This window comes from Streptomyces sp. NPDC000983 (assembly GCF_040299205.1).
In the GTDB taxonomy this organism is placed as follows: domain Bacteria; phylum Actinomycetota; class Actinomycetes; order Streptomycetales; family Streptomycetaceae; genus Streptomyces.
The window spans coordinates 57,672-115,342 of sequence record NZ_JBEPBM010000022.1 but is presented as its reverse complement, the minus strand read 5'-3'; the positions used below and the strand labels follow the sequence as shown (position 1 = coordinate 115,342).

Below are 57,671 nucleotides of genomic sequence, written 5' to 3'. Positions count from 1 at the left end.
GGGACTCCAGGTCGCCCATCAGCTCGGTGAGCCCGGGGACGTCGAACACGTCCTGGAGGCACTCGCGGACCGCTTCCAGCACGATCGGGAACGAGCCGAACTCGCTCGCCACCTGGAGCAGCTGCGCCGCGCGCTGACGCTGCTGCCACAGCGGGGTCCGCTTGCCGGGGTTGCGGCGCGGCAGGAGCAGGGCACGCGCCGCGCACTCCCGGAAGCGCGAGGCGAACAGGGCCGAGCCGCCGACCTGGTCGGTGACGATCTGATCGACGTCGCCCTTGTCGAAGACGACGTCCGCGGCGCCCACCGGCGCCCGGTCGGCGTCGAACTCGGTGCCCGCCCGGCGGGGCTCCTGGTCCAGCAGGTCCAGGCCCATCAGATCGGCGTCCGGCAGGCGCAGCACGATGCCGTCGTCGGCGTGCATCACCTGCGCGTCCATGCCGTACCGCTCGGAGAGCTTCGCGCCGAGCGCGAGCGCCCAGGGGGCGTGCACCTGGGCGCCGAAGGGGGAGTGGATGACGACCCGCCAGTCGCCCAGCTCGTCGCGGAAACGCTCGACCACGATGGTGCGGTCGTCGGGGATGTGCCCGCACGCCTCACGCTGTTCGTCGAGATACGACAGGACGTTGTCCGCCGCCCAGGCGTCCAGGCCCGCGGCCAGCAGCCGCAGCCGGGCGTCCTCCTTGCTCAGCGAGCCGACCTCGCGCAGGAACGCGCCCACCGCGCGGCCCAGTTCGAGCGGGCGGCCGAGCTGGTCGCCCTTCCAGAAGGGGAGCCGGCCGGGCACCCCGGGCGCGGGGGAGACCAGGACCCGGTCCCGGGTGATGTCCTCGATGCGCCAGGAGCTGGTGCCGAGGGTGAACACATCGCCCACCCGCGACTCGTAGACCATTTCCTCGTCGAGCTCGCCGACCCGGCCGCCGCCCTTCTTGGGGTCCGACCCGGCGAGGAACACCCCGAACAGCCCCCGGTCGGGGATCGTGCCGCCGGAGGTGACGGCGAGGCGCTGCGCGCCGGGGCGCCCGGTGACCGTGCCGGCGACGCGGTCCCACACCACGCGCGGGCGCAGCTCGGCGAAGGCGTCCGAGGGGTAGCGCCCCGCGAGCATGTCGAGGACGGCCGTGAACGCGGACTCGGGCAGTGAGGCGAAGGGCGCGGCCCGCCGGACCGAGGCGAGCAGGTCGTCGAACTGCCAGGTGTCCATGGACGTCATGGCGACGACCTGCTGGGCCAGCACGTCCAGCGGATTGGCGGGCACCCGCAGCGACTCGATCGAGCCGGTGCGCATCCGCTCCGTGACCACGGCCGCCTGGACCAGGTCACCGCGGTACTTCGGGAAGACCACGCCCGTGGAGACGGCGCCCACCTGGTGCCCCGCGCGGCCCACGCGCTGGAGGCCGGAGGCCACCGACGGCGGGGACTCCACCTGCACGACCAGGTCGACGGCGCCCATGTCGATGCCCAGTTCGAGACTGGAGGTCGCGACCACGGCCGGCAGCCGGCCCGCCTTGAGGTCCTCCTCCACCAGCGCGCGCTGCTCCTTGGAGACCGAGCCGTGGTGCGCGCGGGCGATGACCGGCGGGGCGCCCTGGGCGGCCCCGGAGCCGCCCATCAGCTCGGCGGGGCTGTGGTGCTCGTCGAGCGGCACACCGGTGGCCCGCTCGTGGGCGATCTCGTTCAGACGGTTGCACAGACGCTCCGCCAGTCGGCGGGAGTTGGCGAAGACGATGGTGGAGCGGTGCGACTGGACGAGGTCGGTGATCCGTTCCTCGACATGCGGCCAGATCGACGGCCGCTCCGCGCCCTCGTTGCCGTCGGCCACCGGCGAGCCGCCCAGCTCGCCCAGGTCCTCGACGGGGACCACCACCGAGAGGTCGAACTCCTTGCCCGACTCGGGCTGGACGATCTCCACCTTGCGGCGCGGGGAGAGATAGCGGGCGATCTCGTCGACCGGGCGGACCGTGGCCGACAGACCGATGCGTCGGGCGGGACGGGGCAGCAGCTCGTCCAGCCGCTCCAGGGAGAGCGCGAGGTGGGCGCCGCGCTTGGTGCCCGCGACCGCGTGCACCTCGTCCAGGATCACCGTGTCGATGCCGGTCAGCGCCTCACGGGTGGCCGAGGTCAGCATCAGGAACAGGGACTCGGGCGTGGTGATCAGGATGTCCGGCGGCCGGGTGGACAGTGCCCGGCGCTCGGCGGCGGGGGTGTCGCCGGAGCGGATGCCGACCTTGACCTCCGGCTCGGGCAGCCCCAGCCGGACGGACTCCTGACGGATCCCGGTCAGCGGGGAGCGCAGATTGCGCTCGACGTCCACCGCGAGGGCCTTCAGCGGTGAGACGTACAGCACACGGCAGCGCTTCTTCGGGTCGGCGGGCGGCGGTGTCGAGGCCAGCTGGTCCAGGGCGGCCAGGAACGCGGCCAGCGTCTTGCCGGAACCGGTCGGGGCCACCACCAGGACGTCCGAGCCCTCCGCGATGGCCTGCCACGCGCCCGCCTGGGCCGCGGTGGGCGCGGAGAAGGCCCCCGTGAACCAGCCGCGGGTCGCGGGGGAGAAGCCGTCCAGGGCCTTGTGGGCGGAGCTGACCATGCGTCCATCCTGCACCCGGCCACTGACAATCACCCCGGCCTGCGAGAACGCGGCGGCTGCGAGCGCGGCCCGGGTGCGGGGAGAATGGCGGCATGGCGGGTTCCGGGGAGCGGGCACGGCACTGGCGGTACGCGGAACTGCCCGGTGTCGACCTGCTGCGTGCCCGGTACATACACAAGACGTTCGTCCGGCACACCCACGAGAACTTCGTGATCGCCGCCATCGCCGACGGCGTCGAGGTCTTCCACCACCGCGGTTCCGACCAGTACGCGGGGGCCGGGGCGCTCGCCCTGGTCAACCCGGACACCCCGCACACCGGCCGCGCCGGCGTGCCGGAGGGGTGGCGGTACGGCGCCGTGTACCCCTCGCCCGAGGTCGTCGCCGAGATCGCGGCCGAGACCACCTCGATCCGCGGCGCGCCCGGCTTCGTCTCCCCGGTGCTGGACGACCCGTACACGGTGTCCCTGGTCCACCAGGTGCTGCGCGCCGCCGACGAGGGCAACGCCCTGGCTGCCGACACGCTCCTGCGGGTCGCCGTGACCCGGCTGCTGCGGCTCAACGGCGGGCCGCTGCCGCAACGGGAGATCCGCACCGCGGGGGCCCGGCTCGCAGCACGCGCGCGTGCGGTGCTCCAGGAGCGGATGGCCGGGCCGCCGACCCTGGAGCGGCTCGCCGCGGAACTGGGGACCAGCCCCTTCGCCCTGCTGCGGGCCTTCCGGGACGCCTACGGGATGCCGCCGCACACCTGGCTGACGGACGCCCGGGTCCGGCGGGCGCGCGACCTGCTGGACACGGGCGTGACACCCGCCGAGGCCGCCCTCGCCGTGGGCTTCGCCGACCAGCCCCACCTCAACCGCCACTTCACCCGGATCGTGGGCGTGCCCCCGGGCGCCTACCGGCGTGAGCGCAAGAACGTACAAGACCCGAAGGGGCCGCTGCTCGTACCGTCCGAGGCGTGGCAGACACAACACTCACCAAGACACGGGACGGCGAGGGCAAACCGGACTCCGCCGTCGTCCGGGACGGGCTCGGGGTCGGCGTCGCGGTAGGACTGTCCGGATTCGCCTTCGGGGTGACCTCGGCCGGCAGCGGGCTCACGCTGTGGCAGACCTGCGCGCTCAGCCTCCTGGTGTTCACCGGCGCGTCCCAGTTCGCGCTCGTCGGGGCGCTGGCCGCCGGGGGCGGGGTGTTCGCGGCGGCCGCCGGAGCCTTCTTCCTCGGGGTGCGCAACGCGTTCTACGGGCTGCGACTGTCACAGGTGCTCGCCCTCCCGCGCGCGGTGCGGCCGTTCGCCGCCCAGTGGGTCATCGACGAGACCGCCGCCGTCGCGCTCGCGCAGCCCACCCGGCGCGCCGCGCGGATCGGGTTCCTGGTCACCGGGCTCAGCCTGTACGCGCTGTGGAACCTCACCACGCTGGCCGGCGCGCTGGGCGCCGAGGCCATCGGGGACACCGACGCCTGGGGCCTCGACGCGGCCGGGCCCGCCGTGTTCCTGGCCCTGCTCGCGCCGATGCTGAAGAGCACGACCGAACGCGCCGTCGCCGGGGCCGCGGTCCTCCTCGGTCTCGGACTGCTGCCGGTCCTGCCCGCCGGTGTGCCGGTACTGGTCGCCGCGCTCGCCGCTCCCGCGGTGCTGTGGGCCGAGGGCCGGCGGCGCCAGGGGCAGGGCCGGGGAGAGGAGAACCGGTGAACATCTGGATCGCCGTCGGCCTGACCGTCCTCGGCTGCTACGCCGTCAAGCTCGCCGGGCTCCTGGTGCCCGCCGGGGTGCTGGAGCGGCCCCTGGTCCGACGGCTCGCCGCACTGCTGCCCGTCGCGCTCCTGGCCGCCCTCACCGCTCAGCAGACCTTCGCCGACGGGCGGATGCTGACGCTGGACGCGAGGGCGGCCGGACTCGCCGCGGCCGCGCTGGCCCTGGTGCTGCGGGCCCCGTTCCTGCTGGTCGTCGCGGCGGCCGTGGCGGTGACGGCGGGAGTCCGGGCGCTGGGCGGCTGACCGCTCGGCCGATGACGCGGCCCTACGCCGTCAGGTGGGCGACCGCGCGGCCGTACCCCCTCTCGTGTGCGACCGCTCAGCCGATGGCGCGGCCGTACGCCCTCAGGGTGTGCAGGGCGTCGATCGTCACCAGCGGGCGTGCCTCCAGGGCGGGGCCCGGGGACCACTGGCGCCAGCGGATCGGCCAGCCGCCGTCCTCCTGCTGCCCGGCGGCGAGGAAGTCCAGGGAGCGGGCCATCTCGTCGTCGGTGAACCACGCGCGCGCCAGCGAGTGCGGCGCCCTGGCGTAGTCGTGCGGGAAGTGGTGCTCGGCCGGGGCGTAGCCGGGCGCGACCGGGTACGCGGCCAGGTCGCCGGGGTCCAGCGCGGCGAGCCTGCGGGCGCGCACCAGGCGGCCGAGCCGGTCCGCCGCCGCCTGCGCGCGCGGGCGGTCCGGAGCGTGGTCCAGGAACGCCACGGCGGCCTCGATCTCGTACGGGTGGGACTCCTCCAGCGCCTCCACGGCCTGCCAGCAGAAGTCCGTGGCCCGGAACAGCCAGGCGTGCCACACCTCGTTGCGGTGCAGCACCCCGACCACCGGCCCGGTCGCCAGCAGCTCGCTCGGCGGGTCGTCCACGACCGGGACGAACGGCGCCGCGGGATAACCGCGCTGGCTGGGATGGATCGCCGGCAGGGCGCCGTCCGCGGTGGAGACCGAGGTCAGATAGCGGCACACGCGCTCCACGCGCTGCCCGCCGCACCGGCCGACGGCGTCCAGCACCCGCAGCGCGTGCGCGGTGGGCAGCGGCTGGCTGACCGGGCCGCGCAGATCGGGTTCCAGCCCGTGCCCGTACCCGCCGTCGTCGTTGCGGTAGGCGTCCAGCGCGGTCTCCACCGGATCGGCGTCGCCGTGCAGGAAGTGGTACGCGAAGAGGCGCTGCTCCAGCACGCGCGCGGTGAGCCACACGAACTGCTCGGCGCGGAAGAGCGGGGAGTGCGCCGGGGGCATCTGGGGGAGTGGGGAAGCTCCTGTTTCGGCCATGCGTCAGACCGTAGGCCGCCGAACCCCTCGGCGCGGGGTCCCGGCTCGGGCCCACCCCCGGGGGCGGGATACTTACGTCATGAGGTTGACGGTCTTCTGGGAGCGCATGGCGGGGCACTTCGGTACGGGGTACGCCGAGACGTTCGCGCACGATCACGTGATGACGGAGCTCGGCGGGCGTACCGTCCACGAGGCCCTGGACGCCGGCTGGGAGGCCAAGGACGTGTGGCGAGTGGTCTGCCACGTCATGAACGTGCCACAGGAACAGCGCTGACAGGTCACGAAGACCCAGGACGGCATCCGGCTGTCGGTGGAGTGGGCGAGACTTGCCCCGTGGCACCCACTGACGACACCCGACAGCTCGATCCGCAGCCCTCGTCCCCCGGTACGACGCCGCCGGCCGGCCCTCCGGACGGCGGAGCCGCCGCGCGGCCCCCGGCCCGTATGCCGCGCTGGCTGCCGCGCGCCATGGTGCTCGCGCTCGCGCTCTACGGTGCCTTCCAGCTCGGCAGCTGGGCCTTCCACGAGCTCACCGGACTGCTGGTCAACATCCTGATCGCGTTCTTCCTGGCGCTCGCGATCGAACCCGCGGTGAGCTGGATGGCCGCCCGCGGCATGCGCAGAGGGCTCGCCACCGGCCTGGTGTTCCTCGGGGTGATGGTCGTCTCCGCCGGGTTCGTCACGCTGCTCGGCTCGATGCTGGCGGGCCAGATCGTCACCATGGTCGAGGGGTTCCCGGACTATCTGGACTCCGTGATCAACTGGATCAACACCCACTTCCAGACCGATCTGAAACGGGTGGACATCCAGGAGGGCCTGCTGCGCTCCGACTGGCTGCGCAACTACGTGCAGAACAGCGCCACCGGCGTCCTCGACGTGTCCGCGCAGGTCATCGGCGGTCTCTTCCAGCTACTGACGATCACGCTGTTCTCGTTCTACTTCGCCGCGGACGGCCCCCGGCTGCGCCGCGCCCTGTGCTCCGTCCTGCCGCCCGCCAAGCAGGCCGAGGTGCTGCGCGCGTGGGAGATCGCGGTGCGCAAGACCGGCGGCTATCTCTACTCGCGCGGCCTGATGGCGCTGATCTCCGGGGTCTGCCACTACATCCTGCTGGAGTCCCTGGGGGTGCCGTACGCGCCCGTGCTCGCCGTCTGGGTGGGCCTGGTCTCGCAGTTCATCCCCACCATCGGCACGTATCTCGCGGGCGCCCTGCCGATGCTGATCGCGTTCACGGTCAACCCCTGGTACGCGCTGTGGGTGCTGATCTTCGTCGTGATCTACCAGCAGTTCGAGAACTACGTGCTCCAGCCCAAGCTGACCGCGAAGACGGTCGACGTGCACCCCGCGGTCGCCTTCGGCTCCGTCATCGCCGGTACCGCGCTCCTGGGCGCGGTGGGCGCGCTGGTCGCCATCCCGGTGGTGGCCACGCTGCAGGGGTTCCTCGGGGCGTACGTGAAGCGGTACGACGTCACCGACGACCCCCGGGTGCACGGGCACCGGGCGCGGGGCACCGGTCCCGGCCTCCTCACCCGGTTGTGGCGGTCGCGGGGCGGGCGGGAGGGCTCCGCGGTGGAGCCCGGCTCCGGCGCGGACTCCGGCTCGGGCTCGGAATCCGGCTCCGGCTCGGAAGGCGGCTCCTCGCCCGAGGGTGGCTCCCCGCCCGGGGGCGGCAGGGGCTGAGCCCTCAGCGCAGGTCGCGCCGCATCAGGATCCTGGGATGGCCGGCCAGTACCGAGGTGGTGTCGGCGGCCTTCACGAACCCGGCGCGCTCGAAGTTCCCGCGCAGCCCGGCGTACGCCATGGTCAGGTCGACCCTGGCGTCGCCGTTGTCGAGGGGGTAGGCCTCCACGACCGGGGCGCCGTGCTCGCGGGCGAACTCCACCGCGCCCGCGATGAGGGAGTGGGAGATCCCCTGCTTGCGGTGGCCGGGGCGGACCCGGACGCACCACAGGGACCACACCGGCAGGTCGTCGACGTGCGGGATCTTGCGGTTGCGGGCGAAGGACGTGTCCGCGCGCGGGGCCACGGCCGCCCAGCCGACCGGCTCGTCGCCGTCGTAGGCGATCACCCCGGGAGGGGGCTCCAAGCGGCACAGGCCGGCGACGTACTCACCGCGCTCCGGTCCGCGCAGCTCGTTGTTGAGCCGGGACGGGATCCGGTAGCTCAGACACCAGCAGACGTTCGCGGTGGGTGACTTCGGACCGATCACGGCCCTGACGTCCTCGAAGACCGACGCCGGGCGAACCTCGATGGTCATGACTGCACCCTAGACGCCGGGGAACGTGGGTACAGGGCTTCCGGGAGGGGCTCCGGGTACCGCGTGGTGCGCTTGACACCAAAATCGAACATCCATTCTTATGGAAGCTCCGGCAAGGCTTTCGGCGGGTGTTTCGGGATGGTCTGTCCAGGTTGGTACCTCGGTTATCCACAGGCCGGGCGGGCGTCGGGGCGCATTGTCAGTGGCAGGCGTTAGCGTCTTTGACGTGAAGCGATCGACTCAAGCAAATCGGGTGGAACCCATGGCAGGAACCGACCGCGAGAAGGCCCTGGATGCCGCACTCGCACAGATTGAACGGCAATTCGGCAAGGGCGCGGTCATGCGCATGGGCGAGCGGTCGATGGAGCCCATCGAGGTCATCCCGACCGGATCGACCGCGCTCGACGTGGCCCTCGGCGTCGGCGGCCTGCCGCGCGGCCGCGTGGTGGAGGTGTACGGACCGGAGTCCTCCGGTAAGACGACGCTGACGCTGCACGCGGTGGCGAACGCGCAGAAGGCCGGCGGCCAGGTCGCCTTCGTGGACGCGGAGCACGCCCTCGACCCCGAGTACGCCAAGAAGCTCGGCGTCGACATCGACAACCTGATCCTCTCCCAGCCGGACAACGGCGAGCAGGCCCTGGAGATCGTGGACATGCTGGTCCGCTCCGGTGCCCTCGACCTGATCGTCATCGACTCCGTCGCCGCGCTCGTCCCGCGTGCGGAGATCGAGGGCGAGATGGGCGACAGCCACGTCGGTCTCCAGGCCCGTCTGATGAGCCAGGCGCTGCGGAAGATCACCAGCGCGCTCAACCAGTCCAAGACCACCGCGATCTTCATCAACCAGCTCCGCGAGAAGATCGGCGTGATGTTCGGCTCTCCGGAGACCACGACCGGTGGCCGTGCCCTGAAGTTCTACGCGTCGGTGCGCCTCGACATCCGCCGCATCGAGACGCTGAAGGACGGCACCGACGCGGTCGGCAACCGCACCCGCGTCAAGGTCGTCAAGAACAAGGTCGCGCCGCCCTTCAAGCAGGCCGAGTTCGACATCCTCTACGGGCAGGGCATCAGCCGCGAGGGCGGCCTGATCGACATGGGCGTGGAGCACGGCTTCGTCCGCAAGGCCGGCGCCTGGTACACGTACGAGGGCGACCAGCTCGGCCAGGGCAAGGAGAACGCGCGCAACTTCCTCAAGGACAACCCCGACCTGGCCAACGAGATCGAGAAGAAGATCAAGGAGAAGCTGGGCGTCGGCGTGCGTCCCCAGGATCCGGCCGCCGAGCCGGGTGCGGACGCCGCGGGCTCCGCCGCCACCGACGAGGCAGCCAAGTCGGTGCCCGCTCCGGCCGCGGCGAAGGTCGCCAAGAAGGCCACCGCCGCCAAGAGCTGACCCATGACACGACGAACCGACTGGGCCGAGTACGCCAGCCCGGACCCGCCGAGGGCGCGGGCCGGGAGAGGCGTCGGCGGTCCCGCCGGGGTGGGCGGCGAGTACGGCGACGACGGGCCGTACGGCTTCGGCGACGATCACGGCGGGCTGTACGGCGACGACGGGCCGTACGCCGACGGCGTCGGTCGGGGCAGGGACGGGACGTACGGCGACGGGCTCCGGGGGGACGGCGGCCCGGGACCGGACACCGATGGGCTTGCCGGCGGTGCGCGCCGCGGAGCCGGCGGGGCTCGTGGCGCGGGCGGCGCCCGGGGCCGCCGTCGACGCGGCCGCGAAGAACCGACCGGTGAGGACGGAGGCACCTCCTCCTCGTCGAGGGCCGAGAAGGGGGAGCCCCCCGGGGACCCGGTGGAGCGGGCACGGGCGATCTGCCTGCGCCTGCTCACCGGGACCCCGCGCACCCGCAAGCAGCTCGCCGACGCGCTGCGCAAGCGGGAGATCCCGGACGAGGCCGCGGAGGAGGTGCTGTCCCGGTTCGAGGAGGCCGGACTGATCAACGACAGCGCGTTCGCGGACGCCTGGGTGGAGTCCCGGCACCACGGGCGGGGGCTGGCCCGGCGTGCGCTCGCGCGGGAACTGCGGACCAAGGGCGTCGACTCCTCGCTGATCGACGCGGCCGTCGGACAGCTCGACTCCGAGCGGGAGGAGGCGACGGCCCGCGAACTCGTCGACCGCAAACTCCGGTCCACCCGGGGCCTCGACCGCGACAAGCGGCTGCGCCGGCTCGCCGGGATGCTCGCCCGCAAGGGGTACCCGGAGGGAATGGCGCTGCGGGTGGTCCGGCAGGCGCTGGAGGCGGAGGGCGAGGACACCGAGTTCCTGCCCGGCGAGGAGTACTGACGCGGTAACGCCGGGGTCCCGTGGGATGCGTGAGCCGCAGGCTTACGTTGCGTTCCCGGGAGGGTCGAGCGGGCCGCGGGTGGCTGTACCGTCTGCCGACGTCGCGCGGACGTCCGAGCCCGGCTGGGCTTCAAGTCTGTGTCCCCACCGACGACTTGACCCTCACGCTCCCCTGTCGGGGGCCCCTCCGTGCGCTCCGAAAGGCAGCCCGCCATGCCTTGTTCCGTCCGCCGCGGCAGACCGCTGGCCATGTCCCTGCTCTGCTCCAGCCTGATCCTCGGCGGCTGCGGACTGCTGCAGCCCGAGACCGAGAAGAAGAGCGACGGCCCGCTCACGCTCGGGTTCGTCAACGGCGGCACCTCGCCGTTCCACAAGTGTCTGGAGGCGGCCGTCGACGACACGGCCCGCAACAACCTCGCCGATCTCCACATCGCCAACTCCGGTCAGGACGCGGCGACCGAACTGGCCAACATCGAGGACATGATCGCTCGGGGAGTGGACGCGATCATCGTGCAGACGGTGGACGTGGACGCGCTGCGCGACGACATCGCCAAGGCCAGGAGCGCCGAGGTCCCCGTCTTCCTCACCTCCGTCGTTCCCGACGACACGGGCGACATCCTCGGGGCCGTCGTCGTCGACCTCGAACAGGTCGGCCGCCTGGACGCCGACTGGATCGAGAAGGACGCCGCCGGCCAGGAGGTCCAGGTCGCCGTCGTCGCGGGGGCGCCGGGAGCCGCCTCGGACCTGCTGGTGGGCGGCTTCGAGTCCGGGCTGCCCACGAACGCGGAGGTCGTCGCGGCGGAACCCGGGATGTTCGACCCCGGCAAGGCCCGCGAGGTCGCCGCGGAGATGATCCGGGACCACCCCGACCTCGACTACGCCTTCGTCGCCAACGAGGCGATGGCCTTCGCGGTCCGCGAGGCGCTCGACGAGGGGGGCGGAGAGGCGGTCGAGATCGTCACCGTCAACGGAACGGACGAGGGGCTGGCCGCCCTCAAGGACGGCCGATTCGCCGCGACCGTCGCCAACTCGGCCGCGGACACCGGCGAACTGGCGGTGACCAACACCATCGCCCTGCTGCGCGACTGGGGCGCCGACCGGATCGCCCAGACCCCGGTGCGCCTGGTGACCGCGGACAACGCGGACACCGCTCCGCTCTACTGCCCGGCGAACGCCGAGTAGACGGAGCGGGTCGCGCACCGCGGTCCGGGGACAGCCCGGCCGAGGGTCACCCCGCGGATCCGGAACGGGAGCCGGGCTTCGAGTGGGAGCCGGACTCTAGTGAGGGCCGGAGTCGGACGCGCCGTCCACGACCCGTAGTCCCGCTGCCCGCCAGGCCTGGAAGCCGCCGATCAGGTCCGTCGCCCGGTGCAGGCCCAGCCGGTGCAGGGACTCGGCCGCCAGGCTGGAGGCGTAGCCCTCGTTGCAGACGACGACCACCCGCAGGTCATGGCCGGTGGCCTCCGGCACCCGGTGGCTGCCCAGCGGATCGAGCCGCCACTCCAGCTCGTTGCGCTCCACCACCAGGGCGCCGGGGATCAGCCCGTCCCGTTCGCGCAGTGCCGCGTACCGGATGTCCACCAGCAGTGCCTCGCCGGACCGGGCGGCCTCGTGGGCCTCCCGCGCGGTGACGCGCGGGTAGGCCGCGCGCACCCGCTCCAGCAACTCGTCGATACCGAACGGCTGTTCGGACCAGCCGCTCACTGCCAGTCCTCCGGGCGCTCCACCTGCTCCAGACGCAGGACGGGACCGGTGCGGCTGTAGCGGCGGATGCGGGGCAGCGGCGGGTAGTAGGCGTGCACGGAGATCGCGTGGTGGCCGGGGGACTCGTTGAGGACCTCGTGGACGTGGTGGTGGCCGAAGGAGCGGCCCTTGCCGGCCGGCAGTCGGCGCTCGCGGTCCACGTCCTCGCTGAGTTCCAGCGTCTTCCAGCCGTCCGTGGGCAGCCGGGCGGCGAGCGAGTTCTCCTTCAGCTCCCCGGCCGCGGTCACGAAGGCGCCGACCGAGTCCGCGTGGTCGTGCCAGCCGGTGCCCGAGCCGGGCGGCCAGCCGATCAGCCATGCCTCGCTCCCGGCGGGCCCCTCCAGCCGCACCCAGGTGCGGCCCTCGGGGTCGAGCGGGAGGGAGGCGATCAGCTCGGCGTCGGCGGCCGTACGCCGTGCGAAGTCGAGGAGGTCCGCCTGTGTGGGAGCGGCGGCAAGGGAAACGGAAGCGGAGGGGGTGACAGACACTTCGACCGTCCTGATGAGTGTTCGCGGAGAGCGCGCGGCGGCACGACGGCGGGCGCGCGCAGATGTGCAGAGATGCGAATTCAGCAGGACCGGGTACACATGCAGCCCGCGTAGCGGACCAGGTCCACATGGACCTTCCGCCACAGGTGCACACAGGTGTACGTCACGAAGCGGAGTACACCACGGTGGTGGGGAGTGGTCAACTGACCGTCAGCATGTGGACGGTGCAGTGCGCGGGAGCGCACTCCGCGGAGGCGCTGGGCGCGCCCCGACGCGCCGAACCCCGGTTCGGGGCGCTCCCCGCCCGGAGCGCCCCCCGCTCACCGCGAACCCGCCGCCGCCCCCGCCTCGGCCTCCGTCTCCGACTCCACCGGACCCCCGAGCGTCGCCTCCGCCGCGGCGTACAGATCCGCCGGGCGCACCCCGTTCAGCGCCGTGACGAGATGGCCGTCGGGCCGCACCAGCAGGACCGTGTGCGGGGCAGCGCCCGGGTAGCTCTCGGCGACCAGCAGCTCGGCCGGATGCGGCAGCGCCGTCACGGCCGCCGCGAGCCGGGGCATGATCCCGGCGGTCACCCAGTGCTTGCGGTCCCACACCCCCGTACCGGGCGCGATCAGCAGGACCAGCAGGGCGCCCCGCCCGAGCCGCTCCCGCAACTGCACGAACGATCCGTCCTCCGCGGTCACCCGCACATCGCGCACCGGAGCGCCCACGGGGGTGTCGACGGACACCTCGCCCTCCAGATGGCGGGGCGCCAGCGGCGAATCGGCGTGCGCCCCCGGCGCACCGAGCGCCCCGCGCCCCAGGTGGCCCTCGGCGAGCAGAGCGTCATGGCCGCGGGCCGAGCCGGGCACGTACGCGCGCAGCCCGCCGCCACCGCGCAGCAGCGGCAGGGCCTGGTCGGCGGCGCGCAGCCGGGCGGCGACGATCGCGCGCCGCTCGGTCTGGTAGCTGTCCAGCAGCGCCTCGTGCGGCCCGTGGTGCCAGGCCAGGGCCAGCTTCCAGGCGAGGTTGTCGGCGTCCCTGAGCCCCTCGTCGAGGCCGTGGGTGCCGAGCGCGCCGAGCAGGTGCGCGGCGTCTCCGGCCAGGAAGACCCGCCCGGCCCGCCAGCGCCGCGCCAGCCGGTGGTGCACGGTGTGGACGCCGGTGTCGAGCAGTTCGTAGGACGGGGTCGCGCCGCCCGTCCAGCCGGCCAGGGTCTCCCGGACGCGGGACACCAGCAGTTCCGGTGTCACGAGGTCCTTGCCCGGCGGGAGGAGCCAGTCCAGCCGCCAGGCGCCCTCCGGCAGCGGGCGTGCGGTGACCTCGCCGGCCGAGGGGCCGGAGGTCCGCCACGGCGGCATCCGGTGCAGCATCGCCTCGTCGGGCCAGGGGAGTTCGGTGCGCAGCGCGGCGACCGCGTGCCGTTCGACGGCCGTACGGCCGGGGAAGCGGATGTCCTGGAGCTTGCGGACCGTGGAGCGGGGGCCGTCGCAGCCGACCAGGTAACTGCCGCGCCACCAGGTGCCCTTGGGGCCGCGGGTGCGCGCGGTGACGCCGGAGGTCTCCTGCTCGACGCCGTCGAGCCGGCTGTCCGTCGCGATCCTCACCAGCCGCTCGCCGGCGAGGGCCGCACGCAGGGCGTCGGTGAGGACGTGCTGGGCGATGTGCACGGGCGCCGCGTGGTCGAAGGACACCTCGCGCATCACCTGCTTGCGCCGCATCGACCGCCAGCCGGCCAGTCGGCAGCCGGCCCGCGCGAGGGAGAGTCCGGTCAGACGCTCCATCAGGGCGGCGGTGTCCTCGCGCAGTACGACGGAGCGCGCCAGTCGGGGTTCGTCCTTGCCGGGGCCTTCGTCGAGGACGACCGACGGCACCTCCTGACGCGCCAGCGCCAGGGCGAGCGTGAGCCCGACGGGCCCCGCTCCGACGATGATCACCGGGTCCACGGTGTGGTGCCCCCTGCCCGCGACGGTGCCCCGAGGGACGCGTGTGAACAGGAGGTTTGAGCAGGGTGCACGATCACAGAACGTATGCAACCCATTGCCGGTGCTTGCGTCAAGTGACGGAGGGCAGTGGCGATCAAGCCACTGCCCTCCGTCCGCTCAAAACATCTGACCGTGGGTCAGATCGACCCTCCGGCACCGGTGCCGTAAGTGCCACCGGTGGCCGCCGGGTTGAGCTCCTCCATGTCCTCCGCCCCGAGCACCGCCCCCGTGCTGCGCTTGCTGCGCCGCAGCCTGCCCTCCAGCCAGCCGGCGAAGCTGGTCAGGATGAAGTTGAGGACGATGTAGATGATCGCCACCACGATGAAGCTCGGAATGACGTTGGCGTAGTTGGCCGCGAGCGTGCCGCGCGCGTTCAGCAGCTCGGTGAAGCCGAGCATGATGCCGCCCAGCGCGGTGTCCTTCACGATGACCACCAGCTGGCTGACGATCGCCGGGAGCATGGCCGTGACCGCCTGCGGGAGCAGGATGGTGGCCATCGTCTGGCTCTTGCGCAGGCCGATCGCCTGGGCGGCCTCCGTCTGGCCTCGGGGCAGGGCCAGGATGCCGGCCCGGACGATCTCGGCGAGGACCGAGGCGTTGTAGAGCACCAGGCCGGTGACGACGGCGTAGAGCGGGCGGTCGGCGCTGCTGACGTCGGTGGAACGGGCGTAGAACTCGTTCGCGAACAGCATCAGCAGCAGGACCGGGATGGCCCGGAAGAACTCGACGACCGTGCCGGCCGCGCCGCGCACCCAGCGGTGGTCGGACATCCGGGCGATGCCGAAGACGGCGCCCAGCGGCAGCGCGATGACCATGGCCAGCGCCGCGGCCTTGAGGGTGTCGGCCAGGCCGGGCAGCAGGTAGGTCGTCCACGCCGCGGACTCGGTGAACGGCTTCCACAGGGCCCACTCCAGCTGGCCCTTGTCGTCCATCACCTGCCAGACCCACCACGCGAGCAGGGCGAGCAGGACGACGAAGACGATCGAGAAGATCACATTGCGCCGCTTGGCCTTCGGGCCGGGCGCGTCGTACAGAACCGAGGTCACCGCTTCACCGCCAGTCGCTTGCTCAGCCAGCCGAGGAACAGGCCGGTGGGCAGGGTCAGAACCACGAAACCGAAGGCGAAGATCGCGCCGATGAGCAGCGTCTGGGCCTCGTTCTCGATCATTTCCTTCATCAGCAGGGCCGCCTCGGCCACGCCGATGGTCGCCGCCACCGTGGTGTTCTTGGTGAGCGCGATCAGCACGTTGGCGAGCGGGCCGATGACCGCGCGGAACGCCTGTGGCAGGACGATCAGCCGGAGCACCTGACTGAAGCTCAGGCCGAGGGCGCGGGCCGCCTCGGCCTGCCCCACCGGCACGGTGTTGATGCCGGAGCGCAGCGCCTCGCAGACGAAGGCGGCCGTGTAGGCGACCAGACCGAGGATCGCCAGGCGGAAGCCCTGGGCCTCGAAGTCGTCGGGCGCGCCCATCGTCATTCCGAAGATGTCGGCGAGGCCGAGCGAGGTGAAGACGATGATGACGGTCAGGGGGATGTTCCGAACGATGTTCACATAAGCGGTGCCGAAACCGCGCATCAAGGGGACAGGGCTGACCCGCATGGCCGCCAGCAGGGTGCCCCAGACCAGGGAACCGATGCCCGAGAAAATGGTGAGCTGCACCGTCACCCAGAAGGCGCCGAGCAGGCTCGGGTCGTCATAGTCAGAAAGAAAGTCGAACACTGTCTCCCGCGCTTCCGGGTGTGTGGCCTACGTGGTGCACGGGCGGCGGCCGGTCGGGACGCCGCCCGTGCTGACGTGCCGCGCCGCCGCCGTGAGGGTCAGGCCGACGGCGGCGGCGCGGGCGCGGATTCCGCGTTACTGAACGATGTTGCCGATCTTCGGCGCGGGCTCGTTCTTGTACTCGGCGGGGCCGAAGTTGTCCTCGACGGCCTTCTCCCAGGCGCCGTCGCTGACCATCTTCTCCAGTGCGGTGTTGATCTTGTTCACGGTCTCGGTGTCGCCCTTCTTGACGCCGATGCCGTAGTTCTCGTTGCTCAGCTTCAGGCCGGCGAGCTTGAACTGGCCCTTGTACTGGTCCTGCGCGGCGAAGCCGGCCAGGATCGAGTCGTCGGTGGTGACCGCGTCGACCGCGCCGCTCTGCAGACCGGCGATGCACTCGGAGTACGTGCCGTTCTGCTTCAGCTGCGCGTCCGGGGCGATCTCGTCCTTGACGTTCTGCGCCGAGGTCGAACCGGTGACCGAGCAGAGCTTCTTGCCGTTGAGGTCGGTTCCCTCGACGATGTCGGAGTCCGCCTTGACCAGCAGGTCCTGGTGGGCCAGGAGGTACGGGCCGGCGAAGTCGACCTTCTCCTTGCGCTCGTCGGTGATCGAGTAGGTGGCGGCGATGAAGTCCACGTCGCCACGGGCGAGCGCGTTCTCGCGGTCGGCGCTCTTGGTCTCGACGAACTCGATCTGGTTCTCGTCGTAGCCGAGTTCCTTCGCCACGTAGGTGGCGACGTCCACGTCGAAGCCGGAGAAGGAACCGTCGGGCGTCTTCAGGCCCAGACCGGGCTGGTCGTACTTGATGCCGACCTTGATCTTGTCGCCGCCGCCGCTGGAACCGGTGTCCCCGCTGCTGCTGCTGTCGTCGTCGCCGCCACAGGCGGTCGCGGTGAGGGAGAGGACGAGCGCAGCGGCCGCCGCGGCGGTGACCTTGCGGAGCTTCATGGTGAACATCCTTTGTCTGGTGAGGAGGTGCGAACCGTCGGTGCGGGTGACGCGGGTCCGTCGACGTCGGTGGCGTCGCCGGTGGTGCGTGATCGCGTCGCCGGTGCGGCGGAACGCGTCGTCAGGGAGGCGGGACCGCTTCGTCAGGGGTGCGGGACCGCGTCGTCAGTGGTGCAGGATCTTGGACAGGAAGTCCTTGGCACGGTCGCTGCGCGGGTTGCTGAAGAACTGGTCCGGCACAGCCTCTTCGACGATCCGTCCGTCGGCCATGAACACCACTCGATTGGCGGCCGAACGGGCGAACCCCATCTCATGGGTCACGACGATCATGGTCATGCCGTCCCGGGCGAGCTGCTGCATGACCTCCAGCACCTCGTTGATCATCTCCGGGTCGAGGGCCGAGGTCGGCTCGTCGAAGAGCATGACCTTGGGGTCCATCGCCAGGGCGCGCGCGATGGCCACACGTTGCTGCTGGCCGCCGGAGAGCTGGGCGGGGTACTTGTCCGCCTGGTTGGCCACACCCACCCGGTCGAGCAGGCTGCGGGCCTTCTCCTCGGCCTTCTTCTTGTCGGTCTTGCGGACCTTGGTCTGGCCCAGCATGACGTTGTCGAGCACGGTCTTGTGCGCGAACAGGTTGAACGACTGGAACACCATGCCGACGTCGGCGCGGAGTCGGGCCAGCTCCTTGCCCTCGGCGGGCAGCGGCTTGCCGTCGACGGTGATCGTCCCCGAGTCGATCGTCTCGAGACGGTTGATGGTGCGGCACAGGGTGGACTTCCCGGACCCGGAGGGCCCGATGACCACGACGACCTCGCCGCGGGCGATCGTCAGATCGATGTCCTGGAGCACGTGCAACGCGCCGAAATGCTTGTTGACGCCCTTCAGGACGACCAGGTCGCCGCTCGCGGCCATGTCTTCCTTGGCCACCGATACTTCGGTCATCGCTCTCAGGCTCCGTCCTCCTCGGTTTCGGAGGACAGTAATAACCGTATCCGACCTGCGTCATCAGTTCTGAGGGGAATCTGAGCATCACGATCCGATAGCAATCGGACACGTGTTGTAGCACTTGCGAGCTGGGCGCGTACCGGGTGGATAACGACAAGCCCCGCGCAACCGGAACCCACTTGACGGCGTCGTCGTCCATCAGCGTGACTGCCTTGATGCACGCGCGCGTGCACGCCACGAGTCCAGCCGAACCACCCGTACGGCCGATGAACAGGAAGGGGACGGGATGAGACTGCTCCTCGTCGAGGACGACAACCATGTCGCCGCCGCCCTGTCCGCGGTCCTGGCGCGGCACGGCTTCGAGGTCACCCACGCCCGCAGCGGCGAGGAGGCGCTCCAGGCGCTGGTCCCGGAGGGCGCCGGCTTCGGCGTCGTCCTGCTCGACCTGGGCCTGCCCGACCAGGACGGCTACGAGGTGTGCGGCAAGATCCGCAAGCGCACCAGCACCCCGGTGATCATGGTGACGGCCCGTTCCGACGTACGGTCGCGCATCCACGGCCTCAACCTCGGCGCCGACGACTACGTGGTCAAGCCCTACGACACCGGCGAGCTGCTCGCCCGGATCCACGCCGTCAGCCGGCGCACCGTCCCCGAGGACCCGGTGGCCGCCGGGGACACCCTGCTGCGCCTGGGCCCGGTCCAGATCGAGCTGCCCACCCGCCAGGTGAGCGTGGACGGCACCGTCGTCCAGCTGACCCGCAAGGAGTTCGACCTGCTGGCCCTGCTCGCGCAGCGGCCCGGCGTGGTCTTCCGCCGGGAGCAGATCATCAGCGAGGTGTGGCGCACCAGCTGGGAGGGGACCGGGCGGACCCTGGAGGTCCACGTCGCCTCCCTGCGCGCCAAGCTGCGCATGCCGGCCCTGATCGAGACCGTGCGCGGCGTCGGCTACCGGCTCGTCGCCCCGGCGGGCTAGCGGGCACGGGTGCGCACTCGACTCCTCCCGCTGCTCATCGTGCTGATGGCGGCCGTGCTGCTGGCACTCGGGGTGCCGCTCGCGGTGAGCCTGGCGGCGGCGCAGCAGCAGAAGGTGGTCGTGGACCGGATCGACGACACCGCCTACTTCGCCGCGATGGCCCGCTCGGTCATGGACACCCCCGAGGGGCCGCGCGACGAGGGCCGCACCCTCAGCCGTGAGCTGGAGAGCTACCACGGCGTCTACGGCATCCGGGCCGGTGTCTTCCTGCCGGGCGACGCCCCGCTGGCCAACGCGCCGGCGACCTGGTTCCTGCCCGGGACCGGTGAGGTGCGCGAGGCGTTCGAGGAGGCGCTGCTGAGCCGGCGCAGCCACGATCCGCGGCAGGTCTGGCCCTGGCAGCGGGGCCGGCTGGTCGTCGCCTCGCCGGTCGTCCGGGACGGTGACGTCGTCGCGGTGGTCGTCACGGACTCGCCCACCGGTGAGATGCGCTCGCGGATGCTGCACGGCTGGCTGGTCATCGCCGCCGGGGAGTTCGCCGCCATGCTGCTGGCGGTGGGCGCCGCGCTGCGCCTGACCGGCTGGGTGCTGCGGCCCGTACGGGTGCTGGACGCCACCACGCACGCGATCGCGAGCGGCCGTCTGAAGTCCCGGGTCGCGGCCGCCGGGGGGCCGCCGGAGCTGCGGCGGCTGGCCCGCTCGTTCAACGAGATGGCGGACAACGTCGAGGACGTGCTGGAACAGCAGCGCGCCTTCGTCGCCGACGCCTCGCACCAGTTGCGCAATCCGCTGTCGGCGCTGCTGCTGCGGATCGAGCTGCTCGCTCTGGAGCTGCCCGAGGGCAACGAGGAGATCGCCTCGGTGCAGACCGAGGGCAAGCGGCTCGCCCAGGTCCTGGACGACCTGCTCGACCTGGCGCTCGCCGAGCACACCGCGGCCGACCTCAGACTCACCGACATCGGCGCGCTGACCGCCGAACGCGTCGGGGCCTGGTCACCGACCGCGGCGGCGAAGGGCGTCGACCTGGTCGGCGACTGCCCGCCCACCACCGCCTGGGTGGACCCGGTCGCCCTGTCGTCCGCGCTGGACGCGGTGATCGACAACGCGGTCAAGTTCACCCCGCGCGATGGGCGCGTGGAGGTCACCGTGGGCTCCACCGGCGCCCACGCGACCGTCCTGGTCGCCGACCTCGGCCCGGGTCTGACCGACGAGGAGCTGGCCCGGATCGGCGACCGCTTCTGGCGCAGCGGCCGGCACCAGAACGTCAAGGGCTCCGGGCTCGGCCTGTCCATCTCCCGCGCGCTGCTCTCGGCGGGCGGCGGCTCGATCGTCTACGGCCGTCACGAGCCGCACGGTCTGAAGGTGACGGTACGGGTGCCGCGCAGCGCGGCCGACCCGGGCTCCGCTCAGGGCTTGGCCGAGCGGTAGAAGCGCCGGGCCCCCTCGTGGAGGGGCAGCGGATCGGTGTAGATCGCGGTGCGGACGTCGACGAGCTGCGCGGAGTGGACGTGGGCGCCGATCCCGTCCCGGCTGTCGAGCACGGTCCGGGTCAGCCATTCGGTGAGCCGCGGGTCCAGGTCGGTGCGGGTCACGAGCAGGTTGGAGACGGCCATCGTGGCCACCGTGGACCCGTTCTGAATGGTCTTGTACGCCGACTCCGGCATGTTCGTGGCCCGGTAGTAGTGGGTGGCGCCGCCCTGCCCGTGGACCTTGGCGACCAGCTTCCCCTCGATCGGCACGAACCGGAACGTGGAGGTCTCGGCGATCTCGGTCAGCCCGCGGGTGGGCAGCCCGCCCGACCAGAAGAACGCGTCCAGGTCGGTGCCGAGCAGCCCGGGACCGGTGTCGATGCCGTCCTGCCGGGGCGTGATGTCCTTCTCCGGGTCGATGCCGGCCGCCTTCAGCACCCGGGTGGCGATCAGCCGCACCCCCGAGTCGGGCAGCCCTATGGCCACCCGCTTGCCCCGCAGGTCGGCGACGGAGCGGATGTCGGAGTCGGGCGGGACGACGAGCTGCACATAGTCGTCGTACAGCCGTGCGACCCCGCGCAGCCGGTCGGCGCCCGGCCGGCCGTCGAGCTCGTACGTCTCCACCGCGTCGGCGGCGGCGATGGTGAAGTCGGCCTCGCCGGTCGCCACGCGCTGGACGTTCTGCTGCGATCCGTTGCTGGTCCGGAGCTCCACCTTCAGATCGGGCATGTCCTTGGCCAGCTCGGCCCGCAGCCGCTCGCCGTACTCGTGGTAGACGCCGGCCCGGGTGCCCGTGCTGAACGTGATCGTCCCGCTCGGCGGCTGCTCGCCCAGGGGCAGCAGCCACCACAGCAGCAGCCCGAGGGCGACGGCGACGGCGCCCGCGCCCCTCAGGGCCCGGCGCCTGCCGATACGGGTGAGCAGCGTGGACATGCGGGCGATCCTGCCAGGCGGTACGCCCTGCTGACCAGGGGCGGCCCGCGAGCCCGGGCTCGGTAGGGTCGCCCCATGACCTCCTCGCCCGCCGACCTGGTCCGCGCCTTCCACCACGCCCTCGGGCTCGTCACCCACTCCGAGCCCTGCGAGGTCTCGCCGGAACTGGCCGAACTCCGGGGGCAGTTGCTCACGGAGGAAGCCGCGGAGGTGGCCGAGGTCTCCGTCACCGGGCCGCTCGACCGACTCGCGCACGAACTCGCGGACGTCGTCTACGTGGCGTACGGCACGGCGCTCGTGCACGGGATCGACCTGGACGCGGTGATCGCCGAGGTGCACCGCTCCAACATGACGAAGCGGGGGCCCGACGGGCGGATCGCCCGCCGGGCCGACGGCAAGGTACTCAAGGGCGACCACTACGAGGCCCCCGACGTGGCGGAGGTACTGCGCCGCCAGGGCTGGAACGACAGCCCGGGGGGCGTACGGCGCTGAGGTGAGCGCGGGGGTGCTGCGGTCGGGGGCGCCCGTGGGGAAGACGGGGGACGCGGTCGGGGGCGGCCCTGGGGAAGACGGGGGCGGTCGGGGGCGGCCTTGGGGTGCACCGGGGGTGCTGTGCTCAGGGGTGTCCATACCGGGGGTGCTGTGCTCAGGGGGCGCTCATGAGGAAGGAGAGGGGCGCGGTCTGGGGCGCACATGAGGTACACCGGGGGTGCTGCGCTCCGGGGTGTGCTTAGGAGAGCGCCTGGGGGATGGACCCCGGGGCACTCCTGACGGGCCCCTGACGCCCCCGAGGGGCCCGCTGAGTGCTTTCGGCTACGGGGAGGCCTGGCACCTTCTTCGAGCCCAGAGGCGCCGCCTCACGCCGCCCGCGGGGATGCCCCGGGCACGGTGCTACGTCGCCGAGCTGCCCACCGGGCTGTCTCGCCGCGGCCCCGTCCACCGTGAGGCGGTTGAGCCGCCTTCCCTCGACGAGGGCCACCCCGCGGCCTTGCGCCGGGCCGTCGAGCCGCCGCCAGGCTTTCCATGAGGCCGACGAGCCATGCTCCTCCGGGGGCTGCCGCGCCTCCCTCCGCCAGGCCGTCGGCGCGCCGCTGCGTCGTCGTGCCGCCGTCCGTCGGACCCCGAGCCGCCGGTACGCCCTCCGCCGGGCCGTGGGGCCGTCGAGCAGTCATCCGTCGAACCATCGAGCCGCCGCCAACCCCTCCGGGCCCAGAACCCCAGCAGCGCCCGCGCGCCCCTACGGCCCGACCGGGGCCGGACACCGGGGAGTGGTCGCCGGTACGCCTTCGCCAAGCCGTAGCGGCGCTGCTACGCCCTCCGCCAGGCAGCCGTCGAGCCACCCTGCCGCCGTCCGTCGGACCACCGTGTCGCCGGTACGCCCGCCGCTGTGCCGTCGAGCTGTCCTCCGCCGAGGGCCACCGTGCCGCCGTCCGTCGGACCCCCGAGCCGCCGCTACACCCACTGCTGTGCCGTCGAGCCGCCCTCCGCCGAGGGCCTCCGCGCCGCTGTCCGCCGGACACCCGAGCCGCCGCACCCCCTCCGGGCCCGGAGCCCCAGCGGCGTCTCCCGTCGAGGCGCCGGCGTGCGTCTTACCGGCCCGGGTCCCGGCACCGGCACCAAAGTGGCCGCCGGGCCCGGTACGGGTTCGGCGGCCTTCGAGTCGGGTGAGCGAGATGTCCGGTGCGGGCCCCCGCGGAGAGACCGGCCCGGCCCTCCGCGGGGGTGGCGCCGCTACAGGGGCGCCGTCTCCTCCGCCGCCGCCTCACGGGGCTCCGGCTTGCGGCGGGCCGTCCACCACATGGCCACCGGTTCCGTGAACCGTGCCGTCAGCGGGCCGACGATGACCAGGATGAGGACGTAGGCCGTGGCCAGCGGGCCCAGCGAGGGCTCGATGCCCGCGCTGACCGCGAGGCCCGCGATGACGATCGAGAACTCACCGCGCGCCACCAGCGCCCCGCCCGCGCGCCAGCGGCCCTTCTCGGAGATGCCGGCCCGCCGGGCCGCCCAGTACCCGGTGGCGATCTTCGTGCCCGCCGTGAGCACCGCGAGGGCGAGCGCCGGCAGCAGCACCGGCGGGATGCTCGCCGGATCGGTGTGCAGGCCGAAGAAGACGAAGAAGACCGCCGCGAACAGGTCCCGCAGCGGGCTGAGCAGCGTGTGCGCGCCCTCGGCGACCTCCCCGGACAGTGCGATGCCGACCAGGAACGCGCCCACCGCGGCGGACACCTGGAGCTGCTGCGCCACGCCCGCGACCAGGATGGTCAGACCCAGCACGACCAGCAGCAGCTTCTCGGGGTCGTCGCTGGAGACGAACCGGGAGATGATCCGGCCGTAGCGGACCGCGAGGAAGAGGACCAGGCCCGCCGCGCCCAGGGCGACGGCCAGGGTGACGCTGCCGGCCAGCAGGCCCGCCCCGGCGACCAGGGCCGTGACGATGGGCAGGTACACCGCCATCGCCAGGTCCTCCAGCACCAGCACGCTGAGGATGACCGGGGTCTCCCGGTTGCCGACCCGGCCCAGGTCGTTCAGCACCTTCGCGATGACCCCGGACGACGAGATCCAGGTGACGCCGGCCAGGACCACGGCCGCCACCGGCCCCCACCCCAGCAGCAGCGCCATCGCCGCGCCCGGGAGGGCGTTGAGGGCCCCGTCGACGAGACCGGCGGGGTAGTGGGACTTGAGGTTGGTGACGAGATCGCCGGCCGTGTACTCCAGGCCCAGCATGAGCAGCAGCAGGATGACGCCGATCTCCGCGCCCGCCGCGACGAACTCCTCACTGGCCCCCAGCGGCAGCAGCCCGCCCTCGCCGAAGGCCAGCCCGGCGAGCAGGTACAGCGGGATCGGCGAGAGCCGGAAACGGGCGGCGGCCCGGCCGAGCAGGCCCAGGCCGAGAATGATCGAACCGAACTCGATCAGCAGGATGCCGGAATGCACCGGTTCACTCCTGCCCGAGTATCGACGCGGCGGAGTCCACGCCTTCGCGGGTGCCGATGACGATCAGGGTGTCACCGCCGATCAGGCGGAAGTCCGGCGCGGGGGAGGGGATGGCCTCGGCCCTGCGCAGCACGGCCACCACGGAGGCGCCCGTCTCGGTCCGCATCCGGGTGTCGCCCAGCAGCCGGCCGTTCCAGCGGGAGGTGGAGGCCACCTCGATCCGCTCGGCGACCAGGCCCAGGTCGGTGGTGTGCAGCAGGTTCGGGCTGTGGTGGGACGGCTTCAGCGCGTCGATCAGCGAGTCCGCCTCGGGCCCGGTGAGCCGCAGGGACTGCAGGCAGGAGTCGGGATCGTCGGCCCGGTACACGTTCACCGTGCGCAGCCCGTCCCGGTGTGCCACCACGGACAGATGGCGGTGTTCCCGCGTCACGAGGTCGTACTGGACCCCGATGCCGGGTAGCGGTGTCGCCCTCAGACGTGGCGCAGACACGTTTCTCTTTCCCTCTCGCTCGTCAACACGACCCATCGGCACGGCGCTTCGGCGATGCCCCGGCCGCCCGTGATCAAGGCGGCTCCGTCGCATGCTTCCATCCGCCCGTACGGTGGCGACATGGGTGTTGGCACGGATATACGCGATCGGGCTCGAACGGAGATGGTGGTGTCGGCGGTGCCATGGAGAGCCGGAAGGAGTCGGAACGCGCCTGTGTCCCTGTTCTGGCGGATCTTCTCCCTCAACGCGGCCGGCCTGGTCGTGGCCGCCGCGATGCTGCTCGGCCCGGTCACCGTCTCCACACCGGTCCTGCCCGCCGAGGCCCTCGTGGTCGTCGTGGGCCTCGCCCTGCTGCTGGCGGGCAACGCGGTCGTGCTGCGCCTCGGCCTCGCCCCGCTGCGCCGGCTGGGCCGCGCGATGGCCGACGCCGACCTGCTGCGGCCCGGGGCCCGTGAGGTGGTCGCCGGTCCGGCCGAGGCCGCCGAGCTGATCAGTACGTACAACAGCATGCTGGACCGGCTGCAGAGCGAGCGGGCCGCGGGCGCCGCCCGGGCGCTGTCCGCGCAGGAACGCGAGCGGCACCGGATCGCGGCCGAACTGCACGACGAGGTCGGCCAGACCCTCACCGCCGTACTCCTCCAGCTCAAGCGGGTCGCCGACCGGGCGCCCGAGGGCCTGCGCGAGGAGGTCGGCCAGGCCCAGGAGGCCACCCGGGCCGGACTCGACGAGATCCGGCGCATCGCCCGCCGTCTGCGCCCCGGCGTCCTGGAGGAACTCGGCCTGGTCAGCGCCCTGCGCTCACTGGCCACCGAGTTCACCGCGCACGGACTGACCGTCCGCCACCAGGTCGCCGCCGAACTGCCCCCGCTCACCGAGGAGGCCGAGCTAGTGCTCTACCGGGTCGCCCAGGAAGGCCTGACCAACACCGCCCGTCACTCGGGCGCCGACCGCGCCGGGATCGAGCTGACGGGGCTGCCGCACGGCGTCGAACTCGTCGTGCGCGACAACGGCAAGGGCATCGGCGGCTCGCCCGAGGGTGCCGGTCTCCGGGGCATGCGGGAACGGGCGCTGCTGGTGGGAGCCGAGCTGCTGGTGCGGCCGGGGCCGGAGCGGGGCACGGAGATCAGACTGCGGGTGCCGGCCGGGGGCGGCCGCTGATGCCGGGCGCCGCCAACAGGCGGAGCGGGCCGATCCGGGTGCTCCTCGCCGACGACCACACCCTGGTGCGCCGGGGCGTACGGCTCATCCTCGACGGGGAGCCGGACCTGGAGGTGGTCGCCGAGGCCGCCGACGGCGCCGAGGCGGTCGCACTGGCCCGCGCCGGGGAGGTGGACCTGGCGGTGCTGGACATCGCCATGCCGCGGATGACCGGCCTCCAGGCGGCCCGCGAGCTCTCCCGGCGCCTGCCCGAGCTGCGCATCCTGATCCTCACCATGTACGACAACGAGCAGTACTTCTTCGAGGCGCTGAAGGCGGGCGCGGGCGGCTATGTGCTGAAGTCGGTCGCCGACCGGGACCTGGTCGAGGCGTGCCGGGCGGCGTTCCGCGACGAACCGTTCATCTACCCGGGCGCGGAACGGGCTCTGGTCCGCTCGTACCTGGAGCGGCTGCACGGCGGCGACCGGCTGCCGGAGCGGCCGGTGACCGAGCGCGAGGAGGAGATCCTCAAGCTGGTCGCGGAGGGCCACACCTCCAAGGAGATCGGCGAGCTGCTCTTCATCAGCGCCAAGACGGTCGAGCGGCACCGGGCCAACCTGCTCCAGAAGCTGGGCGTGCGGGACCGGCTGGAACTGACCCGGTACGCGATCCGCGCGGGGCTGATCGAGCCCTGAGCCGAGGGTCTGGACGGTGGACCGGCGGAGCGTCATCATGACGCTGTCATGACAACATGGATGCGCTTCCTCAGGGCGGCACCGGTCGCCGTACTCCTCCTGGTCCCGCTGCTCTCCGTGCCCGCCTCGGCGGCCGCCGAGGACGACTGGACGGGCCCGCTCAGCACCCGGGGCCGCTGGATCGTCGACGCGGACGGCGACCGCTTCAAGCTCCGCTCGGGCAACTGGCACGGTGCCAGCGGCACCTGGAACGGCTCGGGCAGCACCGAGGAGGACGCCAACCACCACGCGGGCGAGAACTCCGGGCGCGTCCCGCTCGGCCTCGACCGCGCGCCCATGGCCGAGATCATCGCCGGCTTCCGGGAGATCGGGATCAACAGCATCCGGCTGCCCTTCTCCAACGAGATGGTCCACGACACCCGGCCGGTCACCGACGACGCCGTCGCGGCCAACCCCGCCCTGCGCGGCAGGACACCGCTCCAGGTCTACGACACCGTGGTCCGTGAACTCACCGCCGCCGGCCTCGCCGTCATCCTCAACAACCACACCAACACCACCCGCTGGTGCTGCGGGGTCGACGGCAACGAACGCTGGAACGCCTCGCAGGCGACCGCGGCCTGGGAGGACGACTGGGTGTTCATGGCCCGCCGCTACCAGGACAACGAGCGCGTCGTCGGCGCCGACCTCTACAACGAGGTGCGCCGCAACGTCTGGGACGACCCCAACTGGGGCCTGGGCGACAACCACGACTGGTTCGCAGCCTCCCAGCGCGTCGCCGACCGCATCCTGACGGAGGCCTCCCCGGACCTCCTGATCATCGTCGAGGGCATCAACTGGACCGGCATCCCCATCGACGGCTTCGCCCACGAACGCCCCACCCTGGAGCCCGCCCGCCGCCTCTCGCACACCCTCGTCGACTCCGGGAAGCTCGTCTACTCGGCCCACTTCTACGACTACACCGGCCCCAACCACAGCGGGGCGACCGGCACCGGCGAGACCACCGACCCCCGCTACCGCGACCTGAGCCCGAGCGAACTGGTCTCCGTCCTGAACCGCCAGGCGTTCTTCGTCTCCGGCGAGGCGGACCAGCACTTCACCGCCCCCGTCTGGATCAGCGAGTTCGGCGTCGGCGGCCGCGAGGGGACCGGGAGCGCGCAGCGCGCGTGGTTCGAGAACTTCGTCGACCACCTCATCCGCACCGACGCCGACTTCGCGTACTGGCCGCTCGTCGGCTGGCACGACAACCGCCGCGGCAACGGCTGGGCCCTGCTCCACTGGGACGCGGCCGGCCACCGCATGGGCCTCTACGACGGCGACGACTGGCGGGCCGCCGCCTGGACGCGGCTGATCGGGGCCCAGGGCCGCACCGGACACGTGGCACCCGTCGCCGACTGGTCCATGCTCAGCCCCGACCACGGCGACTTCATCGCCTCCCGGCGGATGCGCGCCCTGCCCGACTTCGACTCCGGCGCCCGCAAGGCCGCCTGCCCCGACGGCCAGCGCCTGATCGGCCTGGCCCACACCGGCAACCGCGGACTGTGCACCGACGCCGGCCTCACCTGGCGGCCCGGCACCCACACGGTGGTCACCGACGAACGGCACGTCCGGCCGGGACAGGACTGGGCGTCCGGCTACACCAAGCTCCAGTGCCCCGAGGGCTCCCTCCTCACCGGCTACAGCGTCCGCGGCGCCGCCGTCTCGGCCGCCCTGTGCGCGCCGGGCCCGGTCAGCGCCACCAGCGGGCGCACGGTCTGGTTCGACCGGAGCGACAACCGCGGTACCGCACCGAAGGGCGGCGACTTCGCGTACGGCCGCTACAAGGGGCAGTGCGCCGAGAACGAGTACGCGGCCGGTATCGCGTACACCGGCCGGATCGACTCGGGACGCACCCCGGACGCCCTGTACTGCCGTCGCCTGTGACGCGCTGGCCTGCCCGCCGTCCCTTCCCGCACCGGCGCGGGAAGGGCGTCCCCGCAGCGCCCTTACCCTTGACCCATGAGCAGCAGCATCGACCGGAGCCACGCCGTGGACGTCAAGCGAACGTATGAGGTGCGCACCTACGGGTGCCAGATGAACGTCCACGACTCCGAGCGATTGTCCGGGCTGCTGGAGGAGGCGGGCTACGTCCGCGCCCCCGAGGACGCCGACGGCGACGCCGACGTCGTCGTCTTCAACACCTGCGCCGTCCGCGAGAACGCCGACAACCGCCTCTACGGCAACCTCGGCCGCCTCGCCCCGCGCAAGGCCTCCCGCCCCGGCATGCAGATCGCGGTCGGCGGCTGCCTGGCGCAGAAGGACCGGGACACCATCGTCAAGAAGGCGCCCTGGGTCGACGTCGTCTTCGGCACGCACAACATCGGCAAGCTGCCCGTCCTGCTGGAGCGCGCCCGCGTCCAGGAGGAGGCGCAGGTCGAGATCGCCGAGTCCCTGGAGGCGTTCCCCTCGACGCTGCCGACCCGGCGCGAGAGCGCCTACGCGGCCTGGGTGTCGATCTCCGTCGGCTGCAACAACACCTGCACCTTCTGCATCGTCCCGGCGCTGCGCGGCAAGGAGAAGGACCGCCGCACCGGCGACATCCTCGCCGAGATCGAGGCCCTGGTCGGCGAGGGCGTCAGCGAGATCACCCTGCTCGGCCAGAACGTCAACGCCTACGGCAGCGACATCGGCGACCGCGAGGCCTTCAGCAAGCTGCTGCGGGCCTGCGGGAGGATCGAGGGCCTGGAGCGCGTCCGCTTCACCTCCCCGCACCCGCGCGACTTCACGGACGACGTCATCGCCGCGATGGCCGAGACCCCGAACGTGATGCCGCAGCTGCACATGCCGATGCAGTCCGGCTCGGACACGGTCCTGAAGGCCATGCGCCGCTCGTACCGCCAGGAGCGCTACCTGGGGATCATCGAGAAGGTGCGGGCCGCGATCCCGCACGCGGCGATCACCACCGACATCATCGTGGGCTTCCCCGGCGAGACCGAGGAGGACTTCGAGCAGACGCTGCACGCCGTCCGCGAGGCCCGCTTCACCCAGGCCTTCACCTTCCAGTACTCCAAGCGCCCCGGCACCCCGGCCGCCACCATGGACGGCCAGATCCCCAAGGAGGTCGTCCAGGCGCGCTACGAGCGTCTCGTCGCCCTCCAGGAGGAGATCTCCTGGGCGGAGAACAAGAAGCAGGTCGGCCGCACCCTGGAGCTGATGGTCGCCGAGGGCGAGGGCCGCAAGGACGGCGCCACCCACCGCCTCTCCGGCCGCGCCCCCGACAACCGCCTGGTCCACTTCACCAAGCCGGACCAGCAGGTCCGCCCCGGCGACGTGGTCACCGTCGAGATCACCTACGCCGCCCCGCACCACCTGCTCGCCGAGGGCGCCGTCCTCGACGTGCGCCGCACGCGTGCCGGTGACGCCTGGGAGAAGCGCACCGCCGCCGCGGCCGCCAAGCCCGCGGGCGTGATGCTCGGCCTGCCGAGGATCGGCGCGCCCGAGCCCCTGCCGGCGGCCACGGGCAGCGGCTGCGGCTGCGACTGACCCGGACGCCGGGACCCTGCCGGGTGGCGGGGTCCCGCACCGGCGGGTGGCGGGGTTACCCTGCCGATCATGCTTGTCGCCGCCGCCGTCTGCCCCTGTCCGCCGCTGCTCGTGCCCGAGGTCGCGGCGGGTGCCGCGCCCGAGCTGGACGTGGCGCGCGCCGCCTGCGCGGACGCGCTCGGCGTGCTCGCCGCCTCGCGCCCCGACCGCCTCGTGGTGGTCGGGCCCGCCGCCGAGGAGGAGCGGGGGGCGCACCCGGAAGGGGCGCCGGGTTCCTTCCGGGGCTTCGGTGTCGACCTCGACGTGACCCTCGGGCGGGAGAAGGCGGCCGACGCCGCACGCCGGCTCCCGTCCTCCCTGGCGGTGGCCGCCTGGCTGCTGGAGCGCACCGGATGGGCCGACGCCCCGATCGAGGGCCTCGGGGTGACGGAACTCCTGACCGCCGAGCGGTGTATCCATACCGGGAACGAGATCGCCGCGGGCCCGGACCGGGTGGCGATGCTGGTGATGGGCGACGCCAGCGCCTGCCGCACGCTCAAGGCGCCCGGCTACCTCGACGAGCGCGCGGAACCCTTCGACGCCGCCGCCGGCCAAGCCCTCGGCACGGCGGACCTCGCCGCGCTCGGGGCCCTGGACGCGGACCTGGCGCGGCAGCTCAAGGCGTCCGGCCGGGCGCCCTGGCAGGTGCTCGCGGGCGCGGCGCGGGACGCCGGCCTCTCCGGCTCACTGCTGTACGAGGGCGCGCCGTACGGGGTCGGGTACGTGGTCGCGGCCTGGTCGTAGCCGCGCCGGGTGCGTGGGGCAGGGAGCCGGGTGCCGGGTGTCGGCTTCAGGACGCCGGCGGCGGGCTGCTCGGCGGGGTGCCGGTGCCCCCGTCCCTGTGCTGCCCGCGCTCGCCGTGCCCCTTGTGCCCGCGGGGCCCCTCGGGCTCCCCGTGCTCCTTGTGCGCGAACCGGTCCACGGCCTCCTTCGCCTTGTCCGTGCCGGTGTGGATCTTCTCGCTGTACTTGCCCTTGGTCCTCGCGTCGACGGCCCTGGCCGCCTTGTCCAGACCGTGCTGGATCTTGCCCCCGTGCTGGTGGGCGAGGTCGGACACCTTGCCCTTCGCCGGGCCGAGCTTGCCCTTCAGACCGTCCAGGAGACCCATCGTTCGCCTCTCTCGTGCCATAACGCTAATAACACCTGAAACGGTACAAGGGAGGGTGAAGTCCCGCTTCGGCGTCTAACTCGTTCGTGGTCACTCTCCGAGGTTTGCGAGACTGTCGCAGTGAGCAGCGCACCCTCCACCCCCCGCGTCATCGCCGTCGTCGGCCCCACGGCCGCCGGAAAGTCCGACCTGGGCGTCTTCCTCGCCCAGCGGCTCGGCGGCGAGGTCGTCAACGCCGACTCCATGCAGCTCTACCGCGGGATGGACATCGGCACCGCCAAGCTGACGCCGGAGGAACGCCAGGGCGTCCCGCACCACCTGCTGGACATCTGGGACGTCACCGTCACCGCCTCGGTCGCCGAGTACCAGCGCCTCGCGCGCGAGCGGATCGACGCGCTGCTCGCCGAGGGCCGCTGGCCGATCCTCGTCGGCGGCTCCGGCCTGTACGTCCGCGGCGCCGTCGACAACCTGGAGTTCCCGGGCACCGACCCCGAGGTGCGCGCCCGGCTGGAGGAGGAGCTCGCCCTGCGCGGCTCCGGCGCGCTGCACGCCCGGCTCGCCGCCGCCGACCCGGACGCCGGGCACGCGATCCTGCCCAGCAACGGCCGCCGGATCGTCCGCGCCCTGGAAGTGATCGAGATCACCGGCCGACCCTTCACCGCCAACCTCCCGGGCCACGACTCCGTCTACGACACCGTGCAGATCGGCGTCGACGTGGCCCGCCCCGAACTCGACGACCGCATCACCCGCCGGGTCGACCGCATGTGGGACGCCGGACTCGTCGACGAGGTGCGCGCACTGAGCGCGCGGGGGCTCGCCGAGGGGCGTACGGCCTCGCGCGCACTCGGCTACCAGCAGGTCCTCGCGGCGCTCGCCGGGGAGTGCACCATGGACGAGGCCCGGGCCGAGACCGTACGCGCCACCAAACGCTTCGCGCGCCGTCAGGATTCATGGTTCAGACGCGACCCGCGGGTGCACTGGCTGAGTGGGGCCGCGGCGGACCTCACGGAACTTCCGCACCTCGCGCTGGCGTTGGTCGAACGACCGGTTACAGCCTGATCACGTCATGGCATCGGGACGCTCCGGCCGTCATCGCGGCCTCCGGCGGCGTGCCATCATCGAGCTTCGATCGACCAAGTGGAGTCCGAGTTGGGAGGGCGCGTGGCGATGGAGGCCGGCCCTCGCGACACCGCAGAAGACACCGAGTCCGTCACCGGCGGCCGGGGTGAAACGGAGCACGACGGCGACCGTCTGAGCCCGGACGGGCCGGACGAGATCCAGGGCGGCGTGACCGCCGACGGCCCCGGGCCGGAGGAGCTGTTCACCGGCGGCCCCGAGGTCGAGGTGGAGCTGCGCCCGCAGCGCAGGATGCGCATCTGGCAGCTCGCCCCCATCGTCTCGCTGGCCGCGGTCGGCTCCCTGATGTTCGCCTTCCCGCTGGCCTTCGACTTCGGCGACAGCGGCGCCGTGATCGCCATGCTGGGCCTGCTGATCTGCTCGTGCGCGGCCGGCTGGGGCATGATGGCCGCCCGCCGCGTGGGGTACACCTGGCCCGGACTGCCCTCGCGGGGCTCGGGCCGGCGCCCGGACTGGCGGCTGGTCCTCGCCTACGCGCTGGTCGTCGCCGTCGTGGTGGTCCTCGCCGTCTGGCGCGTGGCCCGGCTGCGCTGAGCCCCGGCACCGTTTCCTCGCCGGTGGTGCGGCACCGCACGATTTCTCCCGCTGCCGGTGCGGCACCGTACGATCGGGGCATGAGCACGCGGATCGCCTTCCTCAAGGGTCACGGCACCGAGAACGACTTCGTGATCGTCCCCGACCCCGAGAACGCCGTCGACCTGTCCCCCTCCGCCGTCGCCGCCCTGTGCGACCGGCGCGCGGGCATCGGCGGTGACGGCCTGCTGCACGTCGTGCGGTCCGCCGCCCACCCCGAGGCCGCGCACCTGGCGGCCGAGGCCGAGTGGTTCATGGACTACCGCAACGGCGACGGCTCGGTCGCCGAGATGTGCGGCAACGGCGTGCGGGTCTTCGCGCGCTACCTCCAGCGCGCCGGACACGTCACCGAGGGCGACCTCGCCGTCGCCACCCGCGGGGGCGTCAAGCGCGTGCACATCGCCAAGGCCGGGTCCGGCGACGGATCCGCCGAGGGGGACGTCACCGTCGCCATGGGCCGCGCCCTGCTGCCCGAGGGAGACGTCACGGTGAGCGTCGGCGAGCGCAGCTGGCCCGCGCGCAACGTGAACATGGGCAACCCGCACGCGGTGGCCTTCGTGGCCGACCTCGCGCACGCGGGCGACCTGTACACGGCACCCCCGTTCAGCCCCGCCTCCGCCTACCCGGACGGCGTGAACGTCGAGTTCGTCGTCGACCGCGGACCCCGCCACGTCGCCCTGCGCGTGCACGAGCGCGGCTCCGGCGAGACCCGGTCCTGCGGTACGGGCGCCTGCGCCGTCGCCGTGGCCGCCGCGCGCCGGGACGGCGCCGACCCGGCGGTCACCGGGGCTCCGGTGACGTACACCGTCGACGTGCCCGGCGGCACCCTGGTGATCACCGAGCGCCCGGACGGCGAGATCGAGATGACCGGACCCGCGGTGATCGTCGCCGAGGGCGAGATCGACCCGGACTGGCTGCTCGGCCTCGGTGGATGAACCACGCAACGACTTGATATCGGTGTGCCGGGCGCCCGTACGGCGGACGCGCGTCCTCCGCGGCCGTCCGGCCCGGGATCGAAACCCCGGTCGGCCGCAGGTGGCACGCTCGAAACCGTAAACCTGCGAACCATCGCTCGAATGGGTGATCCGTTTCACGCTCGGCGAGAGGCGGTCAGCCGGGCGTGATGGGCTCGGTAGCATCAAGCACCGGCCCGGACGGGAGACCGTTGCCAGTCTCCTGAGCCGTGTCCGCCATGGGGCACCCCGTCCGCCGGTCCACGCAGCCGGAGGTGCCCATGAGTGCGGAGGCCACGAACCCCGCGACGCCCGGTCCGATGACCGGGACCGCCCCGCGCTGGCGGGCCAGGATCGACCTGCGGCGCCTGGGCCGCGCCGCCCTGCTCGGCCCGGCCGCCCGCGACCGGCTGCCCGACGCCATCGGCCACGTCGCCGAGGCGCACCGCGCCCACCACCCCGACGCCGACCTCGAAGCGCTGCGCCGCGCCTATGTGCTCGCCGAGTCCTCGCACCGCGGCCAGATGCGCAAGAGCGGCGAGCCGTACATCACGCACCCGCTCGCGGTGACCCTGATCCTCGCCGAACTCGGCGCCGAGACCACCACGTTGACCGCCTCGCTGCTCCACGACACCGTCGAGGACACCGAGGTGACACTCGATCAGGTCGGCGAGGAGTTCGGCGCCGACGTGCGCTATCTCGTCGACGGCGTAACGAAGTTGGAGAAGGTCGACTACGGCGCCGCCGCCGAGCCGGAGACCTTCCGCAAGATGCTCGTCGCCGCCGGCAGCGACGTCCGCGTGATGTCGATCAAACTCGCCGACCGGCTGCACAACATGCGCACCCTCGGCGTGATGCGCCCCGAGAAACAGGCCAGGATCGCCAAGGTCACCCGGGACGTCCTCATCCCGCTCGCCGAGCGCCTCGGGGTCCAGGCCCTCAAGACCGAGCTGGAGGACCTGGTCTTCGCGATCCTCCACCCCGAGGAGTACGAGCACACCCGCGAGCTGATCGTCGACAACGCCTCCCGCGCCGACGACCCCCTCGCCGAGGTCGCCGAGGAGATGCGCGGCGTGCTGCGCGACGCCGACATCCCGGCCGAAGTCCTCATCCGGCCACGGCACTTCGTCTCGGTGCACCGGGTGGCCCGCAAGCGCGGCCGGCTGCGCGGCGCCGACTTCGGACGGCTGCTGGTGCTGGTGGGGGAGGACGCGGACTGCTACGGCGTCCTCGGTGAACTGCACACCTGTATGACGCCGGTGGTCTCGGAGTTCAAGGACTTCATCGCCGTACCGAAGTTCAACCTGTACCAGTCCCTGCACACGGCCGTGGCGCGGGAGGACCGGCAGGTGGTCGAGGTCCTCATCCGCACCCACCAGATGCACAAGGTCGCCGAGGCCGGCGTGGTCGCGCTCGGCAACCCCTACGCCCCCTCCTCCGACGAGCCCGTCGACGGCGAGCGGGCCGACCCCACCCGCCCCGGCTGGCTCTCCCGCCTCCTGGACTGGCAGGAGGCCGCGCCCGACCCCGACACCTTCTGGTCCACCCTCCGTGAGGACCTCGCCCAGGACCGGGAGATCACCGTCTTCCGCCCCGACGGCGGCACCCTCGGCCTGCCCGAGGGCGCGACCTGCGTCGACGCCGCCTACGCCCAGTACGGCGAGGACGCCCACGCCTGCATCGGCGCCCGCGTCAACGGCCGGCTGGCGACCCTGAGCACCGTGCTCCGGGACGGCGACACGGTCCAGCTCCTCATGGGCCAGGACCCGGCCTCCGAGCCCTCCCGGGAGTGGCTGGAGCACGCCACCACCCCGGCCGCCCGCATCGCCATCCAGCGCTGGCTGGCCGCCCACCCCACCCACGAGGACGAGGAGCGGCGCCCGGACGACACGGCGGCCGCCCCCCGCCCCACTACCGAGGCCCTCTCGGTCGAGGGCTCCGTACAGGCCCGCCCGGCGGTCGACGTCGTCGTCGAGCAGCCGGGCGCGACGGCCCGCCTGGCCGGCTGCTGCACCCCGGTGCCGCCCGACGAGATCACCGGCTTCCCGGTGCGCGGGGGCGCGGTCACCGTCCACCGCGTCCAGTGCGCGGCCGTGGCCCGGATGACCGGCTCGGGCCGTGCCGAGGTCGGGGTGCACTGGGGGGACACCACCGAGTGCCGGGTCACCCTGGTCGCCGAATCGTTCGTCCGGCCGCACCTCCTGGCGGACCTCACCGAGGCCATGGCCCTGGAGGGCGCGGAGATCGTCTCGGCGACCGTGGAGCCCCCCACCCAGCAGCGGGTGCGCCACACCTACACCCTCCAACTCCCCGACGCGGCCCACCTTCCCGCACTGATGCGCGCCATGCGCAACGTGGCGGGCGTGTACGACGTGAGCCGGACGCAGACCCAGCCCGGCGTGTCGTAGGACCGGTCCCGCCGCCGCGGAGGACCCCGTTCGAGTGGGCCGGTCGCGCGTCGCCGCCGCGCCGGACGTCCGCGCTGGTAGCGGTGGTCCATGCCGCACATCCCCCGCAAGGCCACCGCGCTCCTCGCCTCGGCCGTCACCGTCTGCCTCGTCGCCGCGGGCGCCCCCGCCGAGCCCCTCGGCATCGGCGACCGGCTCTTCCCCCACCTGGGCAACCCCGGCTACGACGTCGCGTCGTACGACCTCTCCTTCACCTACTCCGGGACCAACACCGAACCGCTGCGGGCGGTCACCACCATCGACGCCTGGACCACGGCCGAACTCGACCGCGTCAACCTCGACTTCGCGCACGGCGAGATCGACTCCGTGGAACTCGACGGCGAACCCGCCGCCTTCACCACCGCCGGCGAGGACCTCGTCGTCACCCCCGACGACCCGCTCCCCAGCGGCAGCTGGATGCGGGTCACCGTGCGGCACACCAGCGACCCCACGCCCCCCGAGGGCCGCGAGACCGGCTGGGTGCGCACCGCCGACGGACTCGCCATGGCCAACCAGGCGGACGCCGCCCACCTGGTCTTCCCCGGCAACGACCACCCCTTCGACAAGGCGATGTTCACCATCAGGGTCACCGCCCCGAACGGCTACACCGCCGTCGCCAACGGCCTCGCCACCGACGTGGACCGCAAGCGCGCGGCGACGACCTGGACGTACCGCACCCGGCACCCGATGGCCACCGAGCTGGCCCAGGTCTCCATCGGCCGCTCCGCCGTCGTGCGCCGCACCGGCCCGCACGGACTGCCGCTGCGGGACGTCGTCCCCGGCCGGGACCGCGAGAGCCTCGAACCGTGGCTGGCGAAGACACCGGACCAGATCTCCTGGATGGAGACCAAGGTCGGCCGCTACCCCTTCGAGACGTACGGCGTGCTCATGGCGGACGTGTCCACCGGGTTCGAACTGGAGACGCAGACCCTCTCCCTCTTCGAGAAGGGCCTGTTCACCGAGCCCGCCTACCCCGCCTGGTACGTCGAGTCGATCATGGTGCACGAGCTGGCGCACCAGTGGTTCGGCAACAGCGTCAGCCCCCGCACCTGGTCCGACCTGTGGCTGAACGAGGGCCACGCCACCTGGTACGAGGCGCTGTACGCCGAGGAGAAGGCCGACCGCCCGCTGGCCGCCCGGATGAAGGCCGCCTACGGCGCCTCCGACCGCTGGCGCGCCGCCGGCGGACCCCCCGCCGCGCCCAAGGTCCCCGAGCCCGGCCGCAAGATCGGCATCTTCCGGCCGAACGTCTACGACGGCGCCGCCCTCGTCCTCTACGCCCTCCGCCAGGAGATCGGCCGCCCCTCCTTCGAGCGCCTGGAGCGCGCCTGGGTCACCCGCCACCGGGACGGCGTCGCCTCCACCGACGAGTTCGTCGCCCTCGCCTCGGAGATCTCGGGCCGCGACCTGACCGCCTTCTTCCACCCGTGGCTGTACGGCGAGAAGACCCCGCCCATGCCGGGCCACCCGGACTGGAAGCCCGCCGCGCCCGCGCCGGCCGCGTCCACCGGATAAGCCGATGACGAGACGCCCCGTCCCGTGCGACCATCATCGGGCCGGCGCGGTACGGAGCCCCCGAACGGTTCCGCGGGAATCTCCCGGGGCACTCGTACGTTGTGCACCATGACCGGTACACCGGAATCCTCAACGACGTAAGGACCCAATGACCTCCTCTTCTTCCCCTTCCCAGGACACGCAGCGCTTCGCGCACACCTACCCCGACGGTCTTCGGGCCGATGCCCTGATGGAAGAGGACGTCGCCTGGAGCCACGAGATCGACGGAGAGCGGGACGGCGACCAGTTCGACCGCTCCGAGCGCGCGGCTCTGCGCCGCGTGGCGGGCCTCTCCACCGAGCTCGAGGACGTCACCGAGGTCGAGTACCGCCAGCTCCGTCTGGAGCGGGTCGTACTCGTCGGCGTCTGGACCACGGGCACCTCCGCCGACGCGGACAACTCCCTCGCGGAGCTGGCCGCCCTCGCGGAGACCGCCGGCGCCCTCGTCCTCGACGGCGTCATCCAGCGCCGCGACAAGCCCGACGCCGCCACCTACATCGGTTCCGGCAAGGCCCACGAGCTGCGTGACATCGTCCTCGAAACCGGCGCCGACACCGTCATCTGCGACGGTGAGCTCAGCCCGGGCCAGCTCATCCATCTCGAAGACGTCGTCAAGGTCAAGGTCATCGACCGTACGGCCCTGATCCTCGACATCTTCGCCCAGCACGCCAAGTCCCGAGAGGGCAAGGCGCAGGTCGCGCTCGCGCAGATGCAGTACATGCTGCCGCGGCTGCGCGGCTGGGGCCAGTCGCTGTCCCGGCAGATGGGCGGCGGCAAGGGCGGCGGCCTCGCCACCCGTGGCCCCGGTGAGACCAAGATCGAGACCGACCGGCGCCGTATCCGCGAGAAGATGGCGAAGATGCGCCGGGAGATCGCGGACATGAAGACCGGCCGCGAGATCAAGCGCCAGGAGCGCAAGCGCCACAAGGTGCCCTCGGTCGCCATCGCCGGATACACCAACGCCGGCAAGTCCTCCCTGCTCAACCGGCTGACCGGCGCGGGCGTCCTGGTCGAGAACGCGCTGTTCGCGACCCTCGACCCGACCGTCCGCCGGGCCGAGACCCCGAGCGGCCAGCTCTACACGCTGGCCGACACGGTCGGCTTCGTCCGGCACCTGCCGCACCACCTGGTCGAGGCGTTCCGCTCCACGATGGAGGAGGTCGGCGAGTCCGACCTGATCCTGCACGTGGTCGACGGTTCGCATCCGAACCCGGAGGAGCAGCTGGCCGCCGTGCGCGAGGTGATCAGGGACGTCGGCGCCACCGGCGTGCCCGAGATCGTCGTGATCAACAAGGCCGACGCGGCCGACCCGCTCACCCTGCAGCGGCTGATGCGGATCGAGAAGCGCGCCCTCGCGGTGTCGGCCCGCACCGGCCAGGGCATCGCGGAACTGCTCGCGCTGATCGACAACGAGCTGCCCCGGCCCTCGGTCGAGATCGAGGCGCTCGTGCCGTACACCCTCGGCAAGCTCGTCGCCCGCGCGCACGACGAGGGTGAGGTGATCTCCGAGGAGCACACCCCGGAGGGCACCCTGCTCAAGGTGCGGGTGCACGAGGAGCTGGCGGCGGAACTGACGCCGTACGTGCCGACCCCGGCCGCCTAGCGGACCGTACGAAGGCCCGCCCCCGCTTCCTGAGCGGGGGCGGGCCTTCGCCGTTCGTCACCGACCGCCGTAGGTCTCGCTCATGTTCAGGTAGAGGGCCTCGGCGCTCTTGCCGAGCTGCGGTCCGGCCAGCCAGGTGTTGTCCTGCGGGCCGATCGAGGTGTTCGAGACCAGCTTGGTCTCCCCGCCGACCACCCGGAACCAGCCCCCGCCGGACGAACCGCCGGTCATCGTGCAGCCGATCCGGTACATCGTCGGCAGCGTCGGGCTCAGCGACAGCCGGCCCGCCCGGTCGAGGCACTTGAACATCTTCAGACCGTTGTACGGCGCCGCCGCCGGGTAGCCCCAGGCGCCCATCGTGCCGGACTCGGTCGCCGACGGCGCCGAGAAGTCCACGTCCAGCGCTGCACCGACCGTCTCCTCCAGGGACTTCGCGCCCTGCTCCGGCTTCACGTGCAGCACCGAGTAGTCGTACGCGGCCCCCGCGCCGCCGCTGGACGAGCCGCCCTCGATCCACTCGGTCGAGGTGGAGGCCCAGTCCGCCCACCAGTTGCCGTAGGGGGCGATCTCGGCGGCGCCGGCGTTGCTCAGCTCGGCCTCGGAGCCGCCGAGGTCGTTGTAGGCCGGGACGAAGACGATGTTGCGGTACCAGCCGCCCTCACCGCCCGCGTGGACACAGTGCCCCGCCGTCCACACCAGGTTCGACTTCCCCGGGTGGTTGACGTCCTTGACGACCGTGCCGGAACACACCGCGGGACCGTCGGGCGAGTCGAAGAACACCTTGCCGACCGGCGCCGCGTTGTCGTGGTACGGCGTCTTCTCCGCCGTCGCCTCCACGGGCGCCGGCTCCGGGTCGCTGACGCCCTGGTCGGCGGAGGCGTCCTTGGTGGAGAGGGTCTTGTCGGCCGCCTTCGCCGACCGCATCCGGTCCGGCTCCCACAGGCCCTCGATCACCGGGTTGACGAAGTCCTTCGCCTCACTGAGCCACTTGTCCTTGTCCCAGTCCTGCCAGCCGCCGTCCGCCCAGGCGTCGACGTCGATGCCGTGCTCCTTGAGCCGGTCGGCGATGCCCTCCGGAACCGCCGGCTTGTCCTGCTCCGCGGTCTTCGAGGCGCTGGGCTTGTCGCTCGCCTCGTCGTCGCCGGAACCGCCGCACGCGGTGGCGGTCAGCGCCATCGCCGCGAGCAGGGCCCCGGCGGCGAGACGGGTACGTGTGGAACGCATGGTGCGGTGAACCCCCGTAGAACTGCTGTCACTTGAATCGAGCGTGCCCCGGGCACGTTCGGGTGTCACGGTCCATGAGATCGCGTGTGCCCCGGGCGCGCGACACCCCACTGTGCCCGGGGAGTTGAAGGCGTACGGCGGCGGGACCGTGAAGGCTCCCCGCCGCCGTACGCCTCGGTTCAGGCCGTCACCGGCCGGCGAACTTGCCGCTGACCTCGTCGAAGATGCCCTTGGCCACGTCACCGAGGCGCGGTCCGGCCAGCCAGCCCGACTCCACCGGGCCGATGGAGGTGTTGGAGACCAGCGCGGGCTTGCCGTCCGACCCCGTCGCGACCCAGCCGCCGCCCGACGAACCGCCCGTCATGGTGCAGCCGATGCGGTACATCGTCGGGTCCGCCTTCGCCAGCGACAGCCGTCCCGGCTTGTCCTGGCACTGGTACATCTTCTGCCCGTCGAACGGAGCGGCCGCCGGGTATCCGGTCGCGGTGATGCTGTCCACCTGCGGCACGGCCGGGGCCTTGAAGTCCACCGGGAGCGCCGAACCGACCATCTCCTCCAGCGACTTGCCGCCGCTGCCCTCCTCCGGCGTCACATGGATGACCGCGAAGTCGTAGCTCGCGCCGTCCCCGCCGGTCGCGCCGCCCTGCTCGATCCACTGGTCGGAGGTCTGCACCCAGTCACCCCACCAGACGCCATAAGGGGCGACCTGCTCGCGGGTGGCGCTCTCCAGCGCCGCCGTCTCCATCACGTCGTTGTTGTACGACGGCACGAACGCGATGTTCCGGTACCAGCCGCCGGCCTTGCCCGCGTGGACACAGTGCCCGGCCGTCCACACGAGGTTGGACTTGCCCGGGTTCGCCGGGTCCGCCACCACCGTCGCCGAGCAGACCATCGTGCCCTCGGGCGCGTCGAAGAACACCTTGCCGGCCGTCGGCACGCTGTCGTGGTACTTGGCCGGAACCGCCTGCGCCTCGACCGGGGCCGGCGTCGGGTCGGTCACGCCCTCGTCGCCCGAGAGGTCGGCGTCGTCGACGGCCTGGTCGGGCTCCTCCGCGTCCCGCATCCGGTCCGGGTCCCACAGGTCCTCGATGATCGGGTTGACGAAGTCCTCGGCCTCGCGCAGCCAGTCGTCCTTGTTCCAGTTCTTCCAGGCGCCGTCCTTCCACTGGTCGATGTCGATCCCGTGCTCCTTGAGCCGGTCCTTGATGTCGTCCGGGATCGAGATCTTGTCGTCACCGGCCGCCGCCGACGAATCGGCCCCGCCCCCGGCCTCGGCACCGCCCGAGTCGCACGCGGTGGCCGTGAGCGCGAGGACCGCGGCGAGGGCGACGGCGGACGACAGGGGGAGGGTTCTGCGCCGTGCGCCCCTTCCCCGGCGAGCGGTGAACGACGGCCGTATCGATCGCATGAGCTGACTCCCCCTGAGGTGAACGAACTTGGCGGCGTGTGCCGCGCTCCACGGCCCGCGTGACGGGGACCGGGAACGGCATCACACACTATGCGCTCGCTGTGGGTGAGTTCCGACGGAACGGCAACGGTTTCGCTACGAGCTGTCTGACCTGGCAACTCATCCGCAGAGCTACCGATTTGACACCGCCCGGTGCCCGGGTGGCGACAGGCGTGGTTAGTCTTCACGCGTGACCACAGAGTTGACCTTGCTGTCCCGAGTCGCCTGGCACGGACGGGAGATCACCGCGCCCCGGCTGCGCGGCCTGCTGGCGCTGCTCGCGGCCGAACTGCGCTCCGGGTGCAGCACGGGCCGGCTGGTGGAGGGGCTGTGGCCGGACGAACAGCCCGAGCGGCCCGGCAAGGCCGTACAGGTCCTGGTGTCACGGCTGCGGGCGCAACTCGGTGCCGACCTGATCCTGAGCACGCCCACCGGGTACCGGCTCGCGCTCGACGAGCGGCAGGTCGACAGCGCCGCGCTGCTCCTGCACGAGGCCGCGAGCACCGAGCGCGCCCGCGCCGGGGACCACGCGGACGCCCTAGCCTCGGCCGAGGAGGGCCTCGCGCTGTGGGACGGGAGCCTCGGCGCCGGCGCCGGCGAGGAACTCACCGACCCGGTCGTGGCACTGCGCACCGACCGGATCCGCGCACACCGCTCACTGGCCCGCTCCCGGGCCCTCTCGCTGGCCAGGACCGGGCGCCGCGAGGAAGCCGTCGCCCCGCTGACCGGGCTGGCCGGGGAAGCACCGCGGGACGAGGAGGTCCTGGCCGAACTCCTGCGCTGCGAGGCCGCCACCGCCGGCCGCGCGGCGGCCCTGAGCCGCTACGACGTCTACCGCCGCAGGCTCCGCGACGAACTCGGCACCGACCCCGGGCCCGGACTGCGCTCCGTGCACCAGGAGTTGCTGCGGGCCGACGCCGCCCCCGTACGCCACGGCGTCCCGCACGAACCGAACCCGCTGCTCGGGCGGGAGACCGACATCGCCGCCGTTTCCGGGCTGCTGCGCGAGTCCCGGGTGGTCACCGTCGTCGGCCCCGGCGGGCTCGGCAAGACACGGCTCTCGCACGCGGTGAGCCGGGCGGCCGAGCAGCCCGTGGTGCACTTCGTCAGCCTGGCCGGCGTCACCGCCGACTCCGACGTGGCCGGTGAGGTCGCCTCCGCGGTCGGGGTGGGGGAGGGCCGCCAGTTCACCGGCGGCACCGACCAGGACGTGGCCGGCGGCATCGCCGGCGCCCTCGGCGCCGGGCCCGCCCTGCTGGTGCTGGACAACTGCGAGCAGGTCGTCGGCGGCGCCGCCGACCTCGTACAGGCCCTGGTGTCGCGCTCCCGGGAGCTGCGCGTACTGGCCACCAGCCGGGCCCCGCTGGGTCTCTCCTCGGAGCACGTGTACGCCCTGCCGGAGCTGTCGGCGGCGACCGCGGCCGAACTCTTCGCACAGCGGGCCCGGGCCGCCCGCCCCGGCGTCGAACTGGACGCGGGACAGGTCGCCGAGGTCTGCCGTCACCTCGACGGTCTGCCCCTGGCCGTGGAACTGGCCGCGGCCCGGGTCCGGGTCCTGTCCGTCGCCGACATCTCGCGCCGCCTGCAGGACCGTTTCGCGCTGCTGCGCGGCGGCGCCCGCGACGCGCCCGAGCGGCACCGCACCCTCCAGGCGGTGGTCGAGTGGAGCTGGAACCTGCTGGAGCCCGAGGGCCGGACGGCACTGCGCGCGCTGTCGGTCTTCCCCGGCGGCTTCACCGCGGACGCGGCGGAGCACCTGCTCGGCGGTGCCCCGGACACGCTGGACCTGCTGGAGCAGCTCGCCGGTCAGTCACTGATCAAGGCCGGTGACAGCCCCTCCGGAGTGCGCTTCCACATGCTGGAGACACTGCGGGAGTTCAGCGCCGCGCGCCGGAGCGAGGCCGGTGAGGACGCGGACGTCACCGACCGGTTCGTCGCCTGGGCGCGGGAGTTCGGCCGGGCCCACCACGATGTGCTGTTCCGCAGCGATCCGTTGGCCCACTGGCGCCTCATCCGGTCCGAGCAGGACAACCTCGTCACCGCGCTCCGCCACGGCCTGGCCCGCGCAGACGGCCCCACCATCGCGGCGCTCACCGCCGTGCTGGCCTGTCTGTGGACCACCGACAACAGCTACGCCCGGCTGGCCCGGCTCGCCGGGGACACCGGCGGCCCGCTTTCCCACTTCCGTCCCGGCCCCGAGGACCTGGAGCCCGCCCGCAGCGCCGCCGCGATCTGCGCGGCAAGCCTCTTCATGGGCCACGGCCCGCACGCCGTACGGCATCTCGTCACCCTGCGCAGGCTGCCGCCCGCCCCGCCGGACACGCTGCTGCGGGCGATGGCCGTCCTGCTGTGCGCCGTCCCCGACATGTACCCGCCGCAGTACACCCGCCTCCAGGAGCTGTGCGACTCCGAGGAGCCCATGCTCGCGGGCATCGCCGCCGGGGTCGCCGGCTACGTCTGGGAGTCCGAGCACGACACGGAGCGGGCACTGGAGTGCGCCCGCCGGATGCTCCGTGAGCTGGGACCGCTGCGCAATCCCGCGATGCAGATGCTCGGCCACGGCAGGATCAGCGCGCTGTGCCTGCAGTCCGGACGCGGTGACGAGGCCTACCGGCATCTGCGGGCCGCCCTGGAGGAGCTCGGCGAGTTCGGCGACTGGTCGGACCTGGTCGGCATCCGCTGGGCGCTGGTGCTCGCCTGCCTCCAGCGCGGTGAGATCGACGAGGCCGAGTACTGGCGGGAGCTGGCCGCCGAGGGCCGGCAGCCGGAGGCCAGCGAGGCCCTCACCCTCGACCTGCCCGCGCGCGCGGAGATCGCGCTCGCCCGCGGGCTCACCGAGATCGGGCTCGGCCTGTGGCGCCGGGCCGTCGACCGGCTGGGGGCGGACGGCCCGGACCGGGGCGAGGACCCGTTCGTGGACACCTGGGAGATCCAGGTGCGGTCGGCCGCACTGGCGGCGCACGCCCAGCACGGCCGGCTGGAGCCGGTCGCCTGGATCGCCGGCGACCTGCGAGAACGCCTGCTCGCCAAGCTGTCCGGTCCCTCCGGCGAGGGGCCGACCCCGGCGGACCTGCCCGTGTACGGCACGGTTCTGCTGGCCCTCGGGTTCGCCGGCCTGGCCACCGGCGACTCCTCCGCCGTACGGCTGGTCGCACTGGCTGAACGGATGCCGGTGGTGCGGGAGTTCCCCACCCTGTCCCTCGACCGGTCCCGCCAAGCCGCCGGGAACGCCGACGGGGCGGCGTACACCGACGCGAAGTCGAGGTACGCCGCCCTGGGGCGGGAGGAGTTGCGGGCCGCGGCCCTGAGCGAACTCACTGCCGCGGTTCACGACTGAACTGCGCCTTGGACCACAGGTAGCCCACCACGCTCAGGCCCAGGCACCAGCCGAGTGCCAGCAGCCCGTTGACGGTGCCGATCCCGGTACCGAGCAGCAGCCCGCGCAACGTCTCGATGCAGGGGGAGAAGGGCTGGTACTCGGCGAACCAGCGGAACCAGCCCGGCATCAGGTCCACCGGCACGAACGCGCTGCCCAGCAGCGGCAGCACCATCAGCGGAAGCCCGATGTTGCTGGCCCCCTCGGGGTTGGGGGAGACCAGGCCGATGCCGGCCGCGATCCAGGTCAGCGCGAGACTCACCAGGGCCAGCAGCCCGGCCGCCGCGATCCACTCCACCGGCGTGGCGTTCGGGCGGAACCCGATCGCCACGGCGATGACCAGCACCAGCGCCAGCGCCATCAGCGTCTGGATCACGCTGCCCACTACATGACCGATCAGCACGGAGGCCCGCGAGATCGGCATGGTGCGGAAGCGGGCGATGATGCCCTCGGTCATGTCCATCGACACGGAGACGGCGGTGCCGAGCGCGGTACCCCCGATCGTCATGATCAGGATTCCCGGCACGAGGTAGGCGACGTAGTCGGCGCGGTCGGCGGTGCCGCCGTTCATGCCCGCACTCATCACGTCCCCGAACACGTAGACGAAGAGCAGCAGCAGGATGACCGGGGTGAGCAGGAGGTTGAGGGTCAGGGAGGGATAGCGGCGCGCGTGCAGCAGGTTGCGGCGCAGCATGGTCATGTTGTCGCGGAGGGCGTGGGAGGCGGTACTCATCGGGCGGTCTCCTTCTGGGCGGGGGCGGGCTTGCCGTTGGGGTGGGTGTCGCTGAGTCGGCCGGCGGTGGCGCCGTCCGTGGTGGCGTGGGTGGTGTCGCTGCCGGTCGTCGTGGCGTGGGCCTCGCCGCCGGTCAGTGCGAAGAAGACGTCGTCCAGGTCCGGGGTGTGCACCGACAACTCGTCCGCCTCGACCCCGGCGGCGTCCAGCCAGTCGAGGATGGCGCGCAGCTCCCGCTGGGTTCCGTCGCTGGGCACCTGGAGCGTGAGCGCCTCGTCGTCGCGGGTGGTCTCGCGCAGCGCGGTGGCCGCCCGCTCGTGCACCGCCGGGTCGGAGAAGCGCAGCCGCACATGACCGCCGGGAACGAGCCGCTTGAGCTCCTCGGCCGTGCCCTCCGCCACGAACCTGCCGCCGTTGAGCAGCGCGATCCGGTCGGCGAGCTGGTCCGCCTCCTCCAGGTACTGCGTGGTGAGGAAGACCGTCGTGCCGCCCGAGACCAGTTCCCGGATGATCTGCCACATGGTGTGCCGCGAGCGCGGGTCGAGTCCGGTGGTCGGCTCGTCGAGGAAGATGATCCTCGGGCTGCCGACCAGGGTCATGGCGATGTCGAGACGGCGCTTCATACCGCCCGAGTAGGTGGCGGCGGGCTTCTTCGCCGCCTCCACGAGGTCGAAGCGCTCCAGCAGTTCGGCGGTGACCCGGCGTCCCTCACCCTTCGGGAGATGGTGCAGGTCGGCCATCAGGAGCATGTTCTCCTCGCCGGTGATCAGACCGTCCACCGCGGAGAACTGGCCGGTGACTCCGATCGCCCGCCGCACCGACTGCGCCTCGGCGGCGACGTCGTGACCGCCGACACTGGCCTGCCCGCCGTCGGCGGAGATCAGCGTGGAGAGGATGTTGACGGCGGTGGTCTTGCCCGCCCCGTTCGGTCCGAGGAGGGCGAAGACCGTGCCGGCGGGCACCTGGATGTCGATGCCGTCGAGGACGGTCCTGTCCCCGTACGCCTTGCGCAGTCCGGTGGCTGCGATCGCGAGCTCTTGTGGTGTCGTCGTCATGCCGCAGAGCTTGCGGCCCCGGCGGTTCAGCACGGCTTCAGAGCGGTTTCAGCCCTCCGGACGACCGACCCGCCGCTGAAACCCGCAGGTCAGCGGGTCGGCGTCAGCGCTCCAACTCGGCGAACGTCTCCACCTCCCGGGTTCTGCCGGTGACGACGATGACGTCCCCGGGGTGGACGACGGTCGCCGCGGTGGCGTGCGTGAAGTCGGCCCCGGGCCGTTTGATGCCGACGACGGTCACCCCGTACGTACTGCGCACCCGGCTGTCGCCCAGCGGAACCCCGCCGACGGCCTTCGGGGCGAGGGTTTTGATGAGCGCGTAGTCGCTGTCGAAGGTGATGAAGTCCAGCATCTGCCCGGTCACCAGATGAGCCACCCGCTCACCCATGTCGTGCTCGGGAAGTACGACGTGATGCGCGCCGATGCGCTCCAGGATCTGCCCGTGCTGCCGCGTGGTGGCTCGCGCCCAGATGGCCGGTACGGCGGCGTCGACCAGGTTGGACGTGGTCAGGATGCTCGCCTCCAGATCCGTGCCGATGCCGACGACCACGCGGGCGCACTCGCCGACGCCGAGCTGGTCCAGCGCGGCGGGGTCGGTGCAGTCGGCGGCCGCGGCCTTGGTCAGCTGGTCACCGGCCCGCTGCACCACACGGGGGTCGGCGTCGACCCCGAGTACGTCCCAGCCGCGGCGCATCAACTCCTCGGCGACGGAACGGCCGAAACGCCCCAGCCCGATGACCGCGACGCGGGAGTTCCCTCCGCTGCGGGAGCCGGCGTTGGCGTGGCGGCGTCCGGGGCGCCGCCGGGGTTGCGGCTCGGGCTGTTCCCCGGTGCGTTGTTCAGCCTGAGGCTCGTGCTCGTGCGGCTGGTCGAGGCGACGCTTGCGCGGATGGAGGAAGCCGAGACGCCTGGGCAAGAAGGCTCCTTGAGGGGGAGGGGCGGGGGTGCGGGGGAGAGGCGGAAGGAGAGCGGCGGGTCGACACTGGCGCTGGTGCGCTGGTGGTCTTGCGCGGCAGCGGTCTGGCAGCGGCGGTCTGGCGCGGCGGCGCAGTGGTGTGGGGCGCGGTCAGCCGATGATGGGCCGCTCCTCCGGCAGGGTGTAGCGCCGGTCTCGTGGGCGCAGGGCGAGCGCGCTGGCGAGGGTGATCGGGCCGATCCGGCCGACGAACATCAGCGCGATCACGACCAGTTGGCCCGCCGCGGGCAGATCCGCGGTGATACCGGTACTCAGCCCCACCGTGCCGAACGCGGAAACGGCCTCGAACAGAGCTGACTCGGCCGACACCTCGCTCACCGCGAGGAGCAGTACCGTGCCGCTCATCACCAGGGCCACCCCCAGCAGCGCCACGGTCAGGGCCTGGCGCAGAGTGCTCTCGGCCAGCCGGCGGCCCAGGACGTCCGCGTCCGTCCGCCCGCGCACCTCCGCCAGGATCGCGGCCGCCAGCACGGCGAACGTGGTGACCTTGATGCCGCCCGCGGTGCCCGCGCTGCCACCGCCGATAAACATCAGCACACACACGCCCAGCAGCGTCGCCGGCTCCATCGCGCCGGTGTCGACGCTGTTGAAGCCGGCGGTCCGCGCGCTCGCCGCCAGGAAGAAGCCGTTCATCACCTTGTCCGCCCCGCCCATGGCGCCGAACGTCGCCGGGTTGCCCCACTCCAGTCCGCACGTCATGACAGTGCCCGCGACGAGCAGCAGCCCGGAGGTGGCGAGGGTCAGCCGGGTGTGCAGCGACCAGCGACGCGGGAGCCCTCCGCCCCGGCGCGCCCGTCTGTGGCGCCGCAGTTCCAGCAGCACGGGGAAGCCGAGCGAGCCGATCACACAGGCCGCGGCGATCGGCAGCACGATCCAGGGATCGTGGGCATAGCGGACCAGATTGTCGTCACGCAGGGCGAAACCGGCGTTGTTGAAGGACGAGATGCCGTAGAACACCCCGTGGTAGACGGCGTTCCCGGCCGAGAGGTCGTAGTGCACGAGGAATCGGACCGCCAGCAGGGCGGCCGTCACCGATTCGACGACGAGCGTCGTGCCCGCGACACCCAGCAGAACCCGCCGGATGTCACCGGAGCCCGGACTTCCCATCTCCGCCTGCGTGGTGAGCTGCGCCCGCAGCCGCAGCCGGCCCGCCACCAGCAGGGCCAGCAGCGACGCGAGCGCCATGATGCCGAAGCCGCCGACCTGGATCAGCGTCAGCACCACGGCCTCGCCGAACGCACTCCAGTGGCTGCCCGTCCCCACGATCGCCAGACCACCACTGACCGCCCCGGTCGCCGTGAACAGCGCCGTCAGCACGGTGGTCTCCGCACCCGGCACTCCGGCGGCCGGGAGCAGCAGCAGCCCCGCGCCCAGCACGATCGTGAGCGCGAAGACCAGCACCAGGCCCTGCGCCGGATGGATCGCCAGCAGCGACCACCGGGACCGAGTCCTCCCCACGGCCACCCGCAACCTCCGACCTCCCGCTGTCACCCTGCCGCCCTGCCGCTCCGGGACAGCATCCCCACCGGGAGAGGCACAGGACCGACGGCACGGCGCCGAACGGCCGCCGAACCCGCCGAGCGGCGGTGTGCGGATGCCGCACGGGGAACCGCCGACGCCGGACCGAGTCGCGGATCCCCGGCGGCAGAAATCTTGCAGCGACCCGTAACCGAGTGAGCCTTCCGGGGTTGGTAGCGGTGGGGGGTCGGCTGTCTGCGCGCGGCCTCCTGTGCCCAATTCCCCGGAGCTTCGAGCGAACGCTGGCGGGGTTGCGTATGTCGGGACGGGCGAGGACACATGTGACCTGCTCGCCCGTGAACGGCGGGAGGACGGGGAGCGGTGGCTGTGACCGAGTCTGCACACGGAGGGTCGGCCGGGGCGCCGGGAGTGTGTGACAGAGGGACGGACGACGACGGAACGCCCGCGCGAGGGGCGCGCGAGCCCGGCGCGCGGAAGCCTTCGACGCAGGCGGTCGCCAGAGGGCGCACCTCCTGGCACGAGGGGATCCTGCGGCGCCAGTCGGCCCGCGAATCCGCGGCGCGCACCTACGCGCGCGCCCTTCCGATCGTGCCGGTGCGGGCACGCGGGATGACCATCGAGGGCGCCGACGGACGCCGGTACCTGGACTGCCTCTCCGGTGCCGGGACCCTGGCCCTCGGCCACAACCACCCCGTCGTCCTGGAGGCCATCCGCAAGGTCCTGGACTCCGGCGCCCCCTTGCACGTCCTCGACCTCGCCACCCCGGTCAAGGACGCCTTCACCACCGAACTGTTCCGCACGCTGCCACCCGGACTCGTCGGCCGCGCCCGCGTGCAGTTCTGCGGCCCCGCGGGAACGGACGCGGTCGAGGCCGCCCTCAAACTGGTCCGCCACGCCACCGGCCGGAGCGGCATGCTCGCCTTCACCGGCGCCTACCACGGGATGACCGCCGGTGCCCTCGCAGCCTCCGGCCACGCCCCCGACGTTCGCCTGCCCTACCCCCAGGACTACCGCTGCCCGTACGGCGTCGGCGGCGAACAGGGTGCCGAACTCGCCGCCCGCTGGACCGAGTCCGTCCTCGACGACCCCAAGTCCGGGGTACCGCTGCCCGCCGGGATGATCCTGGAGCCCGTTCAGGGCGAAGGCGGAGTCATCCCCGCCCCCGACGCCTGGCTGCGCCGCATGCGACGGCTCACCGCCGACCGCTCGATCCCGCTGATCGTCGACGAGGTCCAGACCGGCGTCGGACGGACCGGCGCCTTCTGGGCCGTGGAGCACAGCGGCGTCACCCCCGACGTGATGGTCCTCTCCAAGGCCATCGGCGGCAGCCTCCCGCTGGCCGTCGTGGTCTACCACGAGGACCTCGACGTCTGGGAACCGGGCGCCCACGCCGGCACCTTCCGCGGCAACCAGCTCGCCATGGCCGCCGGCACGGCAACCCTGACCCATGTCCGCGAGAACGGCCTTGCCGACCGGGCACACGACCTCGGCACCCGCATGCTGGCCGAACTCCGCCGCCTGATCGACGAGTTCCCCTGCGTCGGCGACGTCCGGGGGCGCGGCCTCATGATCGGAGTCGAACTCGTGGACCCGGGTAGCGGCCCGAGGCCCACAACGACCCCGGAGCCACCCCAGGGCCGGACGCACGATCCCGTCCAGCGCCTTGTCCCGGGTCCGGCACAGAGCCTGGCGGACACCTTGGAGCCGGAGCCGGCCCGGTACACGGCACAGGAACCGAGGCCACGACAGCACTCGGAGTCGACCTGGACTCCACAACCGCCCCTGGGCCCACAACCGCCCCGGGGCCCGGCAAGCGTCCATGACGACCGGCATGCGGGCTGGCAGCCGGTACGGGGGCGGAACTTGACGGAGAGCCTGGACTCCGCGAAGGACGCCGCTCTTCGCGAGCCACTCCCTCCCGCGCCCGAAATCGCGGCCGCTGTCCAGCGGGAGTGCCTCAAACGCGGCCTGATCGTCGAACTCGGTGGCCGACACCACAGCGTCGTAAGGCTCCTCCCCCCGCTGACCATCAGCGACGAACAAGCCGCCGCGGTAATGGACCGCCTCGCCGACGCCATCCGAACCGCCGCCCGAACCCACGCCTAGCCCCGAAACCCCACCCAGCCCTGAGCTCGATCCCGCAGCCAGTCCTGAGCCCGATCCCGCACCCGGCCGCGGGGCTGATCCCGCAGCCGGTCCGCATTCCACGCCCGGCCTCGATCCCACCTCTGAGCCGGACCACGTCACCGACGGCCCCTCCTCCACCAGAACCACCTCCTTCCAGGAACAGAGCAGAAGTTGAACAGCACCCGTGCATCCGACGAGCACACCCCGAGGGACGCGGACGGCCTCGCAGACCATCGCCACCCCACCCCGGACCCACCCACACCGACCAACGCGTCGGCAACCCGGCACCAGAAGAACCACCCGACACCGGAATTCGCGGCGACCACCACCTCACCAAGCACCGCCACAGTGACCCCCGCACCCGAGCGAACTCCCGCACAGGGCGGCGCCCCCGAGTTCGAACGCCTGCCTTACCCTCCTGCCGCATCTGCGGCTGAGCCCTCGCCCACCTTCGTTGCTGACACTGCGTCTGAGCCTCTACCTCGCCCCACTGCTGACTCTGAGGCCGCGCCTCTGGCCCGCCCAGCCGTCGACCTGGAGCCCGAACGCCTGCCCCACCCCGCCGCAGACCCGTTCGACCACCCCGATCCGCACACCGCGGCCCAGGCGGCCGCAGTGGAGAACCTGCTCCGCTGCTGGGTAAGGGAGACCGGCCTGTCGGCCCCCACCGACGGGATCCTGCGCATCCCACTCCCCGCCAGCGGCACCGTCCTGACCGTCCAGGTCCGCTACTGGTCCCCGACCGGCGGGCACCGCTTCGATCTCCCCCGCCTCCAGGGCGCCCTCAAGCACGCTCCGCCTGTCGACGCCGTCACCGTCGCGGCACTGCTTGCGCGGGAGCTGCCCTACGGAACCGCCCCCGAGGCCACCCCCGCCGCCGGGGGGCCGAGGCCCGCCGTGACAAGCTCCGCCTCCGCTCCCTCGGAGCGCACCGAACTCGTGGCCCGCGTCGCGGACTCCGTCCGTCGCACCGCCCTGTTCATCAGCGAACGACGACGCCGACCCGCCGACAGCCCCGACCTCTTCCTCAGCGGCGAGCAGGCGCTCCTCCTCGGACACCCCCTGCACCCCGCCCCGAAGAGCCGCGAGGGACTCTCCGACTCCGAAATCCCCCTGTACTCACCCGAATTGCGCGGCTCCTTTCCCCTCCACTGGATCGCCGTGGCACCCTCCCTGCTCGCCACCGACTCGGCCTGGACCGAGGGCGGCCGCCCCGTCACGGCACCTCACCTCACCGCGCGCCTCGCCGGCCCCGGGCTCCCGGTACCCGATACGCACGCCGCCCTGCCCCTGCACCCCTGGCAACTCGGCGAGGTCCGCAACCGCCCAGCCATCGCGGCTCTGTTCGACGCCGGGCTGATCCGCGACCTTGGTCCCTATGGCGTGCCGTGGCATCCCTCCTCCTCCGTGCGCACCGTCCACCAGTCCGGCGCGCCCGCCATGCTCAAGCTCTCGTTGGGCCTGTCCATCACCAACTCCCGCCGTGAGAACCTCCGCAAGGAACTGCACCGCGGCGTCGAGGTTCACCGCCTTCTGCGGGCCGGCCTGTCCAAGCAGTGGAGGGCGGCCCACCCCGACTTCGACATCGTCCGCGACCCGGCCTGGCTCGCCGTCGACGACCCCCAGGGGCAGCCGGTCCCTGGACTCGACGTGATGATCAGGCACAACCCCTTCCACCCCGCCGCCGACGTCTCCTGCGTCGCCGGACTGATCTCGCCCCGACCACGAACCACCCAGCCTTCCGTACCGCCCCCCGCCCAGCCCTCCTCAGCGCCTGCCACCTCCGCACCCGTTGTGCCGCCGTCCGCCCTGCCTGCCGATGCCTCCGATGCCCCGGGCGGCCGGCCAGCTTCTCGGACGGTCTGGAGATCCCGTCTGGCGGAGCTGGTGACCCGCCTGGCCACACGGACGGGTCGCTCCGTCGGAGCCGTGTCCACCGAGTGGTTCCTGCGCTACCTCGAACACGTCGTCCGACCGGTTCTCTGGCTGGACGCCGAGGCCGGCATCGCCCTGGAGGCCCACCAGCAGAACACCCTGGTTCTGCTGGACCCCGACGGCTGGCCCGCTGGCGGCCGCTACCGCGACAACCAGGGCTACTACTTCCGTGAGTCCCGCCGCGCCGAACTTGACGCCCGTATGCCCGGCATCGGCAAGCACAGCGACACCTTCGTCTCCGACGAGGTGACCGACGAACGCTTCACCTACTACCTCGCCATCAACAACGTGTTCGGCCTGATCGGCGCGTTCGGTTCCCAAGGGCTCGCCGACGAAAGGCTCCTGATCGCCGGCTTCCGCCGTTTCCTGCGCGATGCGGCCTCCGGGCAGGGACGACTGCGAACCTCCCTGCCGGACCGTCTGCTGGGCGCGACCACCCTTCGCTGCAAGGCCAACCTCCTCACGCGACTGCACGGCCTGGACGAACTCGTGGGCCCCGTCGACACCCAGTCCGTCTACGTCACCATCACCAACCCCCTCCACTGCTGAGCCATGAGGTGCGGTCGCCCGTACCTCCCGAGCCCAGCGGACTCGGCTTTCTCACTGCTTCAGCCCCTGCACTTCCGAGGACCATGACCCACTCCACCTCCTGAGAGGAGCGTCGCCGTGCCTCCCAAAGACGCGAGCACCGACGCCGTTATCGATCCCGCCGCCTCGGCCGGCACCGACACAGTTCCCGGTGAATTCACCGGCGACGACAGTGAGGACACGCTGGACCTGCGCCTGCCCGACGAATTCCTGGCACTCGTCGCGGCGACGGAGCGGACCGATACAGATGCTGTCGCTGGCCGGGATGAGGGCGGAGGCGAAGATGGTCCCGGCACGCCCGGCGAGCCTGACTCCCTCCTGCCGACCGGCGACGACCTCCTCGATCGCGTTGTCGACTGGGGGCCTATCACCACGGACATGGGTGTGTTCCACCTCGTACCTCTGCGCATCCCACACGACCTGCTGCTCCTCAGCCGCTGGATGAACGACCCGGCCGCGGCCGCGTTCTGGGAGCTGGCCGGGCCCCAGAGCGTGGCCGAGGAACATGTACGGTCCCAAATCAGGGGAGACGGGCGCAGTGTGCCGTGCATGGGTGTGCTGGACGGCACGCCCATGAGTTACTGGGAGATCTACCGGGCGGACCTCGACCCGCTGGCCCGCCACTATCCCGCTCGTCCTCATGACACGGGAGTCCATCTCCTCATCGGTGATGTCGGTGACCGTGGGCGCGGCCTCGGCGCCATCCTTCTCCGAGCCGTGGCCGATCGAGCCCTGGACATGCGCCCCGCCTGCGCACGCGTGGTAGCGGAACCTGACATTCGCAACACCCCTTCCATCTCCGCCTTCCTGAGCGCTGGTTTCCGGTTCGTCGCCGAGGTCGACCTGCCCGCGAAGCGGGCCGCCCTCATGGTTCGCGACCGGGCCTTGCGTGATGCTCTGTGACGCCACGCTGCGGCGAAGTCACTCTAAGTACACCGCTCGGGTCGCCGGGGTTCCCATCCAGATCCCGCGGATATCCGGGCCCTGCGTCGATGTCCCCATCCGGCCCCGTATCCGGCCCTGTATCGGGATCGCTCATCCGGCCTGAACGCCCGGTCCCGTGCTCGGCCCGACGCTCGGCCCGCACCTGGCTCGCCGCCCTGCCCCGCAACCAGCCCATGGTGTCCGGCCCGACCAGAACAGCCACCCATCCACCCAAGGACCCCGTTCTTGCTCCAGCCCTCCCGCACCGCCGCGATCACCCGTTTGTCAGTGCCAGGTCGTAGGGTGGTCGCGCTATGACGAAGCCCTCACTCCCCGAACTCCTGCACGCTGCCGTCACCGCCGTCGGCGGATCGGAGCGCCCCGGCCAGGTGACCATGGCCGAAGCCGTCGCGGAGGCCATCGACGACGGTTCCCACCTGCTGGTCCAGGCCGGCACCGGAACCGGAAAGTCGCTCGGCTATCTGGTTCCGGCCCTCGCCCACGGGGAGCGGGTCGTCGTGGCGACGGCCACCCTGGCTCTCCAGCGTCAGTTGGTGGAGCGGGACCTTCCGCGCACGGTCGATTCCCTGCATGCTCTGCTGCGCCGCCGTCCGGAGTTCGCGATGCTCAAGGGCAGATCGAACTACCTGTGCCTGCACCGGCTCCACGAGGGTGTCCCGCAGGACGAGGAGGAGGGCCTTTTCGATCAGTTCGAGGCGGCCGCACCGACGAGCAAACTGGGCCAGGACCTCCTGCGGCTGCGTGAATGGTCCGACGAGACAGAGTCGGGCGACCGCGACGGCCTCACGCCCGGGGTCTCCGACCGCGCCTGGGCGCAGGTGTCCGTCTCCTCGCGCGAGTGCCTGGGCGCCACGAAGTGCGCCTACGGCGCAGAGTGCTTCGCGGAGATGGCCCGCGAGCGGGCCAAGCTCGCCGATGTCGTCGTCACCAACCACGCGCTGCTCGCGATCGACGCCATCGAAGGCGCCCCGGTCCTCCCGCAGCACGAGGTGCTGATCGTGGACGAGGCCCACGAACTGGTCTCCCGTGTCACCGGAGTCGCGACCGGCGAACTCACTCCGGGCCAGGTCAACCGCGCCGTACGAAGGGCCGCCAAGCTCGTCAACGAGAAGGCCGCCGATCAGCTCCAGACCGCCGCCGAGGGCTTCGAGCGGCTGATGGAGCTGGCCCTGCCGGGCCGTCTGGAGGAGATCCCCGAGGACCTCGGCTACGCGCTCATGGCGCTCCGGGACGCCTGCCGCACCGTGATCTCCGGGATCGGTGCCACCCGGGACAAATCCGTCCAGGACGAGGACGCGGTCCGCAAGCAGGCCCTCGCGTCCGTGGAGAGCGTGCACGACGTGGCCGAACGGATCACGAACGGTTCGGAGTGGGACGTCGTCTGGTACGAGCGCCACGACCGCTTCGGCGCCTCCTTGCGCGTCGCACCCATGTCGGTCTCCGGACTGCTGCGCGAGAAGCTCTTCACGGACCGATCGGTCGTACTGACCTCGGCCACCCTGAAGCTCGGCGGCGACTTCAACGGCGTCGGCGCCTCACTGGGACTCGCCCCGGAGGGCACCGAGGGCGATGAGTTGCCGCAGTGGAAGGGCGTCGACGTCGGTTCCCCCTTCGACTACCCCAAGCAGGGCATCCTCTACGTCGCCAAACACCTGGCACGTCCCGCGCGCGACGGCGACCGGGCGGACATGCTCGACGAACTGACGGAACTCATCCAGGCGGCCGGCGGCCGCACGCTCGGGCTGTTCTCCTCGATGCGGGCCGCCCAGCTCGCGGCCGAGGAACTGCGCTCCCGCATCCCCGAGTACCCGATCCTCCTCCAGGGCGAGGAGACCCTCGGTGAGCTCATCAAGAACTTCTCCGCCGACCCGAAGACCTGCCTCTTCGGCACGCTGTCACTGTGGCAGGGTGTGGACGTCCCGGGGCCCAGCTGTCAGCTGGTCGTCATGGACAAGATCCCGTTCCCGCGTCCCGACGACCCTTTGATGAGCGCACGCCAGAAGGCGGTGGAGGAAGCGGGCGGCAACGGTTTCATGGCGGTGGCGGCAACCCATGCCGCACTGCTGATGGCTCAGGGCGCCGGTCGCCTCGTACGGGCGTCGGGGGACCGTGGTGTGGTCGCCGTCCTGGATCAGCGGTTGGCCACGGCGCGGTACGGGAGCTATCTGAAGGCGTCCCTGCCCGACTTCTGGTACACCACCGACCGCAATCAGGTCCGCAGATCGCTGGCT

48 protein-coding genes (2 of these 48 cut by a window edge) are annotated in these 57,671 nt (G+C 72.3%); 27 read left to right on the top strand and 21 right to left on the bottom strand.

Annotated elements, in window-relative coordinates; all coding sequences use genetic code 11:
* On the bottom strand, positions 1 to 2,584 hold the 5' portion of the coding sequence (locus ABT296_RS24500) for an ATP-dependent helicase (protein ID WP_351930772.1). The gene continues 2,312 nt to the left of window position 1, outside the view; the window shows 2,584 of its 4,896 coding nt (coding positions 1-2,584); its start codon is at positions 2,582 to 2,584; its stop codon lies beyond the left edge, outside the window.
* Between the two features lie 92 nt (positions 2,585 to 2,676).
* On the opposite strand from ABT296_RS24500, the gene ABT296_RS24495 reads away from it, so the two are divergent.
* From ABT296_RS24495 to ABT296_RS24485, 3 genes are read left to right on the top strand one after another with little or no spacing between them, the layout of a single operon-like run.
* Positions 2,677 to 3,633 (top strand): helix-turn-helix transcriptional regulator, encoded by a 957-nt coding sequence (locus ABT296_RS24495; RefSeq protein ID WP_351930771.1) that lies wholly within the window; start codon positions 2,677 to 2,679, stop codon positions 3,631 to 3,633.
* Positions 3,540 to 4,274: an AzlC family ABC transporter permease gene (locus ABT296_RS24490; protein WP_351930770.1), complete on the top strand. Its 735-nt coding sequence runs from the start codon at positions 3,540 to 3,542 to the stop codon at positions 4,272 to 4,274. Before ABT296_RS24495 ends, ABT296_RS24490 begins: the two co-directional genes overlap by 94 nt.
* Positions 4,271 to 4,579, top strand: coding sequence for an AzlD domain-containing protein (locus ABT296_RS24485; RefSeq protein ID WP_351930769.1), 309 nt, complete (start codon positions 4,271 to 4,273; stop codon positions 4,577 to 4,579). The genes ABT296_RS24490 and ABT296_RS24485 overlap by 4 nt, the downstream gene beginning before the upstream one ends.
* Before the next feature lie 76 nt (positions 4,580 to 4,655).
* On the opposite strand, the gene ABT296_RS24480 is transcribed toward ABT296_RS24485, so the two are convergent.
* The gene (locus ABT296_RS24480) at positions 4,656 to 5,600 is read right to left on the bottom strand and encodes a hypothetical protein (RefSeq protein ID WP_351930768.1); all 945 of its coding nucleotides are present in this window, start codon (positions 5,598 to 5,600) and stop codon (positions 4,656 to 4,658) included.
* 79 nt (positions 5,601 to 5,679) lie between these two features.
* Here ABT296_RS24480 and ABT296_RS24475 point away from each other — a divergent pair, with 79 nt between their 5' ends.
* Both ABT296_RS24475 and ABT296_RS24470 read left to right on the top strand, forming a co-directional pair.
* Positions 5,680 to 5,874, top strand: coding sequence for a DUF3046 domain-containing protein (locus tag ABT296_RS24475; RefSeq protein ID WP_351930767.1), 195 nt, complete (start codon positions 5,680 to 5,682; stop codon positions 5,872 to 5,874).
* A 59-nt stretch (positions 5,875 to 5,933) separates the two neighbouring features.
* A complete protein-coding gene (locus ABT296_RS24470; RefSeq protein ID WP_351930766.1) occupies positions 5,934 to 7,277 on the top strand; it encodes an AI-2E family transporter in 1,344 nt (447 codons plus the stop codon).
* Positions 7,278 to 7,281: 4 nt separating this feature from the next.
* On the opposite strand, the gene ABT296_RS24465 is transcribed toward ABT296_RS24470, so the two are convergent.
* Positions 7,282 to 7,854, bottom strand: a complete 573-nt coding sequence (locus ABT296_RS24465) for a GNAT family N-acetyltransferase (RefSeq protein WP_351930765.1) — start codon at positions 7,852 to 7,854, stop codon at positions 7,282 to 7,284.
* A 262-nt stretch (positions 7,855 to 8,116) separates the two neighbouring features.
* Here ABT296_RS24465 and recA point away from each other — a divergent pair, with 262 nt between their 5' ends.
* The 3 genes from recA to ABT296_RS24450 all read left to right on the top strand — a co-directional run bounded on the left by recA (position 8,117) and on the right by ABT296_RS24450 (position 11,323).
* On the top strand, positions 8,117 to 9,241 hold the full coding sequence (recA, locus tag ABT296_RS24460) for a recombinase RecA (protein ID WP_351930764.1): 1,125 nt from the start codon (positions 8,117 to 8,119) through the stop codon (positions 9,239 to 9,241).
* Between the two features lie 3 nt (positions 9,242 to 9,244).
* Positions 9,245 to 10,141, top strand: coding sequence for a recombination regulator RecX (gene recX / locus ABT296_RS24455; protein ID WP_351930763.1), 897 nt, complete (start codon positions 9,245 to 9,247; stop codon positions 10,139 to 10,141).
* A gap of 213 nt (positions 10,142 to 10,354) precedes the next feature.
* A complete protein-coding gene (locus tag ABT296_RS24450; RefSeq protein ID WP_351930762.1) occupies positions 10,355 to 11,323 on the top strand; it encodes a sugar ABC transporter substrate-binding protein in 969 nt (322 codons plus the stop codon).
* A gap of 96 nt (positions 11,324 to 11,419) precedes the next feature.
* Here ABT296_RS24450 and ABT296_RS24445 read toward each other — a convergent pair whose 3' ends face one another.
* The 8 genes from ABT296_RS24445 to ABT296_RS24410 form a co-directional block, all read right to left on the bottom strand.
* Positions 11,420 to 11,845 carry a rhodanese-like domain-containing protein gene (locus ABT296_RS24445; RefSeq protein ID WP_351930761.1) on the bottom strand — a complete coding sequence of 142 codons (426 nt, stop codon included), beginning with the start codon at positions 11,843 to 11,845 and terminating at the stop codon, positions 11,420 to 11,422.
* Positions 11,842 to 12,372 (bottom strand): cupin domain-containing protein, encoded by a 531-nt coding sequence (locus tag ABT296_RS24440; protein ID WP_351930760.1) that lies wholly within the window; start codon positions 12,370 to 12,372, stop codon positions 11,842 to 11,844. Before ABT296_RS24440 ends, ABT296_RS24445 begins: the two co-directional genes overlap by 4 nt.
* 80 nt (positions 12,373 to 12,452) lie before the next feature.
* Positions 12,453 to 12,524 carry a putative leader peptide gene (locus ABT296_RS24435; protein WP_315882177.1) on the bottom strand — a complete coding sequence of 24 codons (72 nt, stop codon included), beginning with the start codon at positions 12,522 to 12,524 and terminating at the stop codon, positions 12,453 to 12,455.
* Positions 12,525 to 12,692: 168 nt separating this feature from the next.
* Positions 12,693 to 14,300, bottom strand: coding sequence for an FAD-dependent monooxygenase (locus ABT296_RS24430; RefSeq protein ID WP_351930759.1), 1,608 nt, complete (start codon positions 14,298 to 14,300; stop codon positions 12,693 to 12,695).
* Between the two features lie 176 nt (positions 14,301 to 14,476).
* Positions 14,477 to 15,385 carry an amino acid ABC transporter permease gene (locus ABT296_RS24425; RefSeq protein WP_351930758.1) on the bottom strand — a complete coding sequence of 303 codons (909 nt, stop codon included), beginning with the start codon at positions 15,383 to 15,385 and terminating at the stop codon, positions 14,477 to 14,479.
* Positions 15,382 to 16,059, bottom strand: a complete 678-nt coding sequence (locus ABT296_RS24420) for an amino acid ABC transporter permease (RefSeq protein WP_351930757.1) — start codon at positions 16,057 to 16,059, stop codon at positions 15,382 to 15,384. The genes ABT296_RS24425 and ABT296_RS24420 overlap by 4 nt, the downstream gene beginning before the upstream one ends.
* Before the next feature lie 135 nt (positions 16,060 to 16,194).
* Positions 16,195 to 17,046 carry a glutamate ABC transporter substrate-binding protein gene (locus ABT296_RS24415; protein ID WP_351930756.1) on the bottom strand — a complete coding sequence of 284 codons (852 nt, stop codon included), beginning with the start codon at positions 17,044 to 17,046 and terminating at the stop codon, positions 16,195 to 16,197.
* Between the two features lie 165 nt (positions 17,047 to 17,211).
* Positions 17,212 to 17,988 carry an amino acid ABC transporter ATP-binding protein gene (locus ABT296_RS24410; protein ID WP_351930755.1) on the bottom strand — a complete coding sequence of 259 codons (777 nt, stop codon included), beginning with the start codon at positions 17,986 to 17,988 and terminating at the stop codon, positions 17,212 to 17,214.
* Positions 17,989 to 18,277: 289 nt separating this feature from the next.
* On the opposite strand from ABT296_RS24410, the gene ABT296_RS24405 reads away from it, so the two are divergent.
* Both ABT296_RS24405 and ABT296_RS24400 read left to right on the top strand, forming a co-directional pair.
* The gene (locus ABT296_RS24405; RefSeq protein ID WP_351930754.1) at positions 18,278 to 18,964 is read left to right on the top strand and encodes a response regulator transcription factor; all 687 of its coding nucleotides are present in this window, start codon (positions 18,278 to 18,280) and stop codon (positions 18,962 to 18,964) included.
* Between the two features lie 9 nt (positions 18,965 to 18,973).
* The gene (locus ABT296_RS24400; protein ID WP_351930753.1) at positions 18,974 to 20,392 is read left to right on the top strand and encodes a sensor histidine kinase; all 1,419 of its coding nucleotides are present in this window, start codon (positions 18,974 to 18,976) and stop codon (positions 20,390 to 20,392) included.
* On the opposite strand, the gene ABT296_RS24395 is transcribed toward ABT296_RS24400, so the two are convergent.
* The gene (locus tag ABT296_RS24395; RefSeq protein ID WP_351930752.1) at positions 20,371 to 21,366 is read right to left on the bottom strand and encodes a TAXI family TRAP transporter solute-binding subunit; all 996 of its coding nucleotides are present in this window, start codon (positions 21,364 to 21,366) and stop codon (positions 20,371 to 20,373) included. The genes ABT296_RS24400 and ABT296_RS24395 overlap by 22 nt on opposite strands.
* A 75-nt stretch (positions 21,367 to 21,441) precedes the next feature.
* Between ABT296_RS24395 and ABT296_RS24390 the strand changes: the two genes are divergently transcribed.
* Entirely contained in the window at positions 21,442 to 21,858 is a 417-nt protein-coding gene (locus ABT296_RS24390; protein WP_351930751.1) for a pyrophosphohydrolase domain-containing protein, read from the top strand.
* A gap of 1,239 nt (positions 21,859 to 23,097) precedes the next feature.
* Here ABT296_RS24390 and ABT296_RS24385 read toward each other — a convergent pair.
* Both ABT296_RS24385 and ABT296_RS24380 read right to left on the bottom strand, forming a co-directional pair.
* Positions 23,098 to 24,300 carry a cation:proton antiporter gene (locus ABT296_RS24385; RefSeq protein WP_351930750.1) on the bottom strand — a complete coding sequence of 401 codons (1,203 nt, stop codon included), beginning with the start codon at positions 24,298 to 24,300 and terminating at the stop codon, positions 23,098 to 23,100.
* A gap of 4 nt (positions 24,301 to 24,304) precedes the next feature.
* Positions 24,305 to 24,790, bottom strand: coding sequence for a cation:proton antiporter regulatory subunit (locus tag ABT296_RS24380; RefSeq protein ID WP_351930749.1), 486 nt, complete (start codon positions 24,788 to 24,790; stop codon positions 24,305 to 24,307).
* Between the two features lie 213 nt (positions 24,791 to 25,003).
* On the opposite strand from ABT296_RS24380, the gene ABT296_RS24375 reads away from it, so the two are divergent.
* From ABT296_RS24375 to ABT296_RS24355, 5 genes are all read left to right on the top strand, one after another.
* Positions 25,004 to 25,948, top strand: a complete 945-nt coding sequence (locus tag ABT296_RS24375; RefSeq protein WP_351930748.1) for a sensor histidine kinase — start codon at positions 25,004 to 25,006, stop codon at positions 25,946 to 25,948.
* Positions 25,948 to 26,622 (top strand): response regulator, encoded by a 675-nt coding sequence (locus ABT296_RS24370; protein ID WP_351930747.1) that lies wholly within the window; start codon positions 25,948 to 25,950, stop codon positions 26,620 to 26,622. The genes ABT296_RS24375 and ABT296_RS24370 overlap by 1 nt, the downstream gene beginning before the upstream one ends.
* Positions 26,623 to 26,682: 60 nt before the next feature.
* Positions 26,683 to 28,542: a glycoside hydrolase family 5 protein gene (locus tag ABT296_RS24365; RefSeq protein ID WP_351930789.1), complete on the top strand. Its 1,860-nt coding sequence runs from the start codon at positions 26,683 to 26,685 to the stop codon at positions 28,540 to 28,542.
* Between the two features lie 75 nt (positions 28,543 to 28,617).
* Positions 28,618 to 30,141: a tRNA (N6-isopentenyl adenosine(37)-C2)-methylthiotransferase MiaB gene (gene miaB / locus ABT296_RS24360; protein ID WP_351930746.1), complete on the top strand. Its 1,524-nt coding sequence runs from the start codon at positions 28,618 to 28,620 to the stop codon at positions 30,139 to 30,141.
* Positions 30,142 to 30,210: 69 nt separating this feature from the next.
* Positions 30,211 to 30,924, top strand: a complete 714-nt coding sequence (locus ABT296_RS24355; RefSeq protein ID WP_351930745.1) for a class III extradiol dioxygenase subunit B-like domain-containing protein — start codon at positions 30,211 to 30,213, stop codon at positions 30,922 to 30,924.
* Between the two features lie 46 nt (positions 30,925 to 30,970).
* On the opposite strand, the gene ABT296_RS24350 is transcribed toward ABT296_RS24355, so the two are convergent.
* Positions 30,971 to 31,288, bottom strand: coding sequence for an antitoxin (locus ABT296_RS24350; RefSeq protein ID WP_351930744.1), 318 nt, complete (start codon positions 31,286 to 31,288; stop codon positions 30,971 to 30,973).
* A gap of 120 nt (positions 31,289 to 31,408) precedes the next feature.
* On the opposite strand from ABT296_RS24350, the gene miaA reads away from it, so the two are divergent.
* The 6 genes from miaA (at position 31,409) to hflX (ending at position 39,555) form a co-directional block, all read left to right on the top strand.
* On the top strand, positions 31,409 to 32,347 hold the full coding sequence (gene miaA / locus ABT296_RS24345) for a tRNA (adenosine(37)-N6)-dimethylallyltransferase MiaA (protein ID WP_351930742.1): 939 nt from the start codon (positions 31,409 to 31,411) through the stop codon (positions 32,345 to 32,347).
* Between the two features lie 108 nt (positions 32,348 to 32,455).
* Positions 32,456 to 32,959, top strand: a complete 504-nt coding sequence (locus ABT296_RS24340) for a hypothetical protein (protein ID WP_351930740.1) — start codon at positions 32,456 to 32,458, stop codon at positions 32,957 to 32,959.
* 80 nt (positions 32,960 to 33,039) lie between these two features.
* Positions 33,040 to 33,933 (top strand): diaminopimelate epimerase, encoded by an 894-nt coding sequence (gene dapF, locus ABT296_RS24335; RefSeq protein WP_351930738.1) that lies wholly within the window; start codon positions 33,040 to 33,042, stop codon positions 33,931 to 33,933.
* Between the two features lie 299 nt (positions 33,934 to 34,232).
* Positions 34,233 to 36,359, top strand: coding sequence for a RelA/SpoT family protein (locus tag ABT296_RS24330; RefSeq protein ID WP_351930736.1), 2,127 nt, complete (start codon positions 34,233 to 34,235; stop codon positions 36,357 to 36,359).
* A gap of 90 nt (positions 36,360 to 36,449) precedes the next feature.
* Positions 36,450 to 37,913, top strand: a complete 1,464-nt coding sequence (locus ABT296_RS24325) for a M1 family metallopeptidase (protein ID WP_351930734.1) — start codon at positions 36,450 to 36,452, stop codon at positions 37,911 to 37,913.
* Between the two features lie 148 nt (positions 37,914 to 38,061).
* Positions 38,062 to 39,555, top strand: coding sequence for a GTPase HflX (gene hflX, locus ABT296_RS24320; RefSeq protein ID WP_351930732.1), 1,494 nt, complete (start codon positions 38,062 to 38,064; stop codon positions 39,553 to 39,555).
* A gap of 57 nt (positions 39,556 to 39,612) precedes the next feature.
* Here hflX and ABT296_RS24315 read toward each other — a convergent pair whose 3' ends face one another.
* Both ABT296_RS24315 and ABT296_RS24310 read right to left on the bottom strand, forming a co-directional pair.
* The gene (locus ABT296_RS24315; protein WP_351930730.1) at positions 39,613 to 40,779 is read right to left on the bottom strand and encodes a trypsin-like serine peptidase; all 1,167 of its coding nucleotides are present in this window, start codon (positions 40,777 to 40,779) and stop codon (positions 39,613 to 39,615) included.
* A gap of 187 nt (positions 40,780 to 40,966) precedes the next feature.
* Positions 40,967 to 42,187 (bottom strand): trypsin-like serine peptidase, encoded by a 1,221-nt coding sequence (locus ABT296_RS24310; RefSeq protein WP_351930728.1) that lies wholly within the window; start codon positions 42,185 to 42,187, stop codon positions 40,967 to 40,969.
* A gap of 229 nt (positions 42,188 to 42,416) precedes the next feature.
* On the opposite strand from ABT296_RS24310, the gene ABT296_RS24305 reads away from it, so the two are divergent.
* Positions 42,417 to 45,563, top strand: a complete 3,147-nt coding sequence (locus ABT296_RS24305) for an ATP-binding protein (protein WP_351930726.1) — start codon at positions 42,417 to 42,419, stop codon at positions 45,561 to 45,563.
* Here ABT296_RS24305 and ABT296_RS24300 read toward each other — a convergent pair.
* The 4 genes from ABT296_RS24300 to ABT296_RS24285 form a co-directional block, all read right to left on the bottom strand.
* Positions 45,541 to 46,335 carry an ABC transporter permease gene (locus ABT296_RS24300; RefSeq protein ID WP_351930724.1) on the bottom strand — a complete coding sequence of 265 codons (795 nt, stop codon included), beginning with the start codon at positions 46,333 to 46,335 and terminating at the stop codon, positions 45,541 to 45,543. The two genes, ABT296_RS24305 and ABT296_RS24300, sit on opposite strands and share 23 nt — an antisense overlap.
* Positions 46,332 to 47,390 (bottom strand): ATP-binding cassette domain-containing protein, encoded by a 1,059-nt coding sequence (locus tag ABT296_RS24295; RefSeq protein ID WP_351930722.1) that lies wholly within the window; start codon positions 47,388 to 47,390, stop codon positions 46,332 to 46,334. Before ABT296_RS24295 ends, ABT296_RS24300 begins: the two co-directional genes overlap by 4 nt.
* Positions 47,391 to 47,493: 103 nt before the next feature.
* Positions 47,494 to 48,306, bottom strand: a complete 813-nt coding sequence (locus ABT296_RS24290; RefSeq protein WP_351930720.1) for a potassium channel family protein — start codon at positions 48,304 to 48,306, stop codon at positions 47,494 to 47,496.
* 150 nt (positions 48,307 to 48,456) lie between these two features.
* On the bottom strand, positions 48,457 to 49,824 hold the full coding sequence (locus ABT296_RS24285) for a TrkH family potassium uptake protein (RefSeq protein ID WP_351930718.1): 1,368 nt from the start codon (positions 49,822 to 49,824) through the stop codon (positions 48,457 to 48,459).
* Between the two features lie 549 nt (positions 49,825 to 50,373).
* Between ABT296_RS24285 and ABT296_RS24280 the strand changes: the two genes are divergently transcribed.
* The 4 genes from ABT296_RS24280 to ABT296_RS24265 form a co-directional block, all read left to right on the top strand.
* Entirely contained in the window at positions 50,374 to 51,951 is a 1,578-nt protein-coding gene (locus ABT296_RS24280) for a diaminobutyrate--2-oxoglutarate transaminase family protein (protein ID WP_351930788.1), read from the top strand.
* A gap of 636 nt (positions 51,952 to 52,587) precedes the next feature.
* A complete protein-coding gene (locus ABT296_RS24275) occupies positions 52,588 to 54,456 on the top strand; it encodes an IucA/IucC family protein (protein ID WP_502977311.1) in 1,869 nt (622 codons plus the stop codon).
* Between the two features lie 117 nt (positions 54,457 to 54,573).
* The gene (locus ABT296_RS24270) at positions 54,574 to 55,398 is read left to right on the top strand and encodes a GNAT family N-acetyltransferase (RefSeq protein ID WP_351930716.1); all 825 of its coding nucleotides are present in this window, start codon (positions 54,574 to 54,576) and stop codon (positions 55,396 to 55,398) included.
* Between the two features lie 335 nt (positions 55,399 to 55,733).
* A protein-coding gene (locus tag ABT296_RS24265) for an ATP-dependent DNA helicase (protein ID WP_351930714.1) crosses the window boundary here: on the top strand, positions 55,734 to 57,671 show its 5' portion. 42 nt of this gene lie beyond the right edge of the window; only the first 1,938 of its 1,980 coding nucleotides appear in the window; the start codon lies at positions 55,734 to 55,736; its stop codon lies beyond the right edge, outside the window.

What these genes read in the sequence shown, in the direction of transcription:
- recX (WP_351930763.1), top strand. Translation starts at nt 9,245, where the DNA reads ATGACACGACGAACCGACTGGGCCGAGTACGCCAGCCCGGACCCGCCG.
- miaB (WP_351930746.1), top strand. Translation starts at nt 28,618, where the DNA reads ATGAGCAGCAGCATCGACCGGAGCCACGCCGTGGACGTCAAGCGAACG.
- recA (WP_351930764.1), top strand. Translation starts at nt 8,117, where the DNA reads ATGGCAGGAACCGACCGCGAGAAGGCCCTGGATGCCGCACTCGCACAG.
- ABT296_RS24415 (WP_351930756.1), bottom strand. Translation starts at nt 17,046, where the DNA reads ATGAAGCTCCGCAAGGTCACCGCCGCGGCGGCCGCTGCGCTCGTCCTC.
- ABT296_RS24495 (WP_351930771.1), top strand. Translation starts at nt 2,677, where the DNA reads ATGGCGGGTTCCGGGGAGCGGGCACGGCACTGGCGGTACGCGGAACTG.
- ABT296_RS24330 (WP_351930736.1), top strand. Translation starts at nt 34,233, where the DNA reads ATGAGTGCGGAGGCCACGAACCCCGCGACGCCCGGTCCGATGACCGGG.
- ABT296_RS24325 (WP_351930734.1), top strand. Translation starts at nt 36,450, where the DNA reads ATGCCGCACATCCCCCGCAAGGCCACCGCGCTCCTCGCCTCGGCCGTC.
- ABT296_RS24310 (WP_351930728.1), bottom strand. Translation starts at nt 42,187, where the DNA reads ATGCGATCGATACGGCCGTCGTTCACCGCTCGCCGGGGAAGGGGCGCA.
- ABT296_RS24370 (WP_351930747.1), top strand. Translation starts at nt 25,948, where the DNA reads ATGCCGGGCGCCGCCAACAGGCGGAGCGGGCCGATCCGGGTGCTCCTC.
- ABT296_RS24395 (WP_351930752.1), bottom strand. Translation starts at nt 21,366, where the DNA reads ATGTCCACGCTGCTCACCCGTATCGGCAGGCGCCGGGCCCTGAGGGGC.
- ABT296_RS24340 (WP_351930740.1), top strand. Translation starts at nt 32,456, where the DNA reads ATGGAGGCCGGCCCTCGCGACACCGCAGAAGACACCGAGTCCGTCACC.
- ABT296_RS24450 (WP_351930762.1), top strand. Translation starts at nt 10,355, where the DNA reads ATGCCTTGTTCCGTCCGCCGCGGCAGACCGCTGGCCATGTCCCTGCTC.
- ABT296_RS24365 (WP_351930789.1), top strand. Translation starts at nt 26,683, where the DNA reads ATGCGCTTCCTCAGGGCGGCACCGGTCGCCGTACTCCTCCTGGTCCCG.
- ABT296_RS24405 (WP_351930754.1), top strand. Translation starts at nt 18,278, where the DNA reads ATGAGACTGCTCCTCGTCGAGGACGACAACCATGTCGCCGCCGCCCTG.
- ABT296_RS24300 (WP_351930724.1), bottom strand. Translation starts at nt 46,335, where the DNA reads ATGAGTACCGCCTCCCACGCCCTCCGCGACAACATGACCATGCTGCGC.
- ABT296_RS24390 (WP_351930751.1), top strand. Translation starts at nt 21,442, where the DNA reads ATGACCTCCTCGCCCGCCGACCTGGTCCGCGCCTTCCACCACGCCCTC.
- ABT296_RS24465 (WP_351930765.1), bottom strand. Translation starts at nt 7,854, where the DNA reads ATGACCATCGAGGTTCGCCCGGCGTCGGTCTTCGAGGACGTCAGGGCC.
- ABT296_RS24295 (WP_351930722.1), bottom strand. Translation starts at nt 47,390, where the DNA reads ATGACGACGACACCACAAGAGCTCGCGATCGCAGCCACCGGACTGCGC.
- ABT296_RS24350 (WP_351930744.1), bottom strand. Translation starts at nt 31,288, where the DNA reads ATGGGTCTCCTGGACGGTCTGAAGGGCAAGCTCGGCCCGGCGAAGGGC.
- ABT296_RS24480 (WP_351930768.1), bottom strand. Translation starts at nt 5,600, where the DNA reads ATGGCCGAAACAGGAGCTTCCCCACTCCCCCAGATGCCCCCGGCGCAC.
- dapF (WP_351930738.1), top strand. Translation starts at nt 33,040, where the DNA reads ATGAGCACGCGGATCGCCTTCCTCAAGGGTCACGGCACCGAGAACGAC.
- ABT296_RS24315 (WP_351930730.1), bottom strand. Translation starts at nt 40,779, where the DNA reads ATGCGTTCCACACGTACCCGTCTCGCCGCCGGGGCCCTGCTCGCGGCG.
- ABT296_RS24475 (WP_351930767.1), top strand. Translation starts at nt 5,680, where the DNA reads ATGAGGTTGACGGTCTTCTGGGAGCGCATGGCGGGGCACTTCGGTACG.
- hflX (WP_351930732.1), top strand. Translation starts at nt 38,062, where the DNA reads ATGACCTCCTCTTCTTCCCCTTCCCAGGACACGCAGCGCTTCGCGCAC.
- ABT296_RS24355 (WP_351930745.1), top strand. Translation starts at nt 30,211, where the DNA reads ATGCTTGTCGCCGCCGCCGTCTGCCCCTGTCCGCCGCTGCTCGTGCCC.
- ABT296_RS24410 (WP_351930755.1), bottom strand. Translation starts at nt 17,988, where the DNA reads ATGACCGAAGTATCGGTGGCCAAGGAAGACATGGCCGCGAGCGGCGAC.